The 57,671-nt window shown below is 62.8% G+C and carries 50 protein-coding genes and 1 pseudogene (1 of these 51 running past the window's edge); 23 read left to right on the forward strand and 28 right to left on the reverse strand.

Going from position 1 to position 57,671, the window contains the following annotated elements:
• Positions 1–17: 17 nt before the first annotated feature.
• The gene (locus M729_RS0122725; protein ID WP_027162949.1) at positions 18–1,193 is read left to right on the forward strand and encodes a porin; all 1,176 of its coding nucleotides are present in this window, start codon (positions 18–20) and stop codon (positions 1,191–1,193) included.
• A 215-nt stretch (positions 1,194–1,408) separates the two neighbouring features.
• On the opposite strand, the gene M729_RS0122730 is transcribed toward M729_RS0122725, so the two are convergent.
• Both M729_RS0122730 and M729_RS0122735 read right to left on the reverse strand, forming a co-directional pair.
• On the reverse strand, positions 1,409–3,076 hold the full coding sequence (locus M729_RS0122730; RefSeq protein WP_027162950.1) for a sulfotransferase: 1,668 nt from the start codon (positions 3,074–3,076) through the stop codon (positions 1,409–1,411).
• 232 nt (positions 3,077–3,308) lie between these two features.
• Positions 3,309–5,009 carry a sulfotransferase gene (locus tag M729_RS0122735; protein ID WP_027162951.1) on the reverse strand — a complete coding sequence of 567 codons (1,701 nt, stop codon included), beginning with the start codon at positions 5,007–5,009 and terminating at the stop codon, positions 3,309–3,311.
• Positions 5,010–5,126: 117 nt separating this feature from the next.
• On the opposite strand from M729_RS0122735, the gene M729_RS0122740 reads away from it, so the two are divergent.
• Entirely contained in the window at positions 5,127–6,239 is a 1,113-nt protein-coding gene (locus M729_RS0122740; RefSeq protein WP_027162952.1) for a pyridoxal phosphate-dependent aminotransferase, read from the forward strand.
• 35 nt (positions 6,240–6,274) lie between these two features.
• Here the strand turns inward: M729_RS0122740 and M729_RS0122745 are convergent, their stop codons facing one another.
• Complete coding sequence (locus tag M729_RS0122745; protein WP_027162953.1) at positions 6,275–7,267, reverse strand: helix-turn-helix domain-containing GNAT family N-acetyltransferase; 993 nt, start codon at positions 7,265–7,267, stop codon at positions 6,275–6,277.
• Positions 7,268–7,442: 175 nt separating this feature from the next.
• On the opposite strand from M729_RS0122745, the gene M729_RS0122750 reads away from it, so the two are divergent.
• The 5 genes from M729_RS0122750 to M729_RS0122770 all read left to right on the forward strand — a co-directional run bounded on the left by M729_RS0122750 (position 7,443) and on the right by M729_RS0122770 (position 13,452).
• Positions 7,443–7,727 carry an acylphosphatase gene (locus M729_RS0122750; protein ID WP_027162954.1) on the forward strand — a complete coding sequence of 95 codons (285 nt, stop codon included), beginning with the start codon at positions 7,443–7,445 and terminating at the stop codon, positions 7,725–7,727.
• A gap of 71 nt (positions 7,728–7,798) precedes the next feature.
• On the forward strand, positions 7,799–8,449 hold the full coding sequence (locus M729_RS0122755) for a TetR/AcrR family transcriptional regulator (RefSeq protein ID WP_027162955.1): 651 nt from the start codon (positions 7,799–7,801) through the stop codon (positions 8,447–8,449).
• A gap of 65 nt (positions 8,450–8,514) precedes the next feature.
• Entirely contained in the window at positions 8,515–9,678 is a 1,164-nt protein-coding gene (locus M729_RS0122760) for an isovaleryl-CoA dehydrogenase (RefSeq protein WP_027162956.1), read from the forward strand.
• 2 nt (positions 9,679–9,680) lie between these two features.
• A complete protein-coding gene (locus M729_RS0122765) occupies positions 9,681–11,288 on the forward strand; it encodes a carboxyl transferase domain-containing protein (protein ID WP_027162957.1) in 1,608 nt (535 codons plus the stop codon).
• A gap of 181 nt (positions 11,289–11,469) precedes the next feature.
• Entirely contained in the window at positions 11,470–13,452 is a 1,983-nt protein-coding gene (locus tag M729_RS0122770; protein WP_027162958.1) for an acetyl/propionyl/methylcrotonyl-CoA carboxylase subunit alpha, read from the forward strand.
• Positions 13,453–13,529: 77 nt separating this feature from the next.
• Here M729_RS0122770 and M729_RS0122775 read toward each other — a convergent pair whose 3' ends face one another.
• Together M729_RS0122775 and M729_RS0122785 are read right to left on the reverse strand one after the other, a co-directional pair.
• Positions 13,530–14,651 (reverse strand): ABC transporter substrate-binding protein, encoded by a 1,122-nt coding sequence (locus M729_RS0122775; protein ID WP_013532613.1) that lies wholly within the window; start codon positions 14,649–14,651, stop codon positions 13,530–13,532.
• 393 nt (positions 14,652–15,044) lie between these two features.
• Positions 15,045–15,311 carry a sel1 repeat family protein gene (locus tag M729_RS0122785; RefSeq protein WP_013532614.1) on the reverse strand — a complete coding sequence of 89 codons (267 nt, stop codon included), beginning with the start codon at positions 15,309–15,311 and terminating at the stop codon, positions 15,045–15,047.
• Between the two features lie 449 nt (positions 15,312–15,760).
• On the opposite strand from M729_RS0122785, the gene M729_RS0122790 reads away from it, so the two are divergent.
• The 5 genes from M729_RS0122790 (at position 15,761) to M729_RS0122810 (ending at position 19,416) form a co-directional block, all read left to right on the forward strand.
• On the forward strand, positions 15,761–16,102 hold the full coding sequence (locus M729_RS0122790; RefSeq protein ID WP_027162960.1) for a DUF2147 domain-containing protein: 342 nt from the start codon (positions 15,761–15,763) through the stop codon (positions 16,100–16,102).
• 223 nt (positions 16,103–16,325) lie between these two features.
• The gene (locus M729_RS1000000138925; RefSeq protein WP_023812838.1) at positions 16,326–16,484 is read left to right on the forward strand and encodes a hypothetical protein; all 159 of its coding nucleotides are present in this window, start codon (positions 16,326–16,328) and stop codon (positions 16,482–16,484) included.
• Positions 16,485–16,523: 39 nt separating this feature from the next.
• A complete protein-coding gene (locus M729_RS0122800) occupies positions 16,524–16,718 on the forward strand; it encodes a hypothetical protein (RefSeq protein WP_027162961.1) in 195 nt (64 codons plus the stop codon).
• Positions 16,719–16,834: 116 nt separating this feature from the next.
• Positions 16,835–18,298 carry an AMP nucleosidase gene (locus tag M729_RS0122805; protein WP_224674137.1) on the forward strand — a complete coding sequence of 488 codons (1,464 nt, stop codon included), beginning with the start codon at positions 16,835–16,837 and terminating at the stop codon, positions 18,296–18,298.
• A gap of 71 nt (positions 18,299–18,369) precedes the next feature.
• Positions 18,370–19,416 carry an endonuclease/exonuclease/phosphatase family protein gene (locus M729_RS0122810; protein WP_013532618.1) on the forward strand — a complete coding sequence of 349 codons (1,047 nt, stop codon included), beginning with the start codon at positions 18,370–18,372 and terminating at the stop codon, positions 19,414–19,416.
• Between the two features lie 4 nt (positions 19,417–19,420).
• On the opposite strand, the gene M729_RS0122815 is transcribed toward M729_RS0122810, so the two are convergent.
• The 3 genes from M729_RS0122815 to M729_RS1000000138505 form a co-directional block, all read right to left on the reverse strand.
• Positions 19,421–20,020, reverse strand: coding sequence for a DUF922 domain-containing protein (locus tag M729_RS0122815; protein WP_027162962.1), 600 nt, complete (start codon positions 20,018–20,020; stop codon positions 19,421–19,423).
• Positions 20,021–20,148: 128 nt separating this feature from the next.
• Positions 20,149–21,828, reverse strand: a complete 1,680-nt coding sequence (locus tag M729_RS0122820; RefSeq protein ID WP_027162963.1) for an electron transfer flavoprotein-ubiquinone oxidoreductase — start codon at positions 21,826–21,828, stop codon at positions 20,149–20,151.
• A gap of 63 nt (positions 21,829–21,891) precedes the next feature.
• The gene (locus M729_RS1000000138505; RefSeq protein ID WP_156949323.1) at positions 21,892–22,038 is read right to left on the reverse strand and encodes a hypothetical protein; all 147 of its coding nucleotides are present in this window, start codon (positions 22,036–22,038) and stop codon (positions 21,892–21,894) included.
• A gap of 10 nt (positions 22,039–22,048) precedes the next feature.
• On the opposite strand from M729_RS1000000138505, the gene M729_RS0122825 reads away from it, so the two are divergent.
• From M729_RS0122825 to M729_RS0122835, 3 genes are all read left to right on the forward strand, one after another.
• Positions 22,049–22,693, forward strand: a complete 645-nt coding sequence (locus M729_RS0122825) for a hypothetical protein (protein ID WP_013532621.1) — start codon at positions 22,049–22,051, stop codon at positions 22,691–22,693.
• Between the two features lie 198 nt (positions 22,694–22,891).
• Positions 22,892–23,773 carry a uracil-DNA glycosylase gene (locus M729_RS0122830; protein WP_027162964.1) on the forward strand — a complete coding sequence of 294 codons (882 nt, stop codon included), beginning with the start codon at positions 22,892–22,894 and terminating at the stop codon, positions 23,771–23,773.
• 54 nt (positions 23,774–23,827) lie between these two features.
• Positions 23,828–24,640, forward strand: coding sequence for a helix-turn-helix transcriptional regulator (locus M729_RS0122835; RefSeq protein ID WP_027162965.1), 813 nt, complete (start codon positions 23,828–23,830; stop codon positions 24,638–24,640).
• On the opposite strand, the gene M729_RS0122840 is transcribed toward M729_RS0122835, so the two are convergent.
• Positions 24,641–25,543 carry a DMT family transporter gene (locus M729_RS0122840; RefSeq protein WP_244506971.1) on the reverse strand — a complete coding sequence of 301 codons (903 nt, stop codon included), beginning with the start codon at positions 25,541–25,543 and terminating at the stop codon, positions 24,641–24,643.
• A gap of 71 nt (positions 25,544–25,614) precedes the next feature.
• Positions 25,615–27,921, reverse strand: coding sequence for a xanthine dehydrogenase family protein molybdopterin-binding subunit (locus M729_RS0122845; protein WP_027162966.1), 2,307 nt, complete (start codon positions 27,919–27,921; stop codon positions 25,615–25,617).
• A 156-nt stretch (positions 27,922–28,077) separates the two neighbouring features.
• Here M729_RS0122845 and pepN point away from each other — a divergent pair, with 156 nt between their 5' ends.
• The 4 genes from pepN to M729_RS01000000135590 all read left to right on the forward strand — a co-directional run bounded on the left by pepN (position 28,078) and on the right by M729_RS01000000135590 (position 34,110).
• On the forward strand, positions 28,078–30,723 hold the full coding sequence (gene pepN, locus M729_RS0122850; RefSeq protein WP_027162967.1) for an aminopeptidase N: 2,646 nt from the start codon (positions 28,078–28,080) through the stop codon (positions 30,721–30,723).
• A 262-nt stretch (positions 30,724–30,985) separates the two neighbouring features.
• A complete protein-coding gene (locus M729_RS0122855) occupies positions 30,986–33,307 on the forward strand; it encodes a PAS domain-containing sensor histidine kinase (protein ID WP_027162968.1) in 2,322 nt (773 codons plus the stop codon).
• Positions 33,308–33,414: 107 nt separating this feature from the next.
• Positions 33,415–33,675 carry a type II toxin-antitoxin system prevent-host-death family antitoxin gene (locus M729_RS0122860; protein WP_013532628.1) on the forward strand — a complete coding sequence of 87 codons (261 nt, stop codon included), beginning with the start codon at positions 33,415–33,417 and terminating at the stop codon, positions 33,673–33,675.
• Positions 33,676–33,744: 69 nt separating this feature from the next.
• Positions 33,745–34,110, forward strand: coding sequence for a hypothetical protein (locus M729_RS01000000135590; protein ID WP_245267614.1), 366 nt, complete (start codon positions 33,745–33,747; stop codon positions 34,108–34,110).
• Between the two features lie 59 nt (positions 34,111–34,169).
• On the opposite strand, the gene M729_RS0122870 is transcribed toward M729_RS01000000135590, so the two are convergent.
• From M729_RS0122870 to M729_RS0122890, 4 genes are all read right to left on the reverse strand, one after another.
• Positions 34,170–37,118, reverse strand: a complete 2,949-nt coding sequence (locus tag M729_RS0122870; RefSeq protein WP_027162969.1) for a bifunctional [glutamine synthetase] adenylyltransferase/[glutamine synthetase]-adenylyl-L-tyrosine phosphorylase — start codon at positions 37,116–37,118, stop codon at positions 34,170–34,172.
• Complete coding sequence (locus M729_RS0122875; RefSeq protein WP_027162970.1) at positions 37,118–38,596, reverse strand: HAMP domain-containing sensor histidine kinase; 1,479 nt, start codon at positions 38,594–38,596, stop codon at positions 37,118–37,120. The genes M729_RS0122870 and M729_RS0122875 overlap by 1 nt, the downstream gene beginning before the upstream one ends.
• 7 nt (positions 38,597–38,603) lie before the next feature.
• A complete protein-coding gene (locus tag M729_RS0122880; protein ID WP_023812818.1) occupies positions 38,604–39,278 on the reverse strand; it encodes a response regulator transcription factor in 675 nt (224 codons plus the stop codon).
• A 350-nt stretch (positions 39,279–39,628) separates the two neighbouring features.
• Entirely contained in the window at positions 39,629–41,182 is a 1,554-nt protein-coding gene (locus M729_RS0122890) for a Do family serine endopeptidase (RefSeq protein WP_013532632.1), read from the reverse strand.
• Between the two features lie 206 nt (positions 41,183–41,388).
• Here M729_RS0122890 and M729_RS1000000137545 point away from each other — a divergent pair.
• Positions 41,389–41,607 (forward strand): annotated as a pseudogene (locus M729_RS1000000137545) (type II toxin-antitoxin system RelE/ParE family toxin); the annotation flags it as partial.
• On the opposite strand, the gene M729_RS0122900 reads toward M729_RS1000000137545, so the two are convergent.
• The 9 genes from M729_RS0122900 to M729_RS0122940 form a co-directional block, all read right to left on the reverse strand.
• Positions 41,604–42,068, reverse strand: coding sequence for a cytochrome c-type biogenesis protein (locus M729_RS0122900; RefSeq protein ID WP_013532633.1), 465 nt, complete (start codon positions 42,066–42,068; stop codon positions 41,604–41,606). The pseudogene M729_RS1000000137545 and the gene M729_RS0122900 sit on opposite strands and share 4 nt — an antisense overlap.
• Positions 42,065–44,056 carry a heme lyase CcmF/NrfE family subunit gene (locus tag M729_RS0122905; RefSeq protein ID WP_027162971.1) on the reverse strand — a complete coding sequence of 664 codons (1,992 nt, stop codon included), beginning with the start codon at positions 44,054–44,056 and terminating at the stop codon, positions 42,065–42,067. The genes M729_RS0122900 and M729_RS0122905 overlap by 4 nt, the downstream gene beginning before the upstream one ends.
• A 32-nt stretch (positions 44,057–44,088) precedes the next feature.
• Positions 44,089–44,532, reverse strand: coding sequence for a cytochrome c maturation protein CcmE (ccmE, locus tag M729_RS0122910; protein ID WP_013532635.1), 444 nt, complete (start codon positions 44,530–44,532; stop codon positions 44,089–44,091).
• Between the two features lie 8 nt (positions 44,533–44,540).
• Positions 44,541–45,680: a c-type cytochrome biogenesis protein CcmI gene (gene ccmI, locus M729_RS0122915; protein WP_027162972.1), complete on the reverse strand. Its 1,140-nt coding sequence runs from the start codon at positions 45,678–45,680 to the stop codon at positions 44,541–44,543.
• A 93-nt stretch (positions 45,681–45,773) separates the two neighbouring features.
• Positions 45,774–46,211: a hypothetical protein gene (locus M729_RS0122920; RefSeq protein ID WP_013532637.1), complete on the reverse strand. Its 438-nt coding sequence runs from the start codon at positions 46,209–46,211 to the stop codon at positions 45,774–45,776.
• 184 nt (positions 46,212–46,395) lie between these two features.
• Positions 46,396–47,829, reverse strand: a complete 1,434-nt coding sequence (locus tag M729_RS0122925) for an ATP-binding protein (RefSeq protein ID WP_027162973.1) — start codon at positions 47,827–47,829, stop codon at positions 46,396–46,398.
• Positions 47,813–48,478: a response regulator transcription factor gene (locus M729_RS0122930; RefSeq protein WP_013532639.1), complete on the reverse strand. Its 666-nt coding sequence runs from the start codon at positions 48,476–48,478 to the stop codon at positions 47,813–47,815. The genes M729_RS0122925 and M729_RS0122930 overlap by 17 nt, the downstream gene beginning before the upstream one ends.
• Positions 48,479–48,597: 119 nt before the next feature.
• Positions 48,598–48,900: a hypothetical protein gene (locus M729_RS0122935; RefSeq protein WP_013532640.1), complete on the reverse strand. Its 303-nt coding sequence runs from the start codon at positions 48,898–48,900 to the stop codon at positions 48,598–48,600.
• A gap of 175 nt (positions 48,901–49,075) precedes the next feature.
• Positions 49,076–49,483, reverse strand: coding sequence for a DUF3168 domain-containing protein (locus tag M729_RS0122940; RefSeq protein ID WP_027162974.1), 408 nt, complete (start codon positions 49,481–49,483; stop codon positions 49,076–49,078).
• 293 nt (positions 49,484–49,776) lie between these two features.
• Here M729_RS0122940 and M729_RS0122945 point away from each other — a divergent pair, with 293 nt between their 5' ends.
• Positions 49,777–50,565, forward strand: a complete 789-nt coding sequence (locus tag M729_RS0122945; protein ID WP_027162975.1) for a fumarylacetoacetate hydrolase family protein — start codon at positions 49,777–49,779, stop codon at positions 50,563–50,565.
• Here M729_RS0122945 and M729_RS0122950 read toward each other — a convergent pair.
• The 5 genes from M729_RS0122950 to M729_RS0122970 form a co-directional block, all read right to left on the reverse strand.
• Positions 50,562–51,365, reverse strand: a complete 804-nt coding sequence (locus M729_RS0122950; RefSeq protein ID WP_027162976.1) for an ABC transporter permease — start codon at positions 51,363–51,365, stop codon at positions 50,562–50,564. The genes M729_RS0122945 and M729_RS0122950 overlap by 4 nt on opposite strands.
• A complete protein-coding gene (locus M729_RS0122955; protein ID WP_013532644.1) occupies positions 51,365–52,198 on the reverse strand; it encodes an ABC transporter permease in 834 nt (277 codons plus the stop codon). The genes M729_RS0122950 and M729_RS0122955 overlap by 1 nt, the downstream gene beginning before the upstream one ends.
• A 23-nt stretch (positions 52,199–52,221) precedes the next feature.
• Positions 52,222–53,337: an ABC transporter substrate-binding protein gene (locus tag M729_RS0122960; protein ID WP_027162977.1), complete on the reverse strand. Its 1,116-nt coding sequence runs from the start codon at positions 53,335–53,337 to the stop codon at positions 52,222–52,224.
• Positions 53,338–53,404: 67 nt separating this feature from the next.
• Entirely contained in the window at positions 53,405–54,499 is a 1,095-nt protein-coding gene (locus M729_RS0122965; RefSeq protein WP_027162978.1) for an ABC transporter ATP-binding protein, read from the reverse strand.
• A gap of 120 nt (positions 54,500–54,619) precedes the next feature.
• Complete coding sequence (locus tag M729_RS0122970) at positions 54,620–55,516, reverse strand: LysR substrate-binding domain-containing protein (RefSeq protein WP_013532647.1); 897 nt, start codon at positions 55,514–55,516, stop codon at positions 54,620–54,622.
• A gap of 84 nt (positions 55,517–55,600) precedes the next feature.
• Here M729_RS0122970 and M729_RS0122975 point away from each other — a divergent pair, with 84 nt between their 5' ends.
• The gene (locus M729_RS0122975; protein ID WP_027162979.1) at positions 55,601–57,220 is read left to right on the forward strand and encodes a peptidase M20; all 1,620 of its coding nucleotides are present in this window, start codon (positions 55,601–55,603) and stop codon (positions 57,218–57,220) included.
• Positions 57,217–57,671: the 5' end (the start) of a dimethylarginine dimethylaminohydrolase family protein gene (locus M729_RS0122980; protein ID WP_013532649.1), read on the forward strand. 478 nt of this gene lie beyond the right edge of the window; 455 of the gene's 933 nt are visible here — the first part of the coding sequence; it begins with the start codon at positions 57,217–57,219; its stop codon lies off the right edge, out of view. The genes M729_RS0122975 and M729_RS0122980 overlap by 4 nt, the downstream gene beginning before the upstream one ends.

Here is a 57,671-nt window from a genome sequence, read left to right on the forward strand (position 1 = left end):
TGACTGGAGGTCAGAAAATGAACATCAAGAGCCTTCTCCTCGGCTCCGCTGCGGCCCTGATCGCAGTTTCCGGTGCGCGCGCCGCCGACGCCGTCGTCGTCGCCGAGCCGGAACCCGCTGAATACGTCAAGATTTGCGACGTCTACGGCGCTGGCTACTTCTACATNCCCGGCACCGAGACCTGCCTGCGCATCGGCGGCTATGTCCGCGAAGATATCGGCGTGGGCGATGCCGGCTCGTTCGATGGCGTCAATCACGTTACGGACCATCAGAATGGCGACGACAACTCGACCTATTGGAAGAACACCCGCTTCACGCTGAAGACCTGGACCGGCCAGGAAACCGAGCTCGGCACCTTGAAGACCTACACCGAATACCGCATCAATTTCGGCAACAGCTACGGCGACTATGATGACGGGCACACTATCGCTGCCAATGGAGCGGGTGGCTGGCAGGCTCGCAACAAGGGCAGCGCCCTGGAATTCGCCTGGATCCAGCTCGGCGGTCTGCGCGTCGGTGCTGACGAATCGGCCTTCGATACGTTCATCGGCTACGCCGGCAACGTCATCAACGACACGATCGTGCCCTACGGCAATTTCCAGACCAACGTCATCCAGTACTACTTCGATGCCGGCAACGGCCTCTCGGCCGTGGTTTCGCTCGAAGAAGGTTCCGGTGAGGTTGGCACCATCGACAGCTATGTTCCGCATGTCGTCGGCGGTCTGAAGTACACGCAGGGCTGGGGCGCCATCACTGGTGTTGTGTCGTATGACAGCAACTACGAGGAAGTCGCCGGCAAGGTTCGCCTGGACGTGAACGCCACCAACGAACTGTCGCTGTTCTTGATGGCCGGCTACGGCACCGACGACAACCTCAACGATCATACCAACAACATCGACGCGCTCGGCCGCGGCTTCTACAAGCAGTGGGGCGGCAATTGGGCTCTGTGGGGCGGCGGTACCTACAAGTTCAACGAGAAGACCTCGTTCAATCTCCAGGCGTCGTATGACGACTGGAAGGACATCGGCGTCGCGGCCAACGTCGCCTACACCGTTGTTCCCGGCCTCACGGTCACGGCCGAAGTCGATTGGCAGCAGGTCGGTCAAAAAGCCTTCGACAACGACTCCGTCTGGGTTCTGGCAACCAAGAAGAACAACGTCGGCGGTCTCCTTCGCTTCCAGCGCGACTTCTAATCAATTTCGCCTTGTCGAAATCGAAACCCGGCGGGCAACCGCCGGGTTTTTCTTGCCTGATTTTCATTGGCTCGCCAAAATACTGCTACGCCGCCCCGAGACCGAGCCCTAGACCTCTTGAAGGTTTGCGAGCGATAATAGCCAGCCTAGCCCAGACAGCTAAGGCAATCGGGTCTATTCGCCATTCCGGCAACGCCGGAGCCTTCGCGGCTGGGTCAATTCCCAGCCAAATCGCCCAAGCCATCGATCAGCGGTTGGATTGCGCTGCCATAGTTCTTCCAGCGACTGACGGACGAGGTGTAGATCGGTTGTCGAACCTGCCAGCGGCTAAACGTGTTCACCGCACCGCCCTTGTCAAAGAATCGCAGGCAGGCGTCATCCCAGGGCAGTCCCAGATGGTCGATCAGGCGGCGCGATTGGCCTTCCTGGTCGGAGACCATGTCCTCATAGCGGTTCTGCAGGATTTGCCCTGGAAAAATCTTGTCCCAATGACGCATAAGCCGGTCGTACTCGCGATAATACAGTCCGAGCGTATGGAGATCGGCGTTGTAGATATTGTCCTCGTTGAAACTCAAGAAATAGCACGAGATGCAATTGTCGATGGCATCGCGACGGCAGTGAATGATCTGTGCCTTGGGGAACAGGATTCTTATAAGGCCGATAAGCTCAAAATTATGCGGCAACTTGTCGACTATCCGCCGAGCGTCGGGCGATCGTTGCCTGATATGGGTGAGATATTCATCGGCCAGGAGCTTCGACTGATCAACTGTCATGTCCAGGATAGATCTTCGCAATTCCTCTGGCGAGCGCGTTTTCGGCGCCAGCCTGTTTGTGATGCGCCGGAGCTTTGTCAGCTCGCCGGCTCCATGCACGTCGGGATGGCTAGCAAGGATCTGCTCGGTCAAAGTGGTGCCTGAACGCGGCATGCCAAGCACGAAAACAGGCACGCCCGATGTGCTTCCATGATCTGCCTTGGCGGCCAGCATCCGGGGGTCGAACAGTTCGATCATGAAATCGACGCTGCGCCGATAGGAGTCCATGTCGAAGCGGCGGGTTGACAGTTCCTTTGCCTGGCGGAAATGGCCGATCGCCTCGTCATAACGCCTGATATCGTTCAGTATCTTCCCGGCCGCGTGGTGGAACTGCTGTGTGCTTTTCCTGTCGAGTCCCGGATTTTTCAGCTCGGTCAGAATGGATTTCAATTCCGCCGGCTCTTCAGAGAATTGTCGGATGCTGGCCAGGCCGTTGTAGGCGGCCGCGATATCCTGACGGTGACTGATCGCCTCCTTCATGTGTCTTGTCGCCTCGTCCATCCGGCCGAGGCTTACAAGCGCATTGGCCAGTCCCATTCGAATGGCGGAACGGCCACTGTCGATTTCAAGCGCTTTCTCATAAAGCGGCACCGCAAGATCGGCCTTGCCGAATTCGGTGTAGGCGCGGCCAAGTGCGCAAAGCGCCTCCACCCAGTCGGCTTTCAACTGGCAGGCAACCTCAAAATGCCGGATAGCATCGGAATGTTCGCCGACCTTCAAATAGGCTTCACCCAGCGTCAGGTGATAGTGCGGATTTTGAGGTGCTTCCCTCACGGCCCTCTCAAAACATCGAATGGCCATCTCGTCATCCAGATCGAGCGCAAAGGTGCCCAGCAAGTACAAAGCAAGAGGATGTCGGGGATTGCGCGCCAATACGCGCTGGCAAAGCGCCTCTGCCTCCGCCAACCGATCTGCCTGCTGAAGGTTGAGGGCCTGCCTGAGCAGTGCGTCATCTGCCTGCGCGCGCGGCACTGGTTTCGCGGTCGGTTGCACGATTTTCTGCTGAGAGATTTTGGGGCCAGCAGGGCCCTTGAGATGCTTGGACCAGGCTGGTGGCAATCGATTACTCATGGTGTCTGGCTAGCAAAAAGAGCCGCAGGAATCCAGCGTTCTGACCTGCCTCGCGGCAACGTGCATTAACCAAGCAGGGTTCTAGAGGGAAGTTTCAAAGCGAGCTAACGCGGCTCGTCCTGGCATCCCGGGCAGTGCCGTTTGCCGCCTCAAAGCACAGGGGCGCGAGAGCGGGCCGCGCTTTCGCCCTTACCGGCGCCAACGAAAACAGCTTGAATACGGTACAGATTAATCAGAGCTCGGCCAGATCGCCGAGGGCCTTTATCAGCGGCCGAATCCTGCCTTCATAATTTTTCCAGCGCTTGATCGACGAGCCATAGATCGGCTGGCGTACCTGCCAGCGGCTCAGCGTCCTGACGGAGCCGGCCTTGTCGAAGAAGCGGAGGCAGGCGTCATCCCATTCGAGCCCAAGATGATCGATCAGCCGGCGGGATTGCCCTTCCTGGCTGGAAACAAGATCTTCGTATCGGTTCTCAAGAATCCGCCCAGGCAACACCGCATGCCAATGACGCATTAACCGGTCATACTCCCGATAGTATAGTCCAAGACACGTTAAATCGCTGATGTAAGCGTGATTTTTATTCAGGTTGGAGAAGAACAGCGACAAACAATTATCGACAGCATCCCGCCGGCAATGGATAATGCGAGCGTTCGGGAAGAGGATTGCGATAAGGCCAATAGCCTCGAAATTGTGCGGCATCTTGTCGATAATTCGCGCCGCGGAGGGCGCATAAAGACGCAGGTTGGCGAGGTAGTCCTCGGCAAAAGTCCGGGATTGCTGGATCGTCATCGACCGGAGGTTTTTTCCAAAGGGCTCTTCCGATGTCTTCGTCAGACCACTGGCTGCCGCTATACGTCTCAGCTTGGTGAGTTCGCCGGCTCCATGGACATCCGGATGACTGGAGCAGATTTGCTCGGTCAGCGTCGTGCCTGAGCGTGGCATTCCCAAGACGAATACGGGGGTTTCGGACGGATCGCCATACTTCGCCGTGCTCGTCAAAAACTCCGCGCTGAACAGCCGGATGATGGAATCAACACGCCTGCGGTAGAGTTCGAGTTCAAAATCGTCGTGGGGCTTAACAGCCTTCGCCCTCAGAAAATGGTCCATCGCTTCATCATAGCGGCCAAGATCATTCAGGATCTTGCCTGCCGCAAGATGAAGGGCATATGGTTGGTCGTCCGAGGCTGCCGGGTTGGAAATTTCACCGAGAATCTCTTTGAGTTCCGGCGGCTCCTCGGAGAATTTGTGGATGTTAACAAGAGCCTGATAGGCATCCGCAACGTCAACCCGATGGTCTATGGTCTCTTTGAGATAGCTGGTCGCCTCGTCCATACGTCCAAGGTTGATAAGGACGCTCGCCAGGCCCATTCGGACCGTCGGGTGGTCTCGATTGATTCCGAGTGCCTTCTCATAGACCGACAAGGCCATATCTGCCTTGTCAAACTTTCCATAAGCATCTCCTAGTCCACGGAGAGCTTCTACCAGATCGGGCTTCAGTTCACAGGCGCGCTGCAGATGCCTAATCGCTGGAGGATAGTCACCGACCTTCAAATAGGCTTCGCCCAGACTAAGTTGATAATAAGGATTGTTGGGCTCTTGGTCGGCCGCCCGAGCAAAATACCTAATTGCCAACTCGTTGTCGACACCAAGCCCGAGCGTGCCGAGTATGTAGAGGGCCAATGCGTGGTTAGGCTTGCGGGTCAGAACGCGATGGCATAGCTCCTCGGCTTCAGGAAGCCGCTTGGCCTGCTGAAACTCGAGCGCCTGCCTCAGTAGCATGTCGTCGCTCACTGCAGGCGGCTGCGGTTTCGCTTTCGGCTGCGCAATTTTCGGCTGCGCGATTTTTGGCTGCACGATTTTCGGCGGCGCGATTGTCGGCCCGGTCTGTGCCTTCAGATGCTTGGACCAAGCTGGTGGCAATCGATTGCTCATCACGTGTCGCTAGCAAAAGCGGCCGAAAGAATCCAGCGTTACGGATCGGCCCAGCGGCAACTTGCACCGACCCATCCGGCGCGCTAGCAAGAAGGCCCTTTCAAGCGAGCTTCCACCATGCATCAGCGCCCTCCCCTCATGCCGCTCATCGCAGCGCTTCCCTCGACGGTGCCGTTTGTCGGCCCCGAAGCGCAGGAGCGCGAGCGTGGCAGCGCTTTTCGCGCCCGCATCGGCGCCAATGAGAGCAGCTTTGGTCCCTCGCCGCGCGTCATCGCCCGCATGGCCGAGATCGCGAGCGACATGTGGATGTATTGCGATCCCGACAATTTCGATCTGAAGGTGGCGGTCGCCGCGCATCACGGCGTAAAGGCCGAGAATGTCGTTGTCGGCGAAGGCATAGATGGCCTGCTCAGCTTGGTGGCACGCATGTATGTCGCGCCTGGTGACGCTGTGGTCACCTCGCTCGGCGCTTATCCGACCTTCAATTTCCACATTGCCGGTGTCGGCGGACGGTTGGTGACGGTCGCTTACGAGAACGACAGGGAAAGCCTGGACGGCCTGCTGGCGGCGGTGCGCAGGGACAAGGCCCCGCTGGTCTATCTCTCCAACCCCGACAATCCGATGGGTAGCTGGTGGGAGGCGAGCGAGATCATCCGCTTCATCGAGGCGCTGCCGCAAACCACCATGCTGGTGCTCGACGAGGCCTATGGCGAACTCGGGCCGGCCTCGGCGCTGCCGCCGATCGATATCTCCAGGCCAAACGTCATCCGCATGCGAACCTTCTCGAAGGCGTACGGGCTGGCGGGCATACGCTGCGGCTATGCGATCGCCGAGGCCCAGGTGATCCGCGACTTCGAGAAGATCCGCAACCATTACGGCGTCAGCCGCATGGCGCAGATCGCCGGCGTCGAGGCGCTCGCCGATCAGCACTATCTGCAAAGCGTGGTGGCGCGGGTCGCGGCCGGCCGCCGACGCATCGCCGGTATTGCCGAGGCGAACGGGCTGAAGCCACTGGCATCGGCGACCAATTTCGTCACCATCGATTGCTGCGGCGATGGCGCCTTCGCGCTGAAAGTTCTGCAAGCCCTGCTGTCACGCGACGTCTTCATCCGCAAGCCGATGGTGCCACGGCTCGACCGCTGCATCCGCGTCAGCGTCGGCCTCGATCACGAGCTCGACATTTTTGCCGAGGAACTTCCCGGTGCTTTGGCGGCAGCGCGGGGTAATTAGGATACCGCTGGCGCGCAACCGGCAGCAAAAGCCGCCTACAAATCCATTTCCCAGGTCTGGCCGGTCAGATCCTTGCCGAAGCTGCGGTGGTGCTCCTGCGAGACCAGCCTGAAGCCGGCACGTTCGTAGATCGCGCGCGCCGCAACGAGGATGTCGTTGGTCCACAGAACCAGCTTGGTGTAGCCGCAAGCCCGGGCCTGGTTCACGCATTCCGCCACCAGTCGTTTGCCGATGCCGAGGCCGCGCGCCGACGTCTCGACGTGCAGCATTCTCAGCTTGGCCACCTTGTCGTCCTGATGAACCAGGAACACCGCGCCGACCGGCTGACCACCGCGCTCGGCGATCCAGCAGAAATCGCGGCCGGGCACGAAATTGCGAATGAAATCGGCGCCGATCTCGGCGAGCATGGCCTCGAACTCGATCGTCCAGCCATATTCCTCGGCATAAAGTTGGGCCTGGCGCTGCACGACCCAGCCGACATCGCCGACGCGATGCGGCCGCAACGTCACCTCGCCGCTTTCACGGGTGGGATCGCCCAGCAATTCCCCCGCCTTGCGCAAGGCGCTGCGCAGTTCATGCAACCTGTCGTCGGGTACGCTTTCGATCAGCCGCGCCGTGTCCCGATCGGCCGCCGCCTGCAGCCTGGCAAGCGCTGCCTCGCCCCTTGCGGTCAGCGAGAGAACCCTTCGGCGCCGGTCAGCCGGGTCCGTTCTGGCCTCGGTCAGCCCCTGGCCCGCGAACTTGCGCAGGATCCGCGTCAGATAGGCGGCATCGACACGCAACTGTCTCGATATTTCGGAGGCCGCCGGGCCATTCTCCAGCCGAAAAGCCCCAACCAGGAAACCTCGCTCGCCGGCGATTTCGGCGGAAGCCGGGTTGCTGCGGTGACCCAGTTCGAACAGCACGCGCGCCTCGGTCAAAGTGAATGCACTTTGTGTCAGCGTCTCGTCGAGAAGGCCGACAGTGCGCGTGTAGAAGCGATTGAAGCGCCGGACATCGGCCACCAATGCGTTGCGTTCGTCCAACATTTGCGGCCAGCTCCTAATAAAGCAGTTCCATTTTCCTAAATTAGTGGACTGAGTCAATTAAATTCAAGGCCAGAAGGCCAGCTAAAGCCGGAAGGCCCAGCTATTGCGTCCGCGCGCAGGTTGCATTCCTCAGGTCGTGCGCCAGATTCAAAACGAGACAGGCTTGGAGAGATTCATGGCTGGTCATCGCAGGAAAGTGCACGCACGCGTCTACGGTAACGTGCAAGGCGTCGGCTTCAGAGCCTGGGCCCGGGATGAGGCCACGGGCCTTGGTCTTGCGGGCTGGGTTTGCAATGAAGCGGACGGGTCCGTAACGGCCGAGATCGCAGGCCTCGATGAGGCGGTCTCGACAATGATCGAGCGCCTCTGGAAAGGGCCGGCCGGGGCTTTGGTTTCCAAGGTCGACGTCGAGGAGTTGGAGGCAGAAAACGCCCCTGTTGGGTTCAGGATCGTGGCATGAAGGCGGATCTGGATTGAGCGCCTTGAATTAATTAAACGTTCGTTTTATTATTGCTCCGCAGAGGAGCTGACATGGCACGCACCGCCGGGTCTGATGGCGAAAAGACCGAAGCGACCATTCGTGAGGCGGCGGTCAATCTGATCGCGCGTTTTGGCTACGAGGCGATGTCGATGCGACAGCTCGCCGCCGAGGTCGGCGTACAGGCGGCCGCGCTCTACCGCTACTTTCCGACCAAGGAAGAGCTTCTGTTCACGCTGATGCGCGAGCACATGGAAGGTTTGACCGAAGCGTGGGAAACAGCTCGCCCGGTTAATGCGGATCCCGTGCAGCGGCTTTCGGCCTATGTCGAAAACCACATCACTTTCCACATCGAGCGACGGCACGCCACGCATGTGTCGAACATGGAATTGCGCAGCCTGTCGCCGGAAAGGCTGACGCAGATCCTGCGCATGCGCACTGCCTACGAGAAGGAGCTGCGCACCATCCTGCGCGACGGCGCCGAGACGGGCACCTTCAGCATCGACGACACCGGACTGACCGCCATGGCGCTGATCCAGATGATGACCGGCGTCATCGTCTGGTTTCGGCCGGGCGAACGGCTGTCGATCGGCGAAGTGACCACGAGATATCTTTCAATGACAATGCGGCTCGTCGGCGCGAAGATCGACGCCTACAGCGCCGCGCGTCCCTTCGGACGCGCAAAGGACGCTGCAGCATTTTGATTCGCGCATGATCCCTTTCCGAAAATCAAAGTCGATTTTCGGGGTCATGCGCAGGGAGGAGAAAAATGTACACCAACACGCTCAGCTTCGGGCATGACGAAGAGATCGAGGCGCTGCGCGACATGGTGCGGCGCTTTGCCCAGGACCGGATCGCGCCGATCGCCGCCGACATCGATCGCTCGAATGAATTCCCGGCGCATCTGTGGGGCGAATTCGGTGCGCTCGGCCTGCTCGGCATCACCGCCGACCCCGATTTCGGCGGCAGCGGCATGGGCTATCTCGCCCATGTGATCGCCGTCGAGGAGATTTCGCGCGCTTCGGCCTCGGTCGGCCTCTCCTACGGTGCCCATTCCAACCTCTGCGTCAACCAGATCAACCGCTGGGCGACGCCGGCGCAGAAGGAAAAATACCTGCCGCCACTGTGCTCGGGCGAGCGAGTCGGCGCGCTGGCGATGTCGGAATCCGGCGCCGGCTCGGACGTCGTCTCGCTGAAGCTGCGCGCCGAAAAGCGCAATGACCGCTACGTGCTCAACGGCACCAAGATGTGGATCACCAACGGGCCGGACGCCGAGACGCTGGTGGTCTATGCCAAGACGGATCCGGACCAGAAATCGCGCGGCATCACCGCCTTCATCGTCGAGAAGGCTTTTGCCGGATTTTCCGTGGCGCAAAAGCTCGACAAGCTCGGCATGCGCGGCTCCAACACCGGCGAGCTGGTGTTCGAAAATGTCGAGGTGCCGTTCGACAATGTGCTGCATGAGGAAGGGCGCGGCGTCGAAGTGCTGATGTCTGGCCTAGACTATGAGCGCACGGTGCTTGCCGGCGGCCCGATCGGCCTGATGGCGGCGTGCCTCGACGTGGCAATCCCCTATGTGCATGAGCGCAAGCAGTTCGGACAGGCGATCGGCGAGTTCCAACTGGTGCAGGGCAAGCTGGCCGACATGTACACGACGCTGAATGCCGCGCGCGCCTATGTCTATGCCGTCGCCGCCGCCTGCGATCGTGGCCAGACGACGCGCAAGGATGCCGCCGGCTGCGTGCTGTTTGCCGCCGAGAAGGCGACGCTGATGGCGCTCGACGCCATTCAGCTGCTTGGCGGCAACGGCTACATCAACGACTATCCAACCGGCCGCCTGTTGCGCGATGCCAAGCTCTACGAGATCGGCGCCGGCACCAGCGAAATCCGCCGCTGGCTGATCGGCCGCGAGATCATGGCGGAGGGGGTGTAGGTATGGCCACGTTGCAAACCCAGATCTCCCCCTCCTCCGAAACCTTCCGTGCCAACGCCGAGCGCATGCGGGCGCTGGTCGCCGACATTGCGGAAAAGGCCGCCACCGTCGAGCTCGGCGGTTCGGAGGAAGCGCGTGAGCGCCATGTCTCGCGCGGCAAGCTTCTGCCGCGCGAGCGCCTTGCGCAATTGCTGGATGTCGGCTCACCCTTCCTCGAGATCGGCCAGTTCGCGGCATGGTCGATGTATGGCGAGGAGATCTCTTCGGCCGGCATGATCGCCGGCATCGGCCGCGTCGAAGGCACCGAGGTGATGGTCGTCGTCAACGACGCCACCGTGAAGGGCGGCACCTATTATCCGCTGACCGTGAAGAAGCATTTGCGGGCGCAGGAGATCGCGCTGCAGAACAATCTTCCCTGCATCTACCTCGTCGACAGCGGCGGCGCCAATCTGCCCAACCAGGACGAGGTGTTTCCCGACCGCGAGCATTTCGGCCGCATCTTCTACAACCAGGCCAACATGTCGGCATCAGGCATTCCGCAGATCGCCTGCGTCATGGGTTCGTGCACGGCGGGCGGCGCCTATGTGCCGGCGATGTCCGACGAGACGATCATGGTGCGCAATCAGGCAACCATCTTCCTCGGCGGCCCGCCGCTGGTGAAGGCGGCGACGGGCGAGGATGTCAGTGCCGAGGATCTCGGCGGTGCGGATGTGCACACCAGGCTTTCCGGTGTTGCCGACCACTATGCGCTGGACGACGACCATGCCCTCGCCATCTGCCGGCGCATCGTCAAGAACCTGAATCGGAACAAGACTGTAAGCCTGAACTCTAGGAGAGCGATTCCGCCGCTTCATCCGGCGGATGAACTTTATGGCATCGTGCCGACCGACCTGCGCCAGCCCTATGACGCGCGCGAGGTCATCGCGCGCGTCGTCGACGGTTCCGAATTCGACGAGTTCAAGCAGAATTACGGCACCACGCTGATCACCGGCTTTGCCCATCTCCATGGCATGCCGGTCGGCATCATCGCCAACAACGGCGTGCTGTTTTCCGAAAGCGCGCTGAAGGGCGCGCACTTCATCGAACTGTGCTGCCAGCGCAAAATTCCATTGGTCTTCCTGCAGAACATCACCGGCTTCATGGTCGGTCGAAAATATGAAGCAGGCGGCATCGCCAAGGATGGCGCCAAGCTGGTGATGGCGGTTGCCACCGCCAGGGTGCCGAAGGTGACTGTCATCATCGGCGGTTCGTTCGGCGCCGGCAATTACGGCATGTGCGGCCGCGCCTATTCACCGCGCTTCCTGTGGATGTGGCCGAACGCCCGCATCTCGGTGATGGGCGGCGAACAGGCGGCAACGGTGCTTGCCATGGTCAAACGCGAAGGCATCGAGCGCAAGGGCGGAGAATGGAGCGCCGAGGAAGAGGCGAAATTCAAGAAGCCTATCCTGATGAAATACGAGCATGAGGGCCATCCGCTCTATTCGTCCGCACGCCTCTGGGACGACGGTATCATCGATCCTGCGAAGACGCGCGACGTGCTGGCGCTCAGCCTGTCGGCCGCGCTGAACGCGGAGATCGAGGAGACGCGCTTCGGCGTGTTCAGGATGTGATGACCGGCCAGCGCGCATCATCCGTAGAGCGTTCCCTTGGTAAGGGAGAGGTCGACATTGTTAAGCGAATACTTGGCGAGATAGGTTCGCGGGACAGTACCCCCCTCTATCCTGCCGGACAGAGGGGGGTGTTCAAGCGCCCTGCTTCCCACGGACTTCGAACCTTAATTGCGGAGGCTCCATGTTCGCCAAGATCCTGATCGCCAACCGCGGCGAGATCGCTTGCCGTGTCATCCGTACGGCTCGGAAGCTGGGCGTGCGTACCGTCGCCATCTATTCGGATGCCGACGCAAAATCCCTGCATGTCGAGATGGCCGACGAGGCGGTGCATATCGGCGCCTCGCCCGTCGGCGAAAGCTATCTGCGCGGCGACAAGATCATCGCGGCGGCCTTGGCAACGGGTGCGCAAGCCATTCATCCCGGCTACGGCTTCCTTTCTGAAAATCCCGATTTCGTCGACCAGGTGACAGCGGCGGGGCTTATTTTCATCGGCCCATCCGCGGCCTCTATTCGTGCCATGGGGCTGAAGGACGCCGCCAAGCGGCTGATGGAAAAGGCCGGCGTGCCGGTCGTGCCGGGCTATCATGGCGAGGCGCAGGAGATCGTGCTGCTTGCCTCCAAGGCACGCGAGATCGGCTATCCCGTGCTGATCAAGGCGCGCGCCGGAGGCGGCGGCAAGGGCATGCGCCGGGTCGAGCATCCCGATGAGTTTTCCGAGGCGCTGTCCAGCGCACGGCGCGAGGCGAAAGCCGCGTTCGGCGACGACCGTGTGCTGGTCGAAAAATATGTCGACAAGCCGCGCCATATCGAAGTGCAGGTCTTCGGCGACAATTTGGGCAATGTCGTGCATCTCTACGAGCGCGACTGCTCGGCGCAGCGCCGCCACCAGAAGGTGATCGAGGAATCGCCGGCGCCCGGCATGACGCCCGCTTTGCGCAAGGCGATGACGGAGGCGGCGGTGAAGGCCGCCAAAGCGATCAATTATTCAGGCGCCGGCACCATCGAGTTCATCGTCGATGCCTCGCAGGGCCTGAATTCCGACCGCTTCTGGTTCATGGAGATGAACACCCGTCTGCAGGTCGAGCACCCGGTCACCGAAATGGTCACCGGCACCGACCTGGTCGAGTGGCAGTTGCGGGTCGCGTCAGGCGAAAAGCTGCCCAAGACGCAAAGCGAGATCGCGCTCGTCGGCCATGCCTTCGAGGCGCGCATCTATGCCGAGGACGCGGCAAAAGGGTTCCTGCCGGCGACCGGTACGCTGCATCATCTGAAATTTCCGGATGCGGCCCCGCAAGGCGCCACGATGCGCATCGAGACTGGCGTGCGAGCGGGTGACGCCATCTCGCCCTATTACGACCCGATGATTGCCAAGCTGGTCGTCCACGCAACGGACAGGCAGGCGGCTCTGGAGGCGCTTGGCGCGGCGCTATCCCGGACCGAGATCGCCGGCTCGACCGTCAACACCGCCTTTCTTGCCGCTCTCGCCGCCGATCCGGATTTCGCCGCAGGCGATGTCGACACCAGCCTGATCGCCAGGCACCAGACGGCGCTGACCGAGGTCGCGCCGCCGACCGGCGAAACCATCGCTGCCGCGGCCGTTGCGGCCTCCGGCGCCGGAGCATCGCCGTCACCCAACGATCCGTGGTCGTCGCTTGCCGGTTATGCGCATTTCCACAGCGTGGCGCGACGCACACGTTTGAAGTTTGGCGAAGACGAAATCGTGGCGAAAGTTTCGGTGCGGTATGATGGGCGGTTCCAGGTGACGCTGGACAAGCCCTATGACGACACCAATTCGCATGATTTTCGCTCAACACCACGCCTCGCCCGCTGGCCAGGCCACATCACCGTGTTCGAAGGCGCCGTCGGCTACACCTTTACGGTGCCGGACCCGCTGGCACGGGCCGACGAGGCAGCGGCGGGTTCAGGCAGCCTGCGCGCGCCGATGCCGGGACTGGTCAAGCTGGTGCGCGTGGGAAAGGGCGATGCCGTGATCAAGGGCCAACCGCTGCTGATCCTGGAGGCGATGAAGATGGAACATACCATCGCCGCGCCGCATGACGGCGTGATCGCCGAGATTGCCACCGAGGGCGCGCAGGTGACCGACGGGACAGTGCTGGTGCGATTCTTCGAGGAACAAGCTATCCCGACCGCTGTAGCCAGCTGACGGTTTGAAGGTAAACAACAAAATGGCCGGGACGAACCCGGCCATTTCTCTATGCTATTCAGTCGCCGGGCCGGCGATTACTGCGCGATCGGCGCATATTTTCCGTCATGCCACTGGTTGATGTCGTAGCTGGCATTCTTGAGATCGCCCTTCTCGTCGAAGGTGACATTACCGACAACGGTGCTGATCGGCGTGCCGTTCTTCAGCGCCTCGGCAACCTTGGCCGGATCGTCGCTGCCGGCACGCTTGATGCCTTCGGCGAATGCCTGGATGGTGGCGTATGAGAACAGCGTGAAGCCCTCCGGCACGAAACCGCCGGCCTTGATTTTCTCGACGGCTGCCTTGGCTTCCGGCTTTGCCTGCGGATCCGACGGGAAGACGAACATGGTGCCCTCGCCGGCCGGGCCAGCGACCTGCCAGAATTCCGGCGAGGCGATGGAGTCCGGCATTATCAGCTGGAACTTCAGGTTCTGTTCCGCCGACTGACGCAGGATCAGGCCAGCTTCAGGATGGTAGCCGCCGAAATAGACGACGTCGGCTTTCAAGTCCTTGAGCTTGGTAACGAGAGCCGAATAGTCCTTCTCGCCAGCGTTGATGCCGTCATAGTAGACCTCCTTGAGGCCGCCGGCATTCATCGTTGCCCTGACGGCGTCAGCCACGCCCTGTCCGTAGGCGCTCTTGTCGTGCAGGACGACGACATTCTTGCCGGCGAACTTCTTGGCGATCCATGGGCCGATGAAGGCGCCCTGCGCATCGTCACGCGTATAAAGGCGCATGATCGTCGGCCAGCCGGCCTTGGCGGCCGCGTCGGTCAGCACCGGGTTGGAAGAAGCCGGGCTCATCATCAGCGCGCCGGCTTCGGCATAGACGGCCGAGGCCGGAATGCTCGAACCCGAGCAGGCATGGCCGTCGATGAACTTGACGCCATCGGCGACGACGCGGTTGGCAACCGACACCGCCTGCTTGGGATCGCACTGGTCGTCTTCGATATCAAGCTTGATCATCGAGCCGTTGACGCCGCCAGCGGCGTTGATCGCATCGGCAGCGGCCTGTGCGCCCTGCTTGAACTGATCGCCGATGGTGGCGAGCTGTCCGGTCATCGGGCCAATCACCGCAAAGGTGATATCGTCGGCGAATGCGACCGGCGTGCTCATCATCAGGCCGAATATGGCCGCGTTCAAAATACTCAATTTTTTCATGATGGTAGAACTCCTCCACTCACGCGCGGCCGCCCCGGCCACGCTTCTTCCAGAGAGGCGGGACAATTTCATCCTTCATTCGGCCTGTCTAGGCGCATTGGCGCCGCTCGATTGGGCCTGCAAGACGTCATCCACGCAAAAAGCCACGCCAGCCTTGTTCCGGCTGGTCGTGGCTTTTTTGCCCGTCGAGCAATCTCCAGGCGCCCCCGCCCCTAAAAATCCCGCTCAGCTTCCCTGTGTCGCGCACGACTGGGCCTTGCGGCCTGCCGCGTTCTTTCTCTTGCCCTCGTGACCGTCTTGCGCGGCCTTCAATTTCGCCGGGTCCGGCCGTCTGTGCGGCCTTGATCCCGGAGCTTCCCTGTCTTCGATAGGCCTGTCTGCGATTGGCAGATTTCAGTGCATGGTCATCCATTCGCGGGCTTCGCGAAGCGCCGTGGCGATCTCGACCTTCGACATGGCCGCCGACAGTTCCGAGCGCAGTTCCGCGGCGCGGGCCGAGCCCTTGATGGCGGCGATGTTGAACCATTTGTGGGCGGCAACGACATCGGTCTCGCAATCGCGGCCGGTCGCATACATCATGCCCAGTTCGAAAAGGATGTCGGCCTGGGCAGTTGCCCCCATGGCGCCGAAACCTGCTTCAAGCATTTCAAAACGTGCCATTTCAATCCCCTGTTTCCGGCCCCTGTCAGGCTCCCGAGAGCTGCCTTCTTTCGTCCTTGGCGGCTGCTCTTCCGATGCTTTCGAGAATGCCGTGCAGGCTTGAATCCGTCGTTAAATGGCGTGCTTAATTTGAGGAAAACAAAGCTAAAACAAGAGGTAAACGCAAAAATTCGTTAAGGATACAAAGCCAGCAATTCAGCCTGCTTGCGTCAAATTTGACGAAAATTTCCCGATGCCAATTCAAGACTTCGCTAACCACAGGAGACAAAGGCGATGCGCCGATCGTTTCATTTCCTTTGCCAGGAGGCGCATTCAGGGCCCTTCAAAATCCGAAAGTCTTCCGCTGCGGCACCGCTTTTGTTTTGCCGGGAGCTGGATTAGCTTACGTTTGCGTAAACGGCAGTTCGGCGAGGCGGAGCATCCGGCCGGACATCCAAAGGGAGGAAGACATGTTTCGAAAAGTGAGCCTGGCCCTTGCGGCCATGTTGATCATGGCGGGTGCGGCATGGGCCGACCCGATCGAAGGCAATTGGAAGACCGAGGATGGAGACACTGTGGCAATCAGCCCCTGTGGTGCATCATTCTGCATGACGGTCAAAACAGGGCAGTATGCTGGACAGGCAATTGGCAGCATGAAGGGTACAGGAGGCAATAAATACAAAGGATCCCTGACCCGGCCCTCCAATGGAAAAACCTACAGCGGAAGCGGCACGCTCTCTGGCAGTACTCTAAAGGTATCAGGGTGTGTTCTTGGCATTTTGTGCGAAAGCCAGACCTGGCACAAACTCTGATCGAGCGCATCCTTGCGACATGAGGACGGGGCCCCGACGGGCCCCGTTTTCGTTTTGCGACACATCCTGCACCGGTGATGCTCGATACCTGCCGGCGGCTATCCAACCGACGCCGGCGCCGTCGAAACCCCGTCAATCATCTTGAACCGCAGATGAACGCCGCCATCAGAGCCGGTTCAGTTGCATCAGGGCATTCTCCGGCGTGTTGAAGGAGACCGACCCAATGCTTGCTCGCCGCTTCACCATCGTCTGCCTGCTGGTGAGCCTGTTTGGAATGTTCTTCGCCATCCTCGTCGCTGAAGCGGGCCGTCCGGCCCGCGCCTGGGACGAAGCCAGTTCCAGAACCTGCCGCCTCGCCTGCCCCACCCATCTTCGCAACTGAACAAAGAAACCAAGACCTCGAAAAGAAAAGCTGAACGCCATGAACCGCATCGCCGCCAACGCTCTCAAGACCCTTCGGCTTCTGCCGCGGGCGGCGCTTATCCTGACGGTTCTGGCCGCTCCGGTCCTGGCCGTGCCGATGATGCGCGCCGACACCGGCTCGACGATCGACGCACCGGCCCTGAAGAAGTCCGGCGTCGGCTTTGTGCTTCTGGTCAGCCTGCAGCGCGGTTGAAGAAAAACGGCGCTTTGACCGCCTTCGGTCGCGACACCCCTCCCAAGTGTCGATCCAAGTCTCTATATTGAGCCATGGAAAAGCGAATCTACCCACAAGCCATCGAATCTGTCGTCATGCCGGAGCCTTTTGGCCGGCAAAGCTTTGATAGCGCCGAAAAGGCCGTCAAGGCACTGCAGGCGCTTTACGATCGCAACACCAGGTTCCTGCGCGACTCCTTCGCAGAATTGGCGGCAGCAGGCGGTGATAATGGCAAGCGCTACCGGGCCTTCTATCCGGAGATCGGCGTCACCACCAACTCATTCACCCAGATCGACTCGCGCCAGGCCTATGGGCATATGCCGACACCTGGGCATTTTTCCACCACCATCACCCAGCCGGGCCTGTTCGAAAGCTACCTCGTCGAGCAGTTGCGCCTGATCATGCGCAATCATGGGGTTGCGGTCACGGTGTCGGAATCGACCACACCCATCCCGCTGCATTTCGCCTTCCTTGAAGGCACCCATGTCGACGGCGCGGCGGCAGAGCGTATCAAGCGGCCGATCCGCGACCTGTTCGACGTGCCCGATCTCGATGGCACCGACGACCAGATCGCCAACGGCACCTTCGAAGTCGCCTTCGGCGAGCCGAGGCCTCTGGCGCCTTTCACGGCGCAGCGCATCGACTATTCGCTGCACCGGCTGTCGCACTATACGGCAACCACGCCGCAGCATTTCCAGAACTTCGTGCTGTTCACCAACTATCAGTTCTACATCGACGAATTCGTCGCCCGCGCCCGCGACCTGATGGCCAATGGCGGCGGCGGATACACGGAGTTCGTCGAGCCGGGAAATGTCATCACCAAGGGCGGGCAGAGCGCGCCCAGCGAAGGCGTTGCACCGCCGCGCTTGCCGCAGATGCCGGCCTATCACCTGAAGAAATCGGGACATGGCGGCATCACCATGGTCAATATCGGCGTCGGGCCTTCCAACGCCAAGACCATCACCGACCATATTGCGGTGCTGAGGCCGCATGCCTGGGTGATGCTCGGTCACTGCGCCGGCCTGCGCAACACGCAGGCGCTTGGCGACTATGTGCTGGCGCATGCCTATGTGCGCGAGGACCACGTGCTGGACGACGATCTTCCGGTCTGGGTGCCAATCCCGCCGCTGGCCGAGATCCAGGTGGCGTTGCAGGAAGCCGTCGCCGAAGTCACCGGCCTTTCGGGCTACGACCTGAAGCGCATCATGCGCACCGGCACCGTTGCCACCATCGACAATCGCAACTGGGAACTGCGCGACCAGCGTGGGCCGGTACAGCGTCTGTCGCAATCTCGCGCCATCGCACTCGACATGGAATCGGCGACCATCGCCGCCAATGGCTTCCGCTTCCGTGTTCCCTACGGCACGCTGCTGTGCGTTTCGGACAAACCGCTGCATGGCGAGTTGAAGCTGCCCGGCATGGCGACCGAATTCTACAAGCGCCAGGTGGCGCAGCACCTGACCATCGGCATCAGGGCTATGGAGAAGCTCGCGGAAATGCCGATGGAACGGCTGCATTCGCGCAAGCTCAGAAGTTTTTCGGAAACGGCGTTCCAGTAGGCCGCTTCCACGCATCGCATGGGCATTTCGTCATCTTGATTGAGCCGCATTTCTGCCGATAAGCAGGCGGCATGGAGAGAGCGGGCTTCGGGACATTGCTGATTTCGGTTGCATTCCTGGCAATGCTGGCCTGTTCGATCGCGCTGGTGGCCGGGTTTTTCGGAACGCTGCATCCCGCCTTCGATTCCTTCTCGCATTTCCGCGTCCACCTTGCCGTGCTGATGGCGCTTTGCGCGTTGCCGCTGCTGGCCACGACATTTCGACTGCAAGCGGCCGTGGCACTGCTTTTTGCCGTGGCGGCCTTCGCCACCACTTCCGGCTCGCTGTCCTTCTCCCGCCTGTGGCCGGTTCAGGCCGCCTATGAAGCCAAGAACGAAGACCGCGCGATCTACAAGCTGCTGCAGATGAACCTGCGCTACGACAATCCAACGCCGAAGAAGGTGCTGTCGCTGATCGGCCGGACCAATCCCGACGTGATCACCCTCGACGAGGTGTCGGCGATGTGGGCGACCGAGCTTGGCTATATCAGCAGCGCATATCCATACCGGATCCTCTGTCCTTACCCTAACAAGATATTCGGCGTCGCGCTGCTCTCGCGGCGGCCCTTTGCCGCCGGCACCGAGGCGCGTTGCGAAAGGCGTGGTGCCATGGCGACAGCGACCGTCGACTTCGGCGGCATCGACGTCGATGTCGCCGCGATCCATCTCAGCTGGCCCTGGCCACGCGAGCAGTACTGGCAGATCGGCGAGTTGACGGAGCCGCTTTCCGCGCTCGGCGAGACGGCCATCATGGCGGGCGACTGCAATGCCGCCCCATGGAGTGCCGCCGTGCGGCGGGTCGCGGCGCTTGGCGGGCTGACCGTCATGCCTTCCGCCGGCCCGACCTGGATCCACATCAGGCTGCCGGATTTCCTGCGGCGCTTCGCCGGCCTGCCGATCGACCAGGTTTTCAGCAAGGGCGGCGTGACGATCCATTCGGCGACACGGCTGGAAGACACCGGCTCGGATCACCTTCCGGTCATGGTGGAGTTCTCGCTCAGGCTGAACCAGCAAAAGCCGCTCGATGAACATGAAACCGCGACCGCGGCCATTGTCCAGGCCGGCAAGACGCCAGGCTGAAGGATCAGGGCCTGACCAAAGCGATGACGAGATGCTGGACATGGCCGCCGTCGCGATGCTCGCGCGCATCGAAAGCGAGCTGCTTGGCCTTATATGCGGCATTGGTGGCCTTGATGCGTCGCTGTGCCTCGCGACGTGTCTTGTAGCAGGACCGGTCGTCGGCAATCCTGAGGCCGGAGATGGATCTTTCCGTGGCCCGCATCATCTCCCTGGCGATGCGGCCATGGGTTTCCTCATGGGCGCGGACGCCGGCGAAGAACCGCGTCCAGCGCTTCCGGAGCGTCGGGGTGGTGGCCGAGGCGACACGCGGAAATGTGTAGAAGAGATTGAGCGTGCCGTTGGCACGCCGCAAGCGGCAGACGCCATTGTCCTGGCTGGTGTCAAGGTCCCAATCCACTGCGTAGCCGGTCAGCGCGATGGCATGCGTCATGAAGCCGTGCTTCGGCCCCTTGCGGTCCATAGCTTGGACTAGCGCCAGCCCCGTGTTCCCGGTGATGTCGTAGGTCCGCGTCTTGACCACCACCCTGGTGCCGGCCGAGGCCGCCGAAGCCAGACCGAACAGCGCACCGATCGCCACAAGGCATGCCAGAACCGTCAGGCGCATGGCCATCTCCTTATCGTCAAGGAATGGAACCATAAGCGCGCGGCAGTTTCAACAGTTCTAATGTTCCACATGCCACGGGAGACCCCGAGCCATCGTCGGGACCTTTGCACGCTGCGGCCGGCGCGGGCCTACATGCCCTGATAGACCGGGCCTTCTCCGCCTTGCGGCGGCACCCAGTTGATGTTCTGGTTCGGGTCCTTGATGTCGCATGTCTTGCAGTGGACGCAGTTCTGCGCGTTGATGACGAAGCGCACATCCTTGGCCGTGGGATCGGCGGCGGCGTTGCCGTCCTTATCGACCCACTCGTAAACCCCGGCCGGACAATAGCGCGTCGAGGGGCCCGCAAAGACATCGTGCTCGGAACGCTTCTGCAGCTCCATGTCGCCGACAAGCAGGTGGACCGGCTCGTTTTCCTCGTGATTGGTGTTGGACAGGAACACCGAGGACAGCCTGTCGAAGGTCAGCACGCCATCGGGCTTCGGATAGGCGATCTTCTTGTGCCGGGCGGCAGGCTCGAGCGTTGCGTAGTCGGCCTTGCCATGCTTCAGCGTGCCGAAGGGCGAGACACCGAACAGCGTGTTCAGCCACATGTCGAGGCCGCCAAGGCCGACACCGACGATGGTGCCGAAGCGCGACCACAGCGGCTTGACGTTGCGCACCTTCTTCAGATCCTTGCCGATGTCGGTCGCGCGCCAGGCTTCCTCGTAGGAAGCGAGTTCGTCGTTGGCGCGCCCGGCGCCGATCGCCTCGGCGACATGCTCGGCCGCCAGCATGCCGGACAGCACCGCATTGTGCGAACCCTTGATGCGCGGCACGTTGACGAAGCCCGCGGCACAGCCCATCAGCGCACCGCCGGGGAAGGACAATTTCGGCACCGACTGCCAGCCGCCCTCGGTGATGGCGCGCGCGCCATAGCCCAGCCGCTTGCCGCCTTCGAACGTAGCCGCGATCGCCGGATGGGTCTTGAAGCGCTGGAATTCCTCGAACGGCGACAGCCAGGGATTCTTGTAATTGAGGTGGAGGACGAAGCCGACCGCCACCTGGTTGTCCTCGAGATGGTAGAGGAACGAGCCGCCGCCGGTCTTCAAGTCAAGCGGCCAGCCGAAGGAATGCTGGACCAGCCCCGGCCGGTGGTTCTCCGGCTTGACCTGCCAGAGTTCCTTCAGGCCGATGCCGTATTTGCCCGGTTCGCGGCCATCGGAAAGCTGGTATCTGGCGATCAGCTGCTTGGCGAGCGAGCCGCGAGCGCCCTCCCCGATCAGCACATATTTGCCCATCAGCGCCATGCCGGGTGCGAAACCCGGGCCGTGCGTTCCGTCCTTCTCGACGCCCATGTCGCCGGTGACGACGCCGGTGACGGCGCCTTGCTCATTGTAGAGCAGGCCGGCAGCGGCAAAGCCCGGATAGATCTCGACGCCGAGCGCTTCGGCCTTGGTCGCCAGCCAGCGGCAGACATTGCCCAGCGAAACGATGTAGTTGCCGTGATTGTTCATCAGCGGCGGCATGAAAATGTTGGGCAGACGGAACGAGCCGGCAGGACCAAGGACCAGGAAATGATCCGCGGTGACCGGCGTCTTGAAGGGATGGCCGTCCTCGTCGCGCCAGCCCGGCAAGAGCCGGTCGATGCCGATCGGATCGACGACGGCGCCGGAGAGAATATGGGCGCCGACCTCACCGCCCTTCTCCAGGACGACGACCGAAAGCTCGGGATTGACCTGCTTGAGGCGGATGGCGGCGGCGAGGCCCGCCGGCCCGGCACCGACGATAACCACGTCGAATTCCATGCTTTCGCGTTCGATGTCGCTCATCAACCCCTCCGCACTGGCTTATCCCATTCGGGTATCTTGCTGGCTCCCGCGCTGCATAGCGCATCAATTGACGACAGGAAACCGGCGCATACGTGACAATGCCGTTTTGGCCAAAAAGTCGCGCATTGCGAGGCTGGAAGACTGCTTTTCGCCCGCCATTGCCTGCGAGGCGCGCGTTTTTAATTGTTCGACGGCTTGCTTATCGGCCATACTTCACGCCATGCGCTTTCCTGGGCCAGCCGGCTTTTCATCGACGCGCTTTCTTTTCCCGCCCGGCCGGATCCGCCGGGCGCTCCTTTTGGCCCTTCTGATGCTGGCGCCGCATCACGCTGCCGCCGACGAAGTGAAGGTCTGGGCGGCGGGCGCCTACTCCTTCTCCGACGAGCTTGGCGGCTTCCACATCACCGGCGCCTCGGGCATCGGCACGAAGGACGATCCGTTCGTCATCACCGAAGAGTTGACTTCGTCAACGCCGGTGACGCTGACGATCCGCACGACAAAGCCGATCCAGGCCTTCGGCAAGGCCGGCGAATTCGCCAACGGCATGATGTATATGCGCATCGAGGTGCTCAACAACAGCGGCCAGGCCTGGGTCGAATTCCAGTTCGAATTGCAGGAGATCCTGAACCAGCCCAGCGTGTTCGGCGACGGGCTTTCCTTCGACCAGCGCAACAAGACGCCGGACAATATCCGGTCGAGCAATTTCGCCGATTTCGATCGCGATTTCGAACCCTATGACCGGCTGCTGTTCAGGAATGGCAAGGTCGACCCGCTGAAAACCGCCAGCTTCGAATTCCTGATGACCGACTACACGCCCAGATGGACCTTCTACCTGGTGCAGGATCCGCGCATACCAACGGGCTGACACGATAGGAATTTTTTCTTGACTCGGTGAGCTCAGCTATGGTACATTTTTGCCTATGGTGCTGAGTTGCGCCAGTGACCCGCCGCACAGGCGGGTTTTTCGTTTGATGCTCCATCAGCCAACGCGCCGGCGAGAGGCTCCGAAGGAACCCAAGCTGCCAGCCTTGCAAATTGCCGCCACGCGGACGAATGTGAATCGATGACTGCCGCTTCCCCAACCAACAGACCTGATATCGCCGACCTGCTGGCGTTTTACGCCAGCGTGGGCGTCGACGAGGCGCTCGAAGAGCAGCCGGTGAACCGGTTCGCCGAGGTTGCGCCAAAGCCGATGGAGCGCGCGCCGATCGCAGCGCCTTCGGGTGGCACCGCCGCACCGCTGCGCTCGACGACCGTGTCCCGCGGCGAAGCCGGGGACAGAGCAAATGCACCACCCGTCGCGCGGTCGCCGTCTGCGACGACTGCGGTTCCCGACGAAGCGCAGGCGGCACTTGCCCGCCAATTGGCGACCACAGCAACGACGCTGGACGAGCTTCGCCAGCATATGGCGGCGTTCGAGGGCTGCAATCTCAAGGCCACCGCCAGGAACCTGGTGTTTGCCGACGGCAACCCGGAAGCCGCCGTCATGCTGGTCGGCGAGGCGCCCGGCCGCGACGAGGACATCGAGGGCCTGCCCTTCGTCGGCCGCTCGGGCCGGCTGCTCGACCGCATGCTGGCCGCGATCGGGCTCGACCGCACTTCAGCCTATATCGCCAATGTCATTCCCTGGCGGCCGCCGGGCAATCGCACGCCGACGCCGCACGAAACCGAGATCTGCCGGCCGTTCATCGAACGGCAGATCGAGCTGGTCAATCCTAAGGTGCTGATCAACCTTGGCGGCCCGTCGGCCAAGACCTTGCTCAACACCTCGGAAGGCATATTGCGGCTGCGCGGCAATTGGCGCGTTCACACGACGGCATCCGGCATCGCCATCCCGGCCATGCCGACGCTGCATCCGGCCTATCTCCTGCGAACCCCGTCGCACAAGAAGCTGGCGTGGCGGGATTTCCTCGAAGTGAAGGCAAAGCTGCGAGCGCTCACCTAGCGATAACCTTGCAGGTAATTGAAATGCCGTCCTCACCAGCCTAACCATCCACTCATGACAACAGCCCAAACCTCCGCCGGCAGCCTCATTCGCGAATGGCGCACGCGCCGGCGCATGTCGCAGCTCGACCTCGCCATGGAGGCCGAAATCTCGCAGCGGCATCTGAGCTTCGTCGAAAGCGGCCGCGCCGCGCCCTCGCGCGACATGGTGCTGCATCTGGCCGAGCAATTGTCGATCCCGCTGAGGCAACGCAACCAGTTGCTGCTCGCCGCCGGCTTTGCTCCCAGTTTCGGCGAACGCTCGCTGACCGACACGACAATGGCACCGGCGATGGCGGCGGTCGAAATCGTGCTCAAAGGCCACGAGCCGTTCCCGGCACTCGCTGTCGACCGCCACTGGAACCTGGTTTCGGCCAACGCCGCCATCGCTCCCTTCCTTGCCGATGTCAGCGAGGCTTCGCTGCTGACGCCGCCGGTCAACGTGCTTCGCCTCAGCCTGCATCCCGGCGGCATCGCGCCACGCATCGTCAATCTTCAGGAATGGCGCACGCATCTGCTCGAGCGCCTGAAACACCAGAATGACGCGAGCGGCGACGCGGTGCTGATCGAACTCGAGCGTGAGCTGAGGACTTATCCGTCAGGCTTGAGAGGCAGCCGGCCGTCGCCGGTCGAGCCGAACGCCATCGTGCATCCGCTCAGGCTGGCGCATGGCGATCAGGTGCTGTCGTTCATCAGCACCATCACCGTGTTCGGCACGCCGCTCGACGTGACGCTTTCGGAACTGGCGATCGAATCGTTTTTCCCCGCCGACGAACAGACGAGGACGGTGCTGGTTCGGTTGGCGAAGGAGCGAGCCGAGCTGTCGTAATCACCCTTCAGGCAAAGATGCCTTGCGCGTGCGGGTGCGCTCCAGGCCGAGCTGGCGTTCGCGCCAGATGATGAAGATGCCGGCGGCGACGACGATCAGGCCGCCGACAAGCATATGGAGCGTGGCGACGTCGCCGAAGACGAGATAGCCGACGACGAGGCCTAGGATCATCGAGGTGTATTCGAACGGCGCCACGACCGAGGCTTCGGCATGGCGATAGGCCGCCGTCATCAGGATCTGGCCAAGGCCGCCGCAGAAGCCGGCGGCAACAAGAAGGGCCGCCTGGAGCGGCGTCAGCGCCTGCCAGCCGAATGGCAGCGACAGCAGCGACATGACGCTCGCCGTCACCGAAAACCACAGCACGATGGTCGCCGTACGCTCGCTTTGCACGAGATTGCGCACCAAGAGCATGGCGACGGCCGAGATCGCTGCCGCGACAAGAGCGGCCATGACGCCAAGCACTTCCTGGTCGTCGAGCGCCTGGTCGGAACTCAGCAGCGTCAGTTCCGGCCAGGAGATGATCAGCACGCCGACCAGGCCGACCGCGACCGCACTCCAGCGATACACGCGGATAGCCTCGCCGAGGAAGATGGAGCTGAACACCACCACCAGCAGCGGCTGCGCGTAGTTCAGCGTGATCGCTTCGGGCAGCGGCAGCCGGGTCAACGCGAAAAAGCCGAGCCCCATGGCGCAGACGCCGACCAGGCCGCGGGCGATGTGGTTGAACGGACGCTTGGTGGTGAAGGCAGTGCCGAGTTCTTTCCTGAAGGCCAGGAAGGCGATGATCGGGAAGATGGCGAAGAAAGAGCGGAAGAAGACAATCTGGCCGGCCGGAACGGTGCCTGCGGCTTTGATGCAGGTCTGCATGCCGACGAAGACCGCCACCGACACGATCTTGAGCATGATGCCGGTAAGCGTGTCGTGCCCGCCGGCATCATCGCTGGCTGTGGCCGAGGGGCTGCCGGGGCCTGCTGTCACGCTCCCGACGCTTCTCGGATCGTCGCCCAGATACGCGCCGGCGTTGCCGGCATGTCGATGTGCTTGACGCCATAAGCGCGCCAGAGCGCGTCGGTCACCGCATTGAGTGCCGCCGGGGTCGAGCCGATGGTGCCGGCCTCGCCCGCGCCCTTGATGCCAAGCGCATTGGTGGTCGAAGGCACGTTGCGGGTCTCGAAATGAAAGAACGGGAAATTGTCGGCGCGCGGCATGGCGTAATCCATGAAGCTCGCCGTCAAAAGCTGTCCGTCCTCGCCATAGATAGTGTCCTCGGTCAGTGCCTGGCCGACGCCTTGCACGACGCCGCCATGCACCTGGCCGGCGAGCAGGATCGGGTTTACGGTCACGCCGAAATCGTCGACGATGGTGTAGCGGACGATCTCGGTCGCGCCGGTGTCGGGATCGATCTCGACCTCGCAGATGTGGGTGCCGTTGGGATAGGTGCATTCGTCCTGCACGAACTCGCCAAAGCCCTTGAGATCGTCAGGCGTCTTGGCGGCCTTGGCGATGCTGGAAAAATCGAGCGAGCGATCGGTGCCGACGATGCGGGCAACACCATCGGACAACTCGATGTCGCCGGCAGAAGCCTCGAGCTCGTCGGCGGCGATGCGCTTGATCTTGTTGGCCAGATCCTCGCCCGCGCGGGAAGCCGACACACCCCCCAGCGGAATGGAGCGCGAGCCGCCGGTGCCGCCGCCGGCCTTCAATTCATCGGTATCGCCCTGGCGGACATGGATTTTGTCGATGTCGAGATTGAGCTTTTCCGACAGGAACTGCGCATAGGCGGTGGCGTGTCCCTGTCCGTTGGTCTGGGTGCCGATCTTCAGCGTCACCGTGCCGTCGCCATTGAGTTCGACGAAGGCCGGCTCCGAGCCCGGAAAGGCACAGGCCTCGATATAGGTCGCCATGCCGAGACCGCGGATTTTTCCGCCGGCCTTCGACTGCGCCAGCCGCTCCGGAAACGCTTTCCATTCGGATTGCTCAATGGCGCGCTCCATATGGCCTTCGAATTCACCGGTGTCGTAGAGGCGGCCGGTTTGCGTCCGGTAGGGAAATTGCTCCGGCCGGATGAAATTGCGGCGGCGGATCTCCTCGACGGGCAGGCCGAGATCGTGGGCGCAGGCATCGACCAGCTTTTCCAGCAGGAAGGCTGCTTCCGGCCGACCGGCACCGCGATAGGCATCGACCGGGCAGGTGTTGGTGTAGAGGCCGGTCACCGAGACGTCGAGCGCCTGGATATCGTAGACACCGGTCGACATGGTGACGCCGATATAGGGGATGAACGGACCATATTGCGAGATATAGGCGCCGATGTTGGCGAGCAGGTCCACCTTCATGCCGAGAAAGCGGCCGTCCTTGTCCAGCGCCATCTCGGCCGTGACGAAATTGTCGCGGCCTTGCGCGTCGGTCAGAAAGTGTTCCGTGCGGTCGCCGGCCCACTTCACCGGGCGGCCAAGCCGCTTCGCCGCTTCCAGCACCAGCGGATATTCGCGGTAGACGAAGCTCTTGGGCCCGAAACCACCGCCGACATCAGGCGTGATGACGCGCAACTGGCCCTTCTTGATCTTGAACACGCTGGCCAGGATGTACTGCATGGAGTGCACGCCTTGCGACCCGGTGGTCAGCACGAAGCGCTTCTCCTCGACGTTCCATTCGCCGATCGCGGAGCGCGGCTCCATGTAGTTGCAGACCAGCCGGTTGTTGACGAACTCGATGTGGGTGACGTGTGCGGCCTTGGCGAAAGCCGCTTCGGTCTTTTTCCTGTCGCCCATGTGGTAGTTGAAGGCGCGGTTGGAACCGAGCTCCGGCCAGACCAGCGGCGTGCCTTCGGCAAGTGCATTTGCGGTCCCGGAAGCCGCGTCTTCGCCGTCATAGTCGACATCGATCAATTCAGCGGCATCCTGCGCCAAGGCACGGCTGTCGGCGACGACGAAGGCAACGGCATCGCCGACATAGTTGACGCGGTCGCGGCACAGGATCGGGATGTCGCGCGTCGGCGCCTTGGTGCCGTCCGGCTGTTCCTGCATGACGCCGGATTTCAGATCGCCGAGATGGGCAAGGTCCTTGCCGGTCAGTACCAGATGGACGCCAGGTGCGGCCTTCGCCGCCTCGGTCGAACCGATGGTGAAGCTGGCCTTGGCGACCGGCGAACGCAGGACATAGCCATGCAGGACGCCAGCCGGCTGGATGTCGTCGGTATAACGGCCCTGGCCCTGGATGAAGGCGGCATCCTCGCGCCGCAGCACGGATGCGCCCATGCCGAATTTCGGTGTGACGACGGTCATGGATGCCTCGTGATGATGACAGGAGAACGAACGCCTGAAATAGGCATTGCCTCAGTTTTGTCGAGGGGCCGTTTCGTGTAAAGAGCGCGGACTTCAAATTTCTTGGACCAGCGGACACAATCCGCCGCCAACGCAATCGACAGGAAAACCCACGGAATGCGCACGGACACCGGCCAGGTCTTCAAGCTCGAAGACTATCGCCCCAACGACTACCTCATTCCGCAAACCGACCTCACCTTCCGCCTTTCGCCAGACGCAACGCGTGTCACCGCCGTGCTCACGATAGAGCGCCGTGACGGCGTCTCCGCATCGGCTCCATTGGTGCTCGACGGCGACGGGCTTACGCTCAAGCACATCGAGATCGACGGCAAGAAGGTAAAACCGGCGGATCTGCTGGCGACGCCCGACCAGTTGACCATCCTCAAGCCACCGGTGGCGCGGCGCTTCCAGTTGCTCATCGAGACCGAGGTGGCGCCGGCGGGCAACGAAGCCCTGATGGGCCTCTACCGCTCGAGCCACGTCTACTGCACGCAATGCGAAGCCGAGGGCTTTCGCCGCATCACCTATTTCCTCGACCGTCCCGATATCCTGTCCGTCTACACGGTGCGCATGGAGGCAATGCGCGACGAGGCGCCGCTGCTCCTGTCCAACGGCAACCCGCTCGAAAAGGGCGACCTCGGCGACGGCTGGCATTATGCAGTGTGGCACGACCCTTTCCCCAAGCCGTCCTATCTGTTCGCATTGGTGGCCGGCAAACTCGGCCGGCTCGCGGACAGTTTCGTCACCCTGTCCGGCCGCACGGTCGAGCTCGGCATCTATGTCGAGCCCGGCAAGGAGACGCTGGCCGGCTATGCGATGGACGCCCTGAAGCGGTCGATGAAATGGGACGAGGAGGCGTTCGGCCGCGAATACGATCTCGACGTCTTCAACATCGTCGCCGTGTCGGACTTCAACATGGGCGCGATGGAGAACAAGGGCCTCAACATCTTCAACGACAAATATGTGCTGGCCGACCGGGAGACCGCGACGGACGCCGATTTCGCCAATATCGAGGCGATCATAGCGCATGAGTATTTCCACAATTGGACAGGCAACAGAATCACTTGCCGCGACTGGTTCCAGCTCTGCCTGAAGGAAGGCCTGACGGTTTTCCGCGACCACGAATTCTCCGCCGACCAGCGCTCGCGCGCGGTCAAGCGTATTGCCGAGGTGCGGACCTTGCGCGCCCACCAGTTTCCAGAGGACCAGGGCCCACTGGCGCATCCGGTGCGGCCGCGCCGCTACCGCGAGATCAACAATTTCTACACCGCGACGGTCTACGAGAAGGGCTCCGAAGTGGTGCGCATGATCCGCACAATTCTCGGTGCCGACGTGTTTCGCGCCGGCATGGACCTCTATTTCGAGCGGCACGACGGTGACGCGGCGACGATCGAGGATTTCATCAAGGTGTTCGAGGATGCGTCCGACCGCGACCTGTCGCAGTTCGCGCTCTGGTATCATCAGGCGGGAACGCCGAACCTGACGATCAGTTCGGCGCACAATCCGGCCGCGCAGGAGTTCACGCTCGAAATCGAGCAGTCGGTGCCGCCGACACCCTCCGAAAGCCGCAAGCGGCTGATGCACATCCCGCTCGCTTTCGGGCTGATCGGCGCCGGCGGCAAGCCTGTGCCGTATAGCAGCGTCGAGGGCGCCAGCGTCGAGGACGGCGTCATCCATATCCGCAAGCGTCGCCACATGGTGCGGTTTTCAGGCGTCACCGAGCGCCCGGCCGTGTCGCTCAACCGCGGCTTTTCGGCGCCGGTGACATTGTCCGTCGAGCAGAAAGCCGACGACCAGTTCTTCCTCGCCCGCCACGACGGCGACGCCTTCTCGCGCTGGCAGGCTTTCAACACATTGCTGACCGATGCGCTGATATCAGCGTTCCGCGAGATCCTCGGCGGCAAGCAGCCGGCCTTTGCGCCGCGGCTGATCGAACTCGCCGGCAGCATTGCCGGCGACGAGACGCTGGAGCCGGCCTATCGGGCATTGGCGCTGGCCCTGCCCGGCGAAGCCGACATTGCCCGCGACATCGGCAGGAACATCGACCCCGATGCCATCTATGCGGCTCGCGAGGCACTGGCGCTGGCGATCGGCACTGCGAACCGGGACGTTTTTTCGGGCCTCTACCTCAGCCTTGCCGACAGAGAAGCGTTCAGCCCCGACGCCGCAAGCGCCGGACGACGCGCCTTGCGCAACACCCTGCTGGATTATCTGTCGCTGCAGCCGGGCGGAGCGGAACTCGCTGCCGGGCATTTCCAGTCCGCGACCAACATGACCGACCGCGCGGCAGCACTTGCCGTGCTCGCGCATCGTCACCACGGTTCGCCCGAGGCGGTCGAGGCGCTGGCGGCTTTCGAGACGACCTACGGGTCCGACCCGCTGATCATGGACAAATGGTTCCAGATCCAGGCCAGCGTACCGGGGCCGCAAACCGTCGACACCGTGAAGGCCTTGACCAACCACCCGGCCTTCTCGATGGGCAATCCGAACCGGGTGCGCTCGCTGATCGGCACCTTCTCCAGCGCCAATCAGACCGGCTTCCACCGGGCCGACGGCGAAGGCTACTGGTTCTTTGCTCAAACCGTCCTCGAGGTTGAAAAGCGCAACCCGCAAGTGGCGGCAAGGCTGGCGACGGCGCTCAGATCCTGGCGTTCGCTCGAACCCTTGCGGCAGGCGAAGGCCAGGGAAGCGCTGCTCTCGATCGCCGGCGCCGAAAATCTGTCGGCGGATCTGCGGGATATTGTCGAGCGCACGCTGGCTTAGCCGCTCTCTTCCTTCTCCCCTTGTTGTGGCAGAAGGGAGATCCGTGCACGCCGCCAAGCTGGTGAATTTCAACCAGGACCTGCCAGCAGCGGCTTCCGTTAGGCGCTGCGCCAGCGAAAGCCCATTATTTTAGTCGATTTTTAATCTTTTTTCGCCGGACCACTGGACAAGGCGAATCACCTTTGATTCTTTACTGACGATTCGGAAGTGCGGCGTTTGCCGGATCACCAAGCAGCATAGGCAAATTCGGGGAGTGCCATTTATGGCGAAGGCGGACGCGTGGGGCGCGCCCGGAGGGACGGTTTTTGCGCATCGTGAGACGCGCGGCGACGGTCTTGCCGGGAATACGCGACTCATCGCCGAACCGGCCTACCGGCGGCTTCTGGCCGCCGAGCCGCTGCTGCGCCGATCAATACCCGTCCTCATCATCACTTTCCTGATCGTCATCGCGGCGCTGCGCGTGCTGTCGCTGATGAACGAGCGCGACGATGTCGAGCGCAATGCCAAGGCGATCCTGACGCTGGCGGCGGGCCAGCTGGCCAGTTCGCTCGCCACCACCTCGGAAACGGTGCCCGGCGCCATACAGGATCTGCTGGAGACCACCAGCCGTCAGGGCGCGATGGGCCGCAGCCATGTGCTTGTCATCACCGACAGCGCTTTCAAGATCGTCGCGGTGACGCCACGCTCGATGCCATGGCAGGGCCATTCTCTGGACGGCCTCGTCGAGGGCGGCCAGCCCTTGTTCATGTTCGGCGATCGTGCCGGCGTCATGGACGTCAACATCGACGGACGGGATTGGTACGCCGCGGTCAGCCTCGCGAATGGCGGAAAGGGTGCATCGGCGGCCCTGGTGCCACAGGACGCGGTTTTCGATGCCTGGCGCAAGACCGTTTCGCTGAACGTCACCCTGTTCGTGCTGACGGCCGGTGTGCTGATCGTCATCCTCTATGCCTATTTCGGCCAGGCGGCACGTGCGCAGGCGGCCGACCGCATCTACCTCGAAGCGCATCAGCGCATCGACATGGCGCTGGTTCGCGGCCGCTGCGGCCTGTGGGACTGGGACATGGTGCGCGGCAAGATGTACTGGTCGCGCTCGATGTACGACATGCTCGGCTACAAGCCTTGCGAAACGATGCTGTCCTTCGGCGAGGTCGATCAGATCATCCATCCCGAGGACGGCGACCTGTTCGAGCTCGCCAACAGAATCGTCGCACGCGAGATCGATCACATCGATCAGGTGTTCCGCATGCGCCATGCCGATGGCCAATGGGTCTGGATGCGCGCACGGGCACAGGTCATCGATCCGGAAGCGCCGGAGATCCAGCTGATCGGCATCGCCGTCGACGTCACCGAACAGCGTCATCTGGCGCTGCGTTCCGAGGCTGCCGACCTTCGCCTCAGAACGGCGATCGAGAACATCAACGAATCCTTCGTGCTGTGGGATTCGACGCAGCGCCTGATCATGTGCAATTCCAAATACCAGCAGGACAACGGGCTTTCGGACCGCGACGTGATGCCGGGCACCGCGCGCGCGGCGCTGGAAGAACGCATGCTGGCCTTTGCTTCCGAAAGGCGGCTTGCCCACACCAGCGGCCTGCAGGGCGGCGCCACTTTCGAGCGGCAGTTGGCCGACGGCCGCTGGCTGCAGGTCAACGAACTGAAGACCCGGGACGGCGGCATCGTCTCGGTCGGTTCCGACATCACCCAGATCAAGCTGCACCAGGAGAAGCTGGTCGACAGTGAGCGACGGCTGATGGCAACGATCCATGATCTCAGCCTCGCGCGGCGGGCCGAAGAGGAGCGTTCGCGCGAACTGGTCGACCTCAACCGCAAATACATGAAGGAAACCGAACGGGCCGAAGCGGCGAACCGGGCCAAATCCGAATTCCTGGCCAACATGTCGCATGAGTTGCGCACGCCGCTGAACGCCATCATCGGCTTCTCCGAACTGATGGAACAAGGGCTGTTCGGTCCGCTCGGATCGGAGCGCTACGAGGAATATGCCACCGACATCAACAGCAGCGGCAAGTACCTGCTGGGCGTCATCAACGATATTCTCGACATGTCCAAGATCGAGGCCGGCCAGTTCTCTCTGGACCGGGAAGAGATCGACCTCGGCCCGCTGATCAGCGAAACCGTACGCGTCGTTTCGCTGCAGGCGGCGCAAAAGGCCATCACCGTGGAAACGCGCATTGCCGATGCGCTGACGCTGGTCGCCGATCGCCGTGCGATCAAGCAGATCGTCATCAACCTTTTGTCCAATGCGGTGAAGTTCACCGGCCACGGCGGCCACATATCGGTCAGGGCCCGCAACACATCCGGCGCGCTGGTGCTGACGATCGAGGACAATGGCTGCGGCATCCCCAAGGAGGCGCTCGGAAAGCTCGGACGGCCGTTCGAACAGGTGCAGAACCAGTTCTCCAAGAGCCATGCCGGGTCCGGCCTTGGCCTTGCCATCTCACGTTCGCTGGCCGAGCTTCAGGGCGGCGCGCTGAAGATCCGGTCGAGCGAAGGTGTCGGCACTATCGTGTCGGTGCGCATTCCGGTGAAGAAGAGCGTGCTGGCCGTCAAGGTTGCAGCGTGAAGTTTTTATCACCATCCCAGGCCTGATCCACCTCGTGGACGCGAGGTGAAACGCTTTGACAAAGTTATCTATTTTATCTATTTTGGATAAAAAAGAAAGGCCTTGTCATGCGAGTGACTTCAACGGAATTCCAGCAGAATGTCGGGCGTTTTCAGGATGCTGCCCAGCGTGCGCCGGTCGCAATCACAAAGAATGGCCGGACCCACACGGTACTCCTGTCGGCGGCGATGTTCGAGGTCTTGGTCAAGGGACGGGTCGCCCGTCCTGTGGAAGAGCTGGACGACGAGACGCTTAACGCCATCGCCGAAAGCGCCGTATCGAGCGAATATGCCGGGCTTGATGCAATGCTCAAAGACTGGACACCGTGAGCCTGCCCAAACCTATCCCGGGTCTGGTGATTTCCTATTCTTACCTCTGGGTGAGAGAACACGAAAAGGGTGCCGAAGAAGGTCGCAAAAAACCGACCATGCGCCATTGGCGCCGCGCGCCGGGTCGTGGAGGGCCGTGAAGTCATAACGGTCGGTCCGGTCACACACTCGCCACCAGCTGATCCTGCCGATGCAGTAGAAATACCTGCGCCCCTCAAAGCCTATCTCGGCCTCGATGACACGCCATCATGGATCGTCGTCACCGAAACCAATCATTTCCTCTGGCCGGGTCCCGATCTCAGGCCTATCGCGGGGAGCAAACCGTCCCGATTCGACTATGGCATGCTGCCGCCGCGTTTCTATGCCTATCTGCGCGACCGGATTTTGCAGTCTCACGCAAGCCGGGCGCTGCAGCAGATTCGGCGAACAGAGTAGCTGCATGAGACTGGAGGACCACGAAACGTCCCCGATTCCAAGGGACGATCGCTTCCCGGTCATCCCGCACGAAGCAAAAGGTCGAAATCCTTCCTGACCTTCTGCGACGTCTCCTTGAGATGTGCTTCGAGCACACCGAAATCCGGCAGGTCGGTCACCGCCAGAAGCAGATCCGAAAGCCCCGGCGGAACGTCGTCGCGCTCGAAGGCTCCGGTAAGGCACAGCCGCGTCATCTGGGTCAGCGCCAGATAGAGCGCATAGGCGTCGAAAAGCTCCTGCCTCGCCCCGGCATTGGCGAAGCCCGGTGACAGGCGCGAAAGGATTTCGGCGGTACCGGTAACGCGCGGCCCGGCGCCTACCTGCCCGGTGATGACAGCGACTTGGGCGATGAATTCGAGATCGATCAGGCCGCCGGGGATCAGCTTGATGTCCCACAGGTCGCGCGGCGGCTTTTCCTTCTCGATCATAGCCCGCATCTCCGCAGCCTCGGCCATCACCTTTGCAGCATCGCGCGGCTGGCCAAGTGCAGCCGCCACTTCCGCTTCAACCTCGCCGCACAGGCTGGCGTCACCGGCAATGGCGCGGGCGCGTGCCAGCGCCATGTGTTCCCAGGTCCAGGCTTCCTGGCGCTGGTATTTCTTGAAAGCATCGATATGGGTCGCCACAGGACCCTTGTTGCCTGATGGCCGCAGGCGCAGGTCGAGTTCGTAGAGCACGCCCTCCGCCGTCGGCGCCGACACAGCCGCGATCAGCCGCTGCGTCATGCGGGTGTAGTAATGCGAAGGCGCCAGCGGCTTGTCGCCATCGGACTCCTCGGCGTCCGGCGCGTGGTCGTAAAGCAGGATCAGGTCGACATCCGATCCGGCGGTCAGCTCGCGGCTGCCGAGCTTGCCCATGCCGAGCAGCGCAACCACGCCGCCGGCAATGGTGCCGTGGCGCGCCGCGAATTCGGCCGTCACCGCCTGCAACGCAGCCTCGATGGTGAGATCCGCCAGATCGGAGAAGGCGCGGCCGGCGCGCGCCGGATCGATCGAGCCGGCGAGCAGCCGGACGCCGATCAGGAATTTCTGCTCGGAGGCAAAAATGCGCAGCCGGTCGAGCACGTCCTCATAAAGCCGGTCGCCCTCGACAAAGGCGGAAAGCCGTGCCGACAGGTAGGCGCGGTCCGGTAGCTCCGTCAGCAAGGCCGGGTCGAGCAGACCATCGAAGACATGCGGCCGGCGGGTGATGATCGCCGCCAGCCGGGGCGCCGCACCCATGATCGTTGCCAGGAGCTTCAGCAGGGCCGGATTGGACTGCAGCAGGGAAAACAGCTGGATGCCGGCCGGCAGGCCGGCGAGAAATTCATCGAAGCGCATCAGCGCTTCGTCGGCCCGGCGCGTCTGGCCGAAGGAGCGCAGCAGCGCCGGCGTCAATTCCGTCAGCCGCTCGCGCGCCTCCGCCGACTGGGTGACGCGATAGCGACCGAAATGCCAGCCTCGGATGACGCGGCAGATGTCGCTTGGCCGCTGGAAGCCGAGGCCGTGCAAGGTCTGCAGCGTATCGGGATCGTCGACATCGCCGGTGAAGACGAGATTGCCGATGCCTGTCGACAGTTCCGGTGCTGTTTCGAACAGTGCCGCGTAGTGGCGTTCGACCTGCTGCAGCGAGGCGCGAAACGCCTGGGAAAAGGCAGAAGCATCGGCAAAGGCGAGCATGCGGGCGATGCGCTCCAAGCCTTCGTCATCTTCCGGCAGCGTGTGGGTCTGCTCGTCGGCAACCATCTGCACGGCATGTTCGACGCGGCGCAGGAACCAGTACTGGCGGGCGAGCGCATCGCGCGCCTCGATGGTGATCCAGCCGCGTGTCGCAAGCTCGCCGAGCATCGGCACGGTCTCGCGGCCACGCAGTTCAGGGAAGCGTCCGCCGGCGATAAGCTGCTGGGTCTGGGCGAAAAACTCGATCTCGCGAATGCCGCCGCGGCCGAGCTTGACATTGTGGCCCTTGACCGCGATCTCGCCATGGCCCTTGTGGGCGTGGATCTGGCGCTTGATCGAATGGACGTCGGCAATCGCCGCGTAATCCATGTATTTGCGCCAGATATAGGGCTGAAGCTCCTTGAGGAAGGCAGCGCCCGCGGCCAGATCGCCGGCTACCGGACGTGCCTTGATCATGGCGGCGCGCTCCCAGTTCTGGCCGCGCGCCTCATAGTAGCGCAGTGCCGCCTCGACCGGGATCGCCAGCGGTGTCGAACCGGGGTCGGGGCGCAGCCTCAGATCGGTGCGGAAGACATATCCGTGCTCGGTGCGGTCCTGCAGGACGCGAACCAGGCGGCGCGTCAGCCGCGAAAACAATTCGGTGGCATCGAGCGGGTCGACGACCGCCGGTGCTTCCGGATCGAAGAAAACCACCAGATCGATGTCCGAGGAGAAATTCAGCTCATGTGCCCCGAGCTTGCCCATGCCGAGCAGGATCCAACCCGACTGTTTCGACGGGTTGTCGACATCCGGCAGTTTGAGTTTGCCCTGGCCGTGCGCGTCGCGCAGCAGGAAGTCGACGGCGGCACGGGTACAGGCGTCAGCGAGGTCGCTCAACCGCCGGACCGTCAGCGCCGTTTCGGCCTCGCCGGCAAGATCGGCCAGCGCGATGAGGAAATGCGCCTCCGACTTCCACTGGCGCAGCTCCATCATCAGGCCGGATTCCGAAAGGGTCTCCGCCAAATGCGCCAGGTCTATGGCGGCGCCGATCGCTTTCAGCCGAGCCTCGATTGTCTGCTCGAACAGCCCGTCCAGGATTTGCGGCCGGCGACGTGCCGTATCGCGCAGGAACGGCGACAGATCGAAGACGGCGGCGAGGAAATCCTGGCCCTCCCCTTTGCCGGCCAGAAACTTGGCCAGCCGCGTCAGCCCTTCTTCGCGTGCGGCGGACGCGATCTCGGCCAGTTCCAGCCGCGCACGGTCCTCGTCCAGCGGAACAAGCCTGGCCGCCGGCTTCAGCAGCCAATCTTTCGCTCTCGCAGCCGTGCTCATCAGTGATCCTCCCGAACCGGGAAACTCATGACCACGGATAGTCCAGGATTGCCAGGCAAGAGTTCAAGCCGGCCATTGTGGAATGTCATGACGGCCTTGGCGAGGCTGAGGCCAAGACCCGAACCCGGTTGCGAACGGCTCTTCTCCAGCCGCACGAAACGTTCCGTGGCACGCGCGCGGTCGCCATCGTCGGGAATGCCGTGGCCATTGTCGGCAACCGACAGGCGAACGTCCGCACCGGCTCGCTCGAGCGTGACGCGCACCGCCGGCTGGGCATTGGCGCCGGTCGAATATTTGATGGCGTTGTCGACGATGTTCGACAGCGCCTGGCCGATCAGTTCGCGGTTGCCGTTGACGGACACCGCCTCGTGCGCGTCTGCTTCCAGCGACACGCCCGCCTCTTCCGCCACCGGCTCATAGAGCTCGACGACATCGCGTACGGCTTCCGCAAGATCGACGCGGTTCGTATTTTCAGACGAGTAGCCAGCCTCCAGCCGGGAGATCATCAGGATGGCGTTGAAGGTTTTTATCAACTGGTCCGACTCGGCGATGGTGCCTTCCAGCGCCTGCCGGTAGTCGGTGGGCTTTTGCTTGCCCGAAAGCGTCGCTTCGGCCCGGTTGCGCAGCCGGGTCAGCGGCGTCTTCAGATCATGCGCGATGTTGTCGGAAACCTGCTTCAAGCCTTCGTTGAGCGTGGCGATCCTGGCCAGCATGGCATTGAGATTTTCGGAGAGCCGGTCGAACTCGTCGCCAACCCCCGTCACCGGCAGCCTGCCCGACAGATCGCCGCCCATGATGCGACGGCTGGCTTCCGACACGCTGTCGATGCGCTTCAGCGCAGCGCGGCCGACAAAAAACCAGATCAGCAATCCGCCCAGCCCCATCATGCCGAGCGCCAGCATCAGCGCACGGCGGATGACGGCACGAAACCGTTCCGGCTCGCCAAGGTCGCGGCCGACCAGCATGATCATCTGGTTCGGCAGCCGCAGCACCAGCGCAATGGCGTTGTGGCCTTTTTCGCCCTGCGCCTGCGCATCGTTCTGCTCGGATTGGGTGGGGGTACCCTGCTCGGCGGGAAGGTTGCGCAGGCGCTCGAGCTCTCCCTCGCCAAAGCGCTGATAAGAGAACGGACTGCTGGTCCAGCCTTCGGTTTCGAGAACGCCAGGTTCGAGGCTCTGCACGTTGCCGGTCAGGATCTGGCCGTTGGCGTCGGCGATCAGGTAAAGGTTTGCGCCGGGCTGGCGCGAGCGCGCTTCGACCACGCGGACCAGTACCGGCAGGCCGCCGCGCTGATAGGCGCGGGCAAGGCCGAGCACTTCGTCATTGATGGTCTCCTGCGTCTGCGCGGTCAGCATTCGCGCCGACAGCGAGGTCATGTAGAAGACGAGCGCCACCGCGCAGAGCGCGAAGAGCAGGAAGTAGAGCGCCGAAAGCCGCGCTGCCGTCGTCTTCATGATGGCTGGCACGGAAAGAGCCATGCCGCAGCTAACCACTCTTCAGCATATAGCCGGCGCCGCGAACCGTATGCAGGATGGGCTTGTCAAAGCCCTTCTCGATCTTGCCGCGCAGCCGGGAGACATGGACGTCGATGACATTGGTCTGCGGATCGAAATGGTAGTCCCAGACATTTTCCAGCAGCATGGTGCGCGTCACCACCTGGCCGGCATGCCGCATCAGATATTCGAGCAAGCGGAACTCACGCGGCTGCAGCGTTATCTCGCGTGACGCACGGCGGACCGAATGCGACAGCCTGTCGAGTTCGAGATCGCCGACGCGGTAGACGGTTTCCGCTTCCTTGGCACTGGCGCGCCGGTTCAGCACCTCGACGCGGGCGAGAAGCTCGGAGAAGGCATAGGGCTTTGTCAGGTAATCGTCGCCGCCGGCGCGCAAACCCGTGACCCGGTCATCGACCTCGCCGAGCGCCGACAGGATCAGCACCGGCGTCGTGTTGCCCCTGGACCTGAGACCGGCAATGACCGACAGGCCGTCGCGACGCGGCATCATCCGGTCGATCACCATCACGTCGTAGTCGCCGGCGTCGGCGAGCGCAAAGCCGGTTTCGCCGTCACCGGCGACATGCGCGGTGTGACCGGCCTCGGCAAAGGCTTTCTGCAAGTAATCCGCAGCCTCGCGATCGTCTTCTATGACGAGAATCTTCATAGGGCTGTTATACGCGATTTCGCCGGAAGGTTGAGTGGCAGACATCTGCATTGTGGCCTTTGCCAAAGCGCATCGCGACCGAGATCGCTCGAAGCAGTGCGCGATAAAGCTGCTCGCTGCCGATGTCGGTGGCATCGGATCGTTGAAGCGCTTTTGAAATTGTGCGGCAGCGGGCGATGGGAAGCCCGCTGCCGCCGGGGGAAGGCGCGATGACTGACTAACGCGCGCTCCTCCATGCTTTCCCGTACGGCGGCTCGGGGGTGTTGAACCGGCGCACTGGAAAAGTCCAACTTGCCGCCGGAACGCCCTCACCCACCTCGGAAGGCCGAGAGAACGCTCCGGGGCCGACCTCAGCCCTTGGCGACGGGCAGCGCGACGAAACGATTGGTGTCGTCGCGGGTGATCTGCATCAGCACCGCCTTGCGGCCGGATTTGACCGCTTCGGTCATCGCCTTGGTGACGTCGTCGGTGCCGTTCACTTCGGTCGAATTGACCGATGTGATGACGTCGCCCGGCTGGATGCCGCGATCGGCGGCATCGCTGTCGGGATCGACGTCGGTCACCACCAGCCCCTTGCCGTTTTCGGACTTGGTGACGGTCAGGCCGAGATCGGCCAGCGTGTCGGGCTTTGCCGGAGCGGCAGGCTGCGACTGGTCGACAGAGGCCTGCTTGTCGCTCGAGGGCAGTTTGCCGAGATCGACCTTGACCGTCTGGCTCTTGCCGTCGCGCCACACGGTGACGTCAACCGACTTGCCAGGCGAGTAGGCGCCGATCAGCCGTGCCAGTTCCTTCGGCGAAGCGACGTCCTTGCCGTTGACCTGGGTGATCACGTCACCGGCCGTGATGCCCGCCTTCTTGCCGGGACCATCGTCCTGGGCACTGGAAACCAGTGCGCCGTTGTTGGACTTCAGACCAAGCGACTCAGCGATGTCGGAGGTGACCGGCTGGATTTCGACACCGAGCCAGCCGCGCTGAACGGAACCGCTCTTCATCAGGTCCTGAACGACCTGCTTGGCGGTCGAAGCGGGAATGTCGAAGGCGATGCCGACGCTGCCGCCGGACGGCGAGAAGATCGCGGTGTTGATGCCGACGACCTGGCCGTTGAGGTTGAAGGTCGGGCCGCCAGAATTGCCGCGGTTGACCGATGCGTCGATCTGGATGAAGTCGTCATAAGGGCCAGCGCCGATGTCGCGGCCGCGGGCGGAGACGATGCCGGCGGTGACGGTGCCACCAAGGCCGAACGGATTGCCGACGGCCACCACCCAGTCGCCGACGCGAACCTTGGAGTCATCGGCGAAGTCGACATAGGTAAACTTGCCGACGCCATCGACCTTGAGCACGGCGAGATCGGTGCGCGGGTCGGTGCCGATCAGCTTGGCGTCGAGTTCCTTGCCGTCATTCATCACCACGGTGAAGGCCGAGCCTTCCGAAACGACGTGGTTGTTGGTGACGAGATAGCCGTCATCCGAGATGAAGAAGCCGGAACCTTGTGCAACCGGCCGCGGCTGGTCGTTGTTGCGGTCGCGATGGCTGAAGCGCCTGTTGCCGCCACCCTGGCCGTCCTGATCACCAAAGCCGCGGAATTCCTTGAAGAAGCGGCGCAGTTGCGGATTGTTGGGCAGGTTGTTCATGCCATCCTGATCGTCGGACGGGTCGGAGCCGTCATCGGCGGCCGGGCTGATCTTGGCCTTGACCTTGACGCTGACAACAGCGGGAGAAACCCGCTCGACGACATCGGCGAAGCCCGGTACCTGCGGCGCCTCGACGCGCACGGCATCGGCCAGAACAGGGCTGGTTCCGCTGGTCAGCGCACCGACGCCGATCGCACCGGCCACGGCGACAGACGCGACGGCAGCCATGAGACGCTTGCGGGTGACGGAATATGAACGGGGGGCAATATTCATGGATCTCGTATCCTCTTTCCAAATGGACGCTGCTGATGGGCATCCTCAAGCAAGAGAATTAGAGTGGCGCACATTACAGCGCCATTTCCGACACATGAAACTTTGGTAATGTTTTGGGGTCGGGAGACGCACAAACCCGTTGGCCGCGATGCCCTATGCGCTATCTTGTACACAACTCAGCACAAGGCTTTCATAAATGACAGCAAGCACGCCTGGCGGATCGTATTCGTGAAATGGGCCGAGGCCTTGGTGATATGGCGACGGGCCGGCCAGGCCGGGTAACAGGCACATATGAGACGTTCATCGGCCGCCTGCCGTACATCATTGCTTATGAGTTGCGCCCGATCGCTGGCCGTCAGTGCGTCGTTATCCTGCGCGTCATTCACACGTCGCGGGACTGGCCCTCGGAGGAATGGCCGAGCTAATTGCCTAGTATCTTGTCCAGCGCCGCCTGTTCCTCAGTGGTCAGCGCATTGGTTGCCGTCGAGCGACGCGACCGCGCGGTCAGCACGATGAAAACGCCTCCCACCAGCAACAGCAGGACAGGCGTGCCCCACAGCAATGCATTGCGCAGGTCGAAACGCGGCTTGAGCAGCACGAACTCGCCATAGCGCGAAACCACGTAGTCCATGACCTGCTGGTCAGTGTCGCCGGCGACGAGGCGCTGACGCACGAGGACGCGCAGGTCGCGGGCAAGGTCGGCATCGGATTCGTCGATCGACTGGTTCTGGCAGACCATGCAGCGCAAGCCTTCCGAAAGCGCCCGAGCCCGCGCCTCAAGTGCAGGATCAGGCAGCATCTCGTCAGGCTTCACCGCCAAGGCCGTGCCGGCAAAAAACAGCGCCAGCAGCAGGATAATGGAGGTCAGCGAAAGCCGTGCGTTCATGGCAGGGTCGCGGATGGCACCACGCTCGCCTGCTTGCGCCGTCGCGACGGCGCGCCGACGCGCAGGCGCCGGTCCATCAGCGACATCGCCGCGCCCGCCATCATCATCAGGCCACCGCCCCAGATCAACGTCACCAGCGGCTTCCACCACAAACGCACGACGACCGAACCGTCTTTGCCCTCGTCGCCGAGCGAGATGTAGAGCTGCGAGAAACCGATCGTCCTGATGCCGGATTCCGTCGTCGTCATCTGCCGCGCCGGATAAAACCGCTTGGCGGAGCTGATTTCGCCAACAGGGCTGCCGCTGACGCCGATCAGCTCGAAGCGGCCGCGATCCTCGCTGTAATTCGGTCCCTGGGCCGGATAAAGCCCGACGAAACGCAGCGTATGGCCGGACAGTTCGACGGTCTCGCCGGCATGCATCGACAGGATCTTCTCGGTGCCGAAGCAAAGTGTGCCGACGATGCCGAGCGTGGTCAGGCCGAGGCCGAGGTGAGCGAAGGCTGTGCCGAAGACCGAGCGCGGCAAGCCGAGCAAGCGCCGGACCATGATCCCCGTTGCGACGGTCCGAAAGCCGGATTTGACGGCGAGATCGGTGAGCGCGCCAAGGATCAGCCAGACGGCAAGGCCTACGCCCAGGGCTGCGAACACCGAGGCGCCGTCGATGAACAGAGCGGTGACCAGCGTCGCCAGCAGCGCCGCTGCAAAGGCCACCATCAGGCGCTGCGCGACGGCGAAAACATCGCCGCGCTTCCAGGCCAGCAACGGCCCGAACGGAACCACGAGCAGCAGCGGCACCATCAGCGGCCCGAAGGTGAGATTGAAGAACGGCGCGCCGACCGAGATCTTGTCGGCTGAAAAGGCTTCGACAGCGAGCGGATAGAGTGTGCCGACAAGCACGGTCGCCGTCGCCGTGGTCAGGAACAGATTGTTGAGGACGAGTGCCCCTTCTCGGGAAATCGGGTGGAACAGGCCGCCGGTCGTCAACCGGGAAGCGCGCAGCGCAAACAGCGCCAGCGAGCCGCCGATAAACAGCGTCAGGATGCACAGGATAAACACGCCCCGGGTCGGATCGGTGGCAAAGGCGTGCACCGAGGTCAGCACGCCCGAACGCACGAGGAAGGTGCCGAGCAGCGACAGCGAAAAGGTCAGGATGGCGAGCAGCAGCGTCCAGATCTTCAGCGCCGAGCGCTTTTCCATGACAATGGCCGAATGGAGCAGCGCGGTGCCCGCCAGCCACGGCATGAAAGACGCGTTCTCGACTGGATCCCAGAACCAGAAACCGCCCCAGCCAAGTTCATAGTAGGCCCAGTACGATCCCATGGCGATGCCGCCGGTCAGGAACATCCAGGCGACCAGCGTCCACGGCCGCACCCAGCGCGCCCAGGACGCGTCGATGCGGCCTTCGATGAGAGCGGCGACCGAGAAGGAAAAACAGATCGAGAAGCCGACATAGCCGAGATAGAGGAATGGCGGGTGGATGGCGAGGCCGAGATCCTGCAGGATCGGGTTGAGATCGCGGCCTTCGATCGGCGCCGGATTGAGCCGGATGAACGGATTGGACGTCGCCAGAATGAACAGGAAGAAGGCGGCGCCGATGGCGCCTTGCACCGCAAGCACATTGGCGCGCAGCGTCGCCGGCAGGTTGGAGCCGAAAGCGGCGACGAGTGCGCCGAAGAAGGTCAGGATCAACACCCAAAGCAGCATCGAGCCTTCATGATTGCCCCAGGATCCGGTGATCTTGTAGATCAACGGCTGCAAGGAATGCGAGTTTTCCCACACGCTTGCCACCGAGAAATCGGAGCTCGCATAGGCACTCGCCAGCGCTGCGAAAGACAGCGCCGTCAAGGCGAAGCCGGTCACCGCGACCGGACCGCCGACGGCCATCAGGCGCTGGTTGTTCAGGCGTGCGCCAAACAGCGGCACGAGCGTCTGCACCAGCGAAAGCGCAAACGCCAGGACGAGGGCGAAATGTCCGGTTTCAACCATGCCCGTGATCCACTGTCGCTCTCCTGCCGGAGCTATTCACTCTTGCTCTCCTGCCACACGCCCTTGGCCTTGAGGCCGTCCGCAACCTCCTTGGGCATATAGCGCTCATCATGCTTGGCCAGCACGCTATCGGCAACAAAAACCCCGTCCGGGCCGAAACTACCCTCGGTGATGACGCCCTGCTCTTCGCGGAAAAGGTCGGGCAGGATGCCGGTGTAGGTGACCTTGACCGATTTGTGCGTGTCGGTGACCGAAAAGCCGACCGTGGCCCCCTGCCCGCGCTGGATCGTGCCTTTTTCGACCAATCCACCCAACCGGATGCGCTGGCCAGGCTGGACGCTTGCCGTGGTGAGATCGGCCGGCATGTAGAAATAGGAGGCCTTCTGGCCAAGCGCGTAGAAAGTCAGCCCGGTCGCGGCACCCAGGAAGACCAGGCCGCCCGCGATCACCGACAATCGTTTCTGCTTGCGCGTCATGTCTTGTTCTACTCCGTCGCCGCAAGCCCAAGCGAAGCGGCAAAGGCGGTGAACTTCTTCGCCTGGTCACTGTCGGCCCCAAAGACGGCAATGGCGCGACCGAGCGCCTCACGCGCCTGATCGGCCTTGCCAAGCACGACATAGGAACGAACGAGCCGCATCCATCCTTCCGGGTCGTGCGGATTTTGCCGCAGTTTGTCGTCAAGGCCGGCAACCATGGTGTTGATCATGGCTTCCCGATCCTGCGGCGACATCGAGGATGCGGCGTCGATATCGCCGGCATCGGGGCCGTTGGCGGCGCCGCCGGAAGCCACTTCGGGGTTACCGGACTTGGCCAGCGCCTGCTCGACGGCACCGCGCCATGGCGAGTCCGGCGGCAATCTGCCCAGCATCGCCTGCCATGCCGTGCTCGCTTCCTTGGCGCGACCCTCCTGCGCCAACGCCATGGCCAGGTAGAAACTGGCCTTCGCATTGGCCGGATCGAGCTTCAGGGCTGCCTCGAAAGCATCCTGGGCATCGGCCGAGACAATGCCGCCTGCCGCGCCGGCGATCGCCTCTCCGAGACCGGCCTGGCGAACGGCGCTGTCGCCATCAAGCCGAATGGCGTTGCGATAGGCATCCGCCGCGTCGGAAAAGCGCTGCATGCGCAGATAGACCGGTGCAAGCACGTCCCAGCCCCTGCCATCGGTGGGATTGGCGGCCAGATGGGCTTCGGCCCGCGCCACCAGTTCGTCGACCGAACTGTCGGCGGGATTCTTGGCCAACCGCTCGCTGAGCGGTTGTGACGGCAGGTCGGGAGAGCCAAGCTTGACATAGAGCCCCCAACTGACCAGCGGCACCGCCAGCACGGCTACGGTCGCTACCAGCCTTGCGGTGGCCGGCGCTCGGCCCGCGTTTGCGCCGCCGGCGGTACCCGCATTGTCAAGGCGAAGGATGCGGCGAGCGATCTCGGCGCGGGCTTCGGCCGCTTCGGCCGGCTGGATCAAGCCACGCGCGGCGTCGCGGTCAAGCTCGGACAGTTGGTCGCGATAGACTTCGAGATCATGTTCGCCGCTCGACGACGCGCCCTTCGCGCTGGCGGCCAGCGGCAACAGCACCGCCAGGCTTGCACCCAGCGTGAGAATGGCGGCTATGACCCAGAACAGCATGGTTCTTCCAATAACGGCAGAGCTCTGCCGTGCCAACAGATGCATGCTGCGACGCTTTGACGACGCCAGCCGCCAATCGTCGGCAGACGGTCGTCAGGTCAGCGGCGTCCAGCTGCCATCGGCGTTGCGGCAAGCGGTTCCGCGCGCCGTGACTCCGGCGCCGCCGGAAAACACCGTCTGCGTGTACTGGCGGCAGTCCTGCGAACCGACGCGGTAGGGCTGGGCCGGAACCACCTCGCCGTAGCGCGAAGCCTGGGCGCCTTTCCACGTCACCTTCTGGCCGCTGGTCGTGTATTCCAGCGCTTTGTACTCAGCCTCGAGCGCGCTGCGCTTCTCGGTCTCGCTGAGGCCGTTGCCGATCGCCCCGCTGATGAGGCCGCCGCCCATCGCCGAAATGATCGTCGTGGTCACCTTGCCGCTGGAAGGAGGTGTCGAGGCCGGTGTCGCTGCCACGGTTGGACCCTTGCCGCTCAAGGTGGTGCAGCCGGAAACAGCCAGCAATGCGGAAACAAGCGCGACGCGAATCTTCATGCCAACAACCGGTTTTCTTGAGTTGGAGCCTGCCATGGATGCGCCGGGGGCCGCGTCATCGAGAAGTCGGCGTGGCCATAGTATTGATATTTGTCGGAAATTTGGCCGCTGGCCGCTGCGGGACCAATGGACATGCCGCCAACAACATCTCCCGCCCCTCTATGTCGATCGGCTCTGGTGAACATCACTGAAGGCTCCGCAATCGCACCACCGCCTTCAATCCGCCCATACCGGACCGTTCGAGCGCCAGAACGCCTCCATACTCGTTGACGAGGTCTGCGACAATGGCCAGGCCCAGACCTGTTCCGGGCTTTGTCTCGTCCAGACGCCGTCCGCGCTTCAGCGCCTCGCGCGCCTTGTCCTCGGGAATGCCCGGACCGTCATCCTCTATGCCGATCTCGAACAGGCCGGCCGGGTCGTCCTTGCCGGTCAAGGGCACGATCGAGACCTGCACCGCGCTCTTTGCCCATTTCATCGCGTTTTCAAGGAGATTGCCCAGCAGTTCCTCAAGGTCCTCGCGCTCGCCGGCGAAGACGATCTCGCCCGCCGGCAGCGACAGCGACAGATTTGTCTGCGGATTGAGCTTCCGCAGAACCCGCACCATGCGCTGCACCAGCGGCGTCACCGGCGTGCGGTAGACGACGCTGTCGCGTTGTGCCGCGACGCGGGCGCGCTGGAGATAGTGTTCGACCTGCTTCTGCATGGAAGCCGCCTGTTCGGCGATCAACTGCCCCTTGGCGCCGCCGAGCGCGCGGCCCTCGTTGAGCAGTACCGCCAGCGGCGTCTTCAGCGAATGGGCGAGATTGCCGACCTGTGTTCGCGACCGCTCGACGATGCGCCTGTTGTTTTCGATCAGCGCATTGGTTTCGTTGGCAAGCGGTTCGATCTCGGCCGGGAAGCGGCCGTCGAGCCTCTGGGCGGTGCCTTCGCGCACCATGGCGAGCGCGTTCCTGACCCGGCGCAGCGGCTGCAGGCCGAGCAGGATTGCGATCGCGTTGATGGCGATCATGCCGACGCCGAACAGGCTGAGATAGGTCAGCAGGCGACGCTGAAAGGTGGCGATTTCCTGTTCGAGTTCGCTCTGGTTGCCCATGACGCGGAAACGCGCGGCGCGGTTCTTGGCGTCGAGGACGAATTCGCTCTCGAACACTTCGAGTTGCTCGCCGTCGATGCCTTCGGCTGCGTAGCTGCGCTGGAAGCTCGCGTTGAACGGCACCTCGGCAACGCTCGGTGACGGGATCGTCGTGGTCATCGACGACGAATGGAGATCGCCATGCACGCCTTCCGAAGCGGGCTCAACCGACCAGTACCAGCCCGAATTCGGCTCCGAGAACCGGAGGTCGCCGAGATCTGGCGCGCCGGTCAGCGCACCGCTGTCGGAGATGCCGATCGAACCGATCAGGTTGAACAGATGCGCCGAAAGCAGGCTGTCGAAGCCGCGCTCGCTGGCCTGGCGGTATAGGGTGGTGATCAAGGTGAAGATGACAACGAGCGTCACGATCGCCCAGACCGTGGAAAAGGCGATGACGCGGAACGTCAGCGAACGCGGCCACAAACGCAGCGAAAGCGGCGTCTTTGCGGTTGGTTTGAGCGGTTCCGAGTTACGCCTCCGGCTCACGCATGCGGTAGCCCATGCCGCGCACGGTTTCGATCATGTCGATGCCCATCTTCTTGCGCAGCCGCCCGACAAACACCTCGATGGTGTTGGAATCGCGGTCGAAATCCTGATCGTAGAGATGCTCGACCAGTTCGGTCCGCGAGACGACCTCGCCCATATGGTGCATCAGATAGGCAAGCAGGCGGAATTCGTGCGACGTCAGCTTCAGCGGCACGCCGCCGACATCGGCCTTGGAGGCCTTGGTGTCGAGGCGCAGCGGTCCGCAGGTCAGCTCGGACGAGGCATGGCCGGCAGCGCGCCGGATCAGAGCCCGCAGCCTCGCCAGCACCTCCTCGATGTGGAACGGCTTGGTGACGTAGTCGTCGGCGCCGGCATCGATGCCGGAAACCTTGTCGCTCCAGCGGTCGCGCGCCGTCAGGATCAGCACCGGCATCTTGCGGCCGCCGCGTCGCCAGCGCTCGACCACGCTGATGCCGTCCATCTGCGGCAGGCCGATATCGAGCACGACCGCGTCATAGGGCTCGGTGTCGCCGAGGAAATGGCCTTCCTCGCCGTCGAAGGCGCGGTCGACGACATAGCCGGCATCGACCAGCGCATCCGATATCTGCCGATTGAGATCCTTGTCATCTTCGACGACCAGTACACGCATGCGGAGTTCGATACCTGTTGAAGAGCTTTGTCGGATGGAAGAGCTTTGTAGGATTGAAAACTGGGGCAGATATAGGCCGATTCCGGCGGCCTGGGAAACGTGGCCTAAGGTTGATTGGATCAGTTCAGCGGAACGACGATCTCGGAACGGCGCGGACGTTGTCCGTCCTTGCCCGGAACGAGCACGACGATGACACAGACAGGCTGACCGCCGCGCGTCGATTGCGAGGCCTTGGCCAGCGTTCCGCCATTCTGCTCGGCCACCTGTTGGCCGATGGCGTAGCAATCGGAGGCCGCCAGTACGATCGGACTGGCCAGGTCGGGCGGCGCGATGACCGGCATCGCCATCGCCTGCGACGCAAACAGCCCGGCAGCACAAAGCGCCAGTGTCGCGGTTCGGAAGTGGGAGCGAAGCGTTTTCATGACCGGCGTTGTAACGCATCGGTGCTGAACGTGAAATGAACGGTGAACGCCGCTGAAAACATCCTCGCCACACCCCTGCAACGCGAGACAGTCAACCTGGAATTTCACCGCCTCGAACAGGCGAAATCCCGCGAAAGTCCAGTCTAGACTCCGTTTTGACCATATTGAAAGCGCATCAGGCATTTTCCTGCGTCATCGCGCGAAAACGCAGCAGCCCATGATGGACGAGTAGATCCTCGTCATGGCGGGCCTCGGCGAACTCCAGCGACAGTCGTGTCTGGCCGCGAGGGCCGATCACCAATGCTGCGTCGGCAAGGCGCGCCTGGATGGCGGCCATGATGGCTAGCGTTTCGGCATCACCATGGGCTTTCGACCAGACATGCAGCGTAATCAACTGATCGTCGGTGTTCTCGATGCCCGTATCCCAGTCGAAAGCGGAGGTATGGCCGCAGGTCACGTACGGAAAAGCGGCGTTGTCGGCTGGCCGTTCGAGCAGTCCGGCGCCGCCCAGCAAGGCCGACAGCGATGGATCGCTTTTCAGCCTGAGAACCAGTGCCTGCTGTAAATCGCCTGGCGCGGTCATCGTCTTTTCCTCCGGTTCCTGCGCTGCCGACTGTTGCTTTTCGGAAGCTGTCCGCGTTCTGCGTGTTCTGACAGATATAGCCATTCGACGCGCAGAGGCGATGGCGATTCGTCATCGGAATGATGGATGCCGATGATCTCGAAAGGGCGGCTTTGCCAAGACCACCGTCGCGGGCACCACGCCGTGAACATGGACTCTCGATTCCTGGTCACATATTCTCGCTCCATACAGCGTCGCATGACGCAATGTTTCCTTGCCGTTTTTGATCCGCGAAGCAATTTCGGAAGCTGATGATGCTCGATGCAGAAAAGACCAGGGCTGCGTCGCGGTTGTTGGTAGGCCACTGGGACAAGGGCACCCGTCTCGACGCCATACCCGAGGCGTTGCGCCCACAAACACGGCTCGAAGGTTACGCTGTCCAGTCGCATGTCATGGATCGCTCGGCGGCTCCGCTTTTCGGCTGGAAGATTGCCGCGACCAGTCTGGCGGGACAAAGGCACATCAATGTCGACGGCCCCATGGCCGGACGTCTCCTGGCCGAGAAAGCGGTGGAGATCGGCGGGACCGTTTCCCTGGCGACGAGCAAGATGCGCGTGGCCGAGATCGAGTTCGCTTTCCGTTTCGGCCGCGAGCTGCCGCCTCGTCCGGCACCCTATGAAATCGCCGAGGCGATGGAAGCCGTGGCGAGCTTGCACCCGGCGATCGAAATCCCGGACTCACGGTATGACGATTTCTGCGCCGTCGGGGCGCCGCAGCTCATTGCGGACAATGCCTGCGCCAATCTGTTTGTCATCGGCGAGGCGGCGGAAGACGACTGGCACGACGTGGATCTTGCAAAGCACCCCGTGATCGCGTCCGTTTCCGGAAGGTCGCAACATAGCGGATCGGGAGCAGCCGTATTGGGCGATCCTCGCATCGCGCTTACCTGGATCGTCAATGAACTGTCGGGCTTGGGCATAGCGCTCCAGCCGGGACAGGTGGTGATTACCGGCACCTGCGTGACACCGATAAGCGTCGAGGCAGGCGACGAAGTCATCGGCGATCTAGGCAGGTTTGGCCGCGTCTCGGTGAGGTTTGTCTAGGCTCCGCGCTGCCTGGCCACGAAACTGCGCACCGCCAGCACCAGCACGGTGATGATGATCAGGATCACCGACAATGCCGCGATCGCCGGGTCGATGTTGTCGCGCAAGCCCATCCACATGAGCCGCGGCAGCGTGATGGCGTTGACAGAGGTGATGAACAAAGTGACGCCGATTTCTTCCCAGGACAGCACGAAGGAGAGAAGTGCGGCGGTGACGATGCCGAACTTGATGTTGGGCATGATGATGCGGGTGGCGCGCTCCCACACAGTGGCCCCTAAGCCCCGCGCGGCAAGGTCGATGCGGCGGTCGAGCTGGCTGAGAGAGACCAGCATCAGCACCGTGGCGAAGGGCACGGTCATCACCGAATGGGCCATGGCGACGCCCAGCCAGGTGTCGTAGCCGAAGAACGCGCTGAAGCCCGAGATCGAGGTGAGCAAGAAGTAGAGCGTGATCGCCGAGACCACCGGCGGCACCACCATCGGCAGCAGCACGAAGCCGACCAGGGCCGCGGTGAAGCGCGGCTGGAACATCCAGACGCCAAGGCTGAAGCACAGCGCCAGCACAGTTGAAAAGGCGCTGCTGACGACACCGATGCGGATCGAGAGCAGAATCGATTGGAGCCAGCGCGGGTCTTCGATCAGCGCCCGGTAGTGGCGCAGCGACAGTTCGCCCGACGGCATCGCCAGCATGCGGCTCGGCGTCAGCGACACCGGGATGACGGCGAGCAGCGGCATCAGCAGGAACAGCGCCACGAAGGCGGCGATGATCAGCGAGACGGGACCGGGGCGGTAGGTCGGCATCAGATCAACTGCTTCGGTCTGACATATCGGAACAAGAGCGCCATCAGCGCGCCGACGAACAGCACCAGCACGACGCTGATCGCTGCACCCAGCCCCCAGTCCGGGCTCTGGAATATCCTGAGGTAGATCAGCTCGGCAATCATGACGCTCCGGCCGCCACCAAGGATCGCTGGCGTGACGAAGAAGCCGAGCGAGAAGACGAAAACGATCATCGCCGCGCCTATGATGCCGGAGCGCGTCATCGGCACGAACACCGTCCAGAAGGTGCGCATGCGGCTGGAGCCGAGCCCGCGCGCCGCCAGGAGCACGCGGTCGTCGAGGCTGCGCATGGCCGATGCCAGCGGAAAAACGGCGAAAGGAATGAGGAAGTGCGTCATGCCGACGATGACGCCGAATTCGTTGCGCACCAACGCCAGCGGTTCGGAGATGAAGCCGATCGCCTGCAGCCACGTGTTGATCAGGCCGCGATTGGAGAGCAGCGCCACCCAGCCGAAGGCACGGGTCAGCACGGAAATCCAGAAGGGAACGAGAATGCAGAACTCGGCGATCAGGCGCTGTGCCGGGGTTCCACGCACCCAGACGACGGTGATGGCGTAGGCAGCGGCCACCGAGACCACAGTAACGACCGCCGCGATGCGCAGCGTGCGGATGAACACCGACTGCACCAGATCGTCGGTGAGCAGCGCCTCATATTGGCCGAGGCCGGGCGTCGGCAGCGTAAAACTCCATTTGACGACGCCAAGGAACGGCCAGGCATAGGCCAGGACAAGAAACAGGAGCAGCGGCGCCATCAACAGCGCCGCGCCCATCCTGTCGGAGAGATAGGATCTCATTGACCCGATTACCCCGGCCCTGATCAGGCCGAGATGATCTTGGTGTATTCGTCGAGCGCCGGCCCGTAGTTCTTGGCGTACCAGTCCATGTCGAGCGCGATCTGCTTCTTCATGTTCTCGGGATCAACCGGGTTGATGCGCTTCTTGTCGGCCGTGATCAGCGCGTCGGCAGCCGGGTTTGCAGGACCTTGGCCGAGCTTGTCGAACATGACCAACTGCTTTTCAGGGTCCTGGGCACTGGCGATGAACTTCATCGCAGCGTCCTTGCCGCCGGGGTTGTTCTTGAGCACGGCCAGCGCACCGGGCGAGATCAGCCCCTGGTCCCAGATGAACTTGATCTTGCCGCCCGAATCCTGCTCGATCAGCGAAGCGCGCGTCGACCAGACGATCGCCATCGAGGCCTCGCCATTGAGCAGCACGCTCTGGCTTTCGGCGCCGCCACCCCAATAGGCAACGACGTTTTCCTTGAACGCGGCGATCTTGTCATGGGCGCGCTTGAGGTCGAGCGGGTAGAGCGACGCCGGCGCGATGCCGTCGGCCAGAAGTGCTGCTTCCCAGCTCGATACGCCCCATTTGTAGAGCGAGCGCTTGCCGGGGAATTTCTTCACGTCGAAGAAATCGGCCATGCCGGTCGGCGCGTCCTTGCCGTACTTCTCGGAATCATAGGCGATGACATAGGAGAAGAAATAGGTCGAGGCGGCGTATTCCCAACCAAAGCCGGGCCGCATCTTCTTCTTGTCGACGATGTTGTAATCGATCGGCTCGAGAGCCCCTTGGGCGCCGAGCGTGATGGCCGAGAAGGGGTCCACGTCGACGAGATCCCAGGTCGGCGCGCCGCTCTTGAACTGCGCGGCGATGGCGCCTTCAGTCGGACCCGAACCGTCCATTTTGACGGCGATGCCGGTGTCCTTGGTGAAGGCCTGGCCATAGGCGGCATCATAGGCGGTGATGGCATCGCCACCCCAGTTGACCAGCACCAGTTCCTTGGCCTGCGCAAAGGCACCTGTCGAGCGCAGCAGCATCGGCGTGCCGGCCAGCACGAGTGCCGCCAGCTGTGTGAACTGCCGGCGCGAGATCTCGCCGCGACCTGCCCTGGCGGACAGGCTCTCGACGGCTTGTTTTTTGGTGTCATGTGTCATGTCAGTTCCCCTTTTTTGTTGTTGATAGTGCCGGAAAGCGGTGGAGCGACATCTCGCCACACCGTCGTCATTGCCCTCCATGCGGAAGGAGGAAACCCTTTTCCGCCGGCCAGGTGAGCCAGACGGAATTGCCCTTGCTGAGCGCTGCGGCCGCCACCTCGTTCGGCACCGAGACGGTAACCTTGGCGCCTTGCCGTGTCGTCAGGTCGAGCCGCGTTGCAGCGCCGAGATAGGTGGAGTTGGTGGCGGTAGCGGCGATGCCATTCTCGCCATCCGCCGCCTCGACCGATATCGACATGTATTCGGGCCGGATCGCCAGGATGGCATCGCCGCGCACGAGTTCGGCCTTGCAGCCCATGCTGACCGCGCGGTCTTCGCACAGGCCGGTCGAGCCATTGCCGGCAGGCTTGACGCCCTTCAGCGGCAGCATGTTGATTTCGCCGAGGAACTCGGCGACGAAGCGGTTGTCCGGCCGGTCGTAGACTTCGTCGGGCGCTCCGACCTGCAGCAGTTTGCCGTGGTTGAAGATGGCAACGCGCGACGACAGCGCCAGCGCCTCGCTCTGGTCGTGGGTGACGAAGACGAAAGTGGTTCCGGTTTCCTGGTGCAGCCGCTTCATCTCGGCCTGCATCTGGCCGCGCAGGCTCTTGTCGAGCGCCGAGAACGGCTCATCGAGCAACAGCACGCCAGGTTCGAACACCAGCGCACGGGCCAGCGCCACGCGCTGCTGCTGGCCGCCCGACAGTTGCGCCGGCAGTTTCTTCTCGTGGCCCTTGAGACCGACGCGCTCGATCATCTCGCCGACACGGCGCTTGATGTCGGCGGCCGGTTTCTTGCGCACCTTGAGTGGGAAGGCGATGTTGGCTTCGACGCTCATATGCGGGAACAGCGCGTAGCCCTGGAACACCATGCCGGCGGCCCGTTGCTCCGCCGGTCGGTCGGTGATGTCGACGCCGTCGCTGAACAGCTTGCCCTCGGTCGGCTGCACGAAGCCCGCAAGGATCATCAGGAAGGTGGTCTTGCCCGAACCCGACGGCCCGAGCAGGGTCAGGAACTCGCCACGGCCGATATTGAGCGACAGATTGTCCAGCGCACGGAACGAGCCGAAGCTCTTGCCGATCCCGATTGCCTTGATCTCTGCGGCACGGCCGGGTTGCTGCATACTGCCCTTTCCCTAACGCTTGTCGAAATCGTAGGCAGGGTGCCGGCTCACCGCAACCGAATAGTTTTCGCGTGATCGGCAAATTCCATTCATCTATGGCGAGATGGCGCCGCCTTGCCCTCAATACGGCAGAATGCGGTTCTCCTGGAGTTTCGACCGCAGCCATCCCGCGAACGCTTCCAGCACCGGATGCGAGGCCTTGGCGTGTTCGGAGACCAGGAAATAGGAGCGCGGCGACTTGATCGCGATGTCGAACGGCCTGACCAGCCGGCCCTCGCTCAGCGCCCGCCGGCTGGTCAGTTCGTCGCCCATGGCGATGCCTTGCCCGGCAATCGCCGCCGAAAAGACCAGGTTCATGTCGGAAAAGAAGATGCCGCCCTCAATGTCGGGGTTTTCCACCTTGGACAGCGCCAGCCAGCGCGCCCAATCCTCGGTGTCGTCGAGATGCAGCAGGTTGGCGCGCAGCACGTCCGACGGCCGGGAAAACCCGCCGACCTTGTTGAGCAGCGTCGGGCTGCAGAGCGGCGTGAACGAGATTTCGCAGAGCGGCTCGACCGCCCGGTTCGGCCAATTGCCGACACCAAACGCAATGAAGGCATCGGCATCTGCGTTGCTGACATCGTCGAGCCGGCGCGGCGTCAGGATGCGCAGCGCCACGTCAGGATACATCTGCCGGAACTCGCCGATATGGGTGCACAAGAACAGCGAGGCGAAGCCGGGCGTGCAACTGACGGCGAACGAGCCGCCGACGCCGGTGCCGGCGTCCCGCGTCACCGCATCGCCCAAAACGGTGAGCGCCTTGCGCACGTCGCTGGCGTAGCGCTGGCCGCGCGGCGTCAGCGCCACGCCCTTGCCGATGCGTTCGAGCAGGTCGAAGCCGAGATCGCGCTCCAGCAGACGAAGCTGATGGCTCACGGCGCTGCGGGTCAGGTGCAACTCGTCGGCGGCGCGCCAGACGCTGCCATGGCGGGCGAAGCTGTCGAGCGCACGCAGCGCTTGTGTGGATGGTATACGCAAGGAGCCTCAGGTGAACCGAATTTGCACGAACCGGGAAAACATATCACTTTTTAGCGAACCGCTTCACTGCTTTCTTCTCATGCCATGGAGAAACCGGTGGCCACCTCGGCGCAAGCAACCGCCCTTGCCTGTCTCGACGGCATCCAGCCGTTGTTGTCCGCGTGGACACGCATCATCTTCGATTACGGCGAGACCGCGTGGCGGGAATATCAATCCGCCGCCTGGTATGTCGAGCGACTGAAACTCGAAGGCTTTTCCGTCGAAGAAGGCTCCGGCGGCATGCCGACCGCCTTCTGCGCGCATTGGACCAACGGCCCCGGCCCGACCATCGGCATGTACGCCGAATACGACGCGGTGCCGGGCAATTGCCAGGATGCCGCTACGGTCGAGCGTCCGCGCCGGGGACTTGGCAACCAGGCCGGCGGCCACACCGACCCGCATTCCGGGCTGGGTATTTCGAGCCTCGGCGGGCTGCTGGCGACCAAGGCCGCGATGCAGCGCCACGGCATATCAGGCACGCTGCGCTTCACCGGCGAGCCGGCGGAAAAGGTGCGTGGGTCAAAGCCGATCCATGCCGCCAAGGGCTATTATGACGGCCTTGCCGGCATGATCTCCTTTCATCCGTTCTACATGCTGCCGCTCTGCAACACGGCGCGCTGGGACACGCATTGCGGCGCGGCCTACGCGATGATCTATCGCTTCATCTGCGACCAACCGGAGCGCTGGGCGCTGGCTGCGGGCGCTGCACCCATTCCGCAAGCACATTCGGCGGCGCGCGCGCCCGGCGCCAACGACGCATTGATGATGATGTACATGGCCTCCAAGGCTCTGCGCGATTCCATGCTGCCTCACCAGGGCGGCTGGTCGATCAGCGAGGCGATCCTGACGGCGGGGCAAGCGACCGCCGACAATTTGCCGGCGGGGCTGGCCGAGATCCAGTACATGATCCGCGTGCCGACGCTTGCCATGGCCGAGCAGGTCACCGCGGTGCTCGACCGCAATGCCGAGGCGGCGGCAGCGATGAGTGGTTGCCGCACCGAGCGGCATTGGGTGTCGAAGTCGCGACCGGGACTTGCCAATCATGCCATGGCCGAGATCGCCTATGAAGCGCTGTCGACGGTCGGGCCGCCGCGCTGGGACGAAGACGCCAAGGCAGTCGCGCGCGAAATACAGGTCAATGCCGGGCGCATGGCGAGCGACGAGCCGTTCATCGAAGAACTGGAGCGCCTGATCGAGCCGCAGGCGGCGGAAGCGATCCTGCGCCGCGACCTGCCGCCCTCGCAGGTCAATTCGACCTCCGACGATTACACCGACATGAGCTGGCACACGCCGACGGCGCGCTTCTATGTCGCCCGCCCGGCGCTGCGTTCGGAGACCGGCTATCCCTATCCAGCCTGGGTGATGAATGCGCTGGGCGGTATTTCGGCCACGATCGACCCGATGGTGGCCTGCGCCTCCCGCACGATCGCGCTCGCCGCCCTTCGCCTGCTGGAAGACCAGACTGCCCGCGAAGCGGCGATGGACGAGTTCGTTAACCGCACCGGCGGCGGCATTGGCGGTTCGAACTGGATCGCGCCGCTTTGCGACTACGAGCCGCCGATCGGGTTTCGCTGGCCAGAATATGTCACCACCCCGCGTGGACGCGACTGGTGGATACCGAGCAATCAGACACCCCCAAGTCACCTCACGAGGAGCATCCCATGACCGTTCATGACCGCATTGTCGCCGAGCCGTTTTCGCTGCAGCGCCGCAACCCCGCCGGCGGCACCAAGCCGCTGACCGCCTGGGGTTTTGCCAACGAGACCGACGTGCTGACCGACGTCCTGCTCGGTTCGCCCAATTTCCTGCGGCATCTGTCGACCAGCTCGCTGTCGCGCAAGCACCTGCGCGAGGCGCCCTGCAACGTGCAGATCGCGCAGGCACAGCACAAGGACCTGGTCGCCGCCTACGAGCATTTCGGCGTCAACATCCACTGGCACGAGCCGACGCCCGAGCTGCCGATGCAGGTCTATTCCCGCGATTCCAGCGTCATGACGCCCTACGGCGCCTTCATCACCGCCATGGCCAACTGGTGGCGGCGCGGCGAGAACTATGCCGCGATCCGCACCTATGAAAAACTCGGCATCCCGATCTACGACATGGTCACGGCGGGCAC

This window comes from Mesorhizobium sp. WSM1293, assembly GCF_000513875.1.
Lineage (GTDB): Bacteria > Pseudomonadota > Alphaproteobacteria > Rhizobiales > Rhizobiaceae > Mesorhizobium > Mesorhizobium ciceri.

Coding starts and splice junctions, on each gene's coding strand:
- M729_RS0122775 (WP_013532613.1), bottom strand. CDS start 14,651: ATGAAAAAATTGAGTATTTTGAACGCGGCCATATTCGGCCTGATGATG.
- M729_RS0122870 (WP_027162969.1), bottom strand. CDS start 37,118: ATGAGCACGGCTGCGAGAGCGAAAGATTGGCTGCTGAAGCCGGCGGCC.
- M729_RS0122940 (WP_027162974.1), bottom strand. CDS start 49,483: ATGACCGCGCCAGGCGATTTACAGCAGGCACTGGTTCTCAGGCTGAAA.
- M729_RS0122965 (WP_027162978.1), bottom strand. CDS start 54,499: ATGCAGCAACCCGGCCGTGCCGCAGAGATCAAGGCAATCGGGATCGGC.
- M729_RS0122820 (WP_027162963.1), bottom strand. CDS start 21,828: ATGAGCGACATCGAACGCGAAAGCATGGAATTCGACGTGGTTATCGTC.
- M729_RS0122875 (WP_027162970.1), bottom strand. CDS start 38,596: ATGGCTCTTTCCGTGCCAGCCATCATGAAGACGACGGCAGCGCGGCTT.
- M729_RS0122830 (WP_027162964.1), top strand. CDS start 22,892: ATGACTGCCGCTTCCCCAACCAACAGACCTGATATCGCCGACCTGCTG.
- M729_RS0122860 (WP_013532628.1), top strand. CDS start 33,415: ATGCGAGTGACTTCAACGGAATTCCAGCAGAATGTCGGGCGTTTTCAG.
- M729_RS0122880 (WP_023812818.1), bottom strand. CDS start 39,278: ATGAAGATTCTCGTCATAGAAGACGATCGCGAGGCTGCGGATTACTTG.
- M729_RS0122755 (WP_027162955.1), top strand. CDS start 7,799: ATGGCACGCACCGCCGGGTCTGATGGCGAAAAGACCGAAGCGACCATT.
- M729_RS0122750 (WP_027162954.1), top strand. CDS start 7,443: ATGGCTGGTCATCGCAGGAAAGTGCACGCACGCGTCTACGGTAACGTG.
- M729_RS0122810 (WP_013532618.1), top strand. CDS start 18,370: ATGGAGAGAGCGGGCTTCGGGACATTGCTGATTTCGGTTGCATTCCTG.
- M729_RS0122730 (WP_027162950.1), bottom strand. CDS start 3,076: ATGAGTAATCGATTGCCACCAGCCTGGTCCAAGCATCTCAAGGGCCCT.
- M729_RS0122960 (WP_027162977.1), bottom strand. CDS start 53,337: ATGACACATGACACCAAAAAACAAGCCGTCGAGAGCCTGTCCGCCAGG.
- M729_RS0122845 (WP_027162966.1), bottom strand. CDS start 27,921: ATGACCGTCGTCACACCGAAATTCGGCATGGGCGCATCCGTGCTGCGG.
- M729_RS0122905 (WP_027162971.1), bottom strand. CDS start 44,056: ATGGTTGAAACCGGACATTTCGCCCTCGTCCTGGCGTTTGCGCTTTCG.
- M729_RS0122945 (WP_027162975.1), top strand. CDS start 49,777: ATGCTCGATGCAGAAAAGACCAGGGCTGCGTCGCGGTTGTTGGTAGGC.
- M729_RS0122735 (WP_027162951.1), bottom strand. CDS start 5,009: ATGAGCAATCGATTGCCACCAGCTTGGTCCAAGCATCTGAAGGCACAG.
- M729_RS0122930 (WP_013532639.1), bottom strand. CDS start 48,478: ATGCGTGTACTGGTCGTCGAAGATGACAAGGATCTCAATCGGCAGATA.
- ccmE (WP_013532635.1), bottom strand. CDS start 44,532: ATGACGCGCAAGCAGAAACGATTGTCGGTGATCGCGGGCGGCCTGGTC.
- M729_RS0122890 (WP_013532632.1), bottom strand. CDS start 41,182: ATGAATATTGCCCCCCGTTCATATTCCGTCACCCGCAAGCGTCTCATG.
- M729_RS0122805 (WP_224674137.1), top strand. CDS start 16,835: ATGCCGGAGCCTTTTGGCCGGCAAAGCTTTGATAGCGCCGAAAAGGCC.
- M729_RS0122900 (WP_013532633.1), bottom strand. CDS start 42,068: ATGAACGCACGGCTTTCGCTGACCTCCATTATCCTGCTGCTGGCGCTG.
- M729_RS0122920 (WP_013532637.1), bottom strand. CDS start 46,211: ATGAAGATTCGCGTCGCGCTTGTTTCCGCATTGCTGGCTGTTTCCGGC.
- M729_RS0122785 (WP_013532614.1), bottom strand. CDS start 15,311: ATGGCACGTTTTGAAATGCTTGAAGCAGGTTTCGGCGCCATGGGGGCA.
- M729_RS1000000138925 (WP_023812838.1), top strand. CDS start 16,326: ATGCTTGCTCGCCGCTTCACCATCGTCTGCCTGCTGGTGAGCCTGTTT.
- M729_RS0122840 (WP_244506971.1), bottom strand. CDS start 25,543: ATGCTCAAGATCGTGTCGGTGGCGGTCTTCGTCGGCATGCAGACCTGC.
- M729_RS0122800 (WP_027162961.1), top strand. CDS start 16,524: ATGAACCGCATCGCCGCCAACGCTCTCAAGACCCTTCGGCTTCTGCCG.
- M729_RS0122975 (WP_027162979.1), top strand. CDS start 55,601: ATGGAGAAACCGGTGGCCACCTCGGCGCAAGCAACCGCCCTTGCCTGT.
- M729_RS0122790 (WP_027162960.1), top strand. CDS start 15,761: ATGTTTCGAAAAGTGAGCCTGGCCCTTGCGGCCATGTTGATCATGGCG.
- M729_RS0122760 (WP_027162956.1), top strand. CDS start 8,515: ATGTACACCAACACGCTCAGCTTCGGGCATGACGAAGAGATCGAGGCG.
- M729_RS0122770 (WP_027162958.1), top strand. CDS start 11,470: ATGTTCGCCAAGATCCTGATCGCCAACCGCGGCGAGATCGCTTGCCGT.
- M729_RS0122955 (WP_013532644.1), bottom strand. CDS start 52,198: ATGAGATCCTATCTCTCCGACAGGATGGGCGCGGCGCTGTTGATGGCG.
- M729_RS0122935 (WP_013532640.1), bottom strand. CDS start 48,900: ATGAAAACGCTTCGCTCCCACTTCCGAACCGCGACACTGGCGCTTTGT.
- M729_RS0122815 (WP_027162962.1), bottom strand. CDS start 20,020: ATGCGCCTGACGGTTCTGGCATGCCTTGTGGCGATCGGTGCGCTGTTC.
- M729_RS0122765 (WP_027162957.1), top strand. CDS start 9,681: ATGGCCACGTTGCAAACCCAGATCTCCCCCTCCTCCGAAACCTTCCGT.
- M729_RS1000000138505 (WP_156949323.1), bottom strand. CDS start 22,038: ATGGCCGATAAGCAAGCCGTCGAACAATTAAAAACGCGCGCCTCGCAG.
- M729_RS0122745 (WP_027162953.1), bottom strand. CDS start 7,267: ATGTTGGACGAACGCAACGCATTGGTGGCCGATGTCCGGCGCTTCAAT.
- M729_RS0122825 (WP_013532621.1), top strand. CDS start 22,049: ATGCGCTTTCCTGGGCCAGCCGGCTTTTCATCGACGCGCTTTCTTTTC.
- pepN (WP_027162967.1), top strand. CDS start 28,078: ATGCGCACGGACACCGGCCAGGTCTTCAAGCTCGAAGACTATCGCCCC.
- ccmI (WP_027162972.1), bottom strand. CDS start 45,680: ATGCTGTTCTGGGTCATAGCCGCCATTCTCACGCTGGGTGCAAGCCTG.
- M729_RS0122855 (WP_027162968.1), top strand. CDS start 30,986: ATGGCGAAGGCGGACGCGTGGGGCGCGCCCGGAGGGACGGTTTTTGCG.
- M729_RS0122950 (WP_027162976.1), bottom strand. CDS start 51,365: ATGCCGACCTACCGCCCCGGTCCCGTCTCGCTGATCATCGCCGCCTTC.
- M729_RS0122835 (WP_027162965.1), top strand. CDS start 23,828: ATGACAACAGCCCAAACCTCCGCCGGCAGCCTCATTCGCGAATGGCGC.
- M729_RS0122740 (WP_027162952.1), top strand. CDS start 5,127: ATGCATCAGCGCCCTCCCCTCATGCCGCTCATCGCAGCGCTTCCCTCG.